This window comes from Brevibacillus sp. BD137 (assembly GCF_041644655.1).
In the GTDB taxonomy this organism is placed as follows: Bacteria; Bacillota; Bacilli; order Brevibacillales; family Brevibacillaceae; genus Brevibacillus; species Brevibacillus brevis_D.
This window is the reverse complement of record NZ_JAOTNO010000021.1, coordinates 1-57671: the sequence shown is the minus strand read 5'-3', so window position 1 is coordinate 57671 and position 57671 is coordinate 1. Positions and strand designations below refer to the sequence as shown.

The 57671-nt window shown below is 47.6% G+C and carries 51 protein-coding genes, 8 tRNA genes and 2 riboswitches (1 of these 61 running past the window's edge); of the genes, 5 read left to right on the top strand and 54 right to left on the bottom strand.

Features of this window, described 5'->3' with window-relative positions; genetic code table 11:
- Positions 1-130, top strand: the 3' portion of a protein-coding gene (locus ODZ53_RS27880) for a putative periplasmic lipoprotein (RefSeq protein ID WP_372681542.1). 431 nt of this gene lie to the left of the window's left edge; only the last 130 of its 561 coding nucleotides appear in the window; the start codon falls outside the window, past its left edge; its stop codon occupies positions 128-130.
- Between the two features lie 62 nt (positions 131-192).
- Here ODZ53_RS27880 and ODZ53_RS27875 read toward each other — a convergent pair whose 3' ends face one another.
- The 14 genes from ODZ53_RS27875 to ODZ53_RS27810 all read right to left on the bottom strand — a co-directional run bounded on the left by ODZ53_RS27875 (position 193) and on the right by ODZ53_RS27810 (position 13062).
- Complete coding sequence (locus ODZ53_RS27875; RefSeq protein WP_372681540.1) at positions 193-1512, bottom strand: VWA domain-containing protein; 1320 nt, start codon at positions 1510-1512, stop codon at positions 193-195.
- A gap of 20 nt (positions 1513-1532) precedes the next feature.
- Positions 1533-2207 carry a Tad domain-containing protein gene (locus tag ODZ53_RS27870; protein WP_372681538.1) on the bottom strand — a complete coding sequence of 225 codons (675 nt, stop codon included), beginning with the start codon at positions 2205-2207 and terminating at the stop codon, positions 1533-1535.
- Positions 2208-2654 (bottom strand): TadE/TadG family type IV pilus assembly protein, encoded by a 447-nt coding sequence (locus ODZ53_RS27865; RefSeq protein ID WP_372681536.1) that lies wholly within the window; start codon positions 2652-2654, stop codon positions 2208-2210.
- Entirely contained in the window at positions 2644-3366 is a 723-nt protein-coding gene (locus tag ODZ53_RS27860) for a YciC family protein (RefSeq protein WP_372681534.1), read from the bottom strand. The genes ODZ53_RS27865 and ODZ53_RS27860 overlap by 11 nt, the downstream gene beginning before the upstream one ends.
- Before the next feature lie 23 nt (positions 3367-3389).
- Positions 3390-4244: a hypothetical protein gene (locus ODZ53_RS27855; RefSeq protein ID WP_372681532.1), complete on the bottom strand. Its 855-nt coding sequence runs from the start codon at positions 4242-4244 to the stop codon at positions 3390-3392.
- 15 nt (positions 4245-4259) lie between these two features.
- Positions 4260-5366 carry a hypothetical protein gene (locus ODZ53_RS27850; protein ID WP_372681530.1) on the bottom strand — a complete coding sequence of 369 codons (1107 nt, stop codon included), beginning with the start codon at positions 5364-5366 and terminating at the stop codon, positions 4260-4262.
- A gap of 30 nt (positions 5367-5396) precedes the next feature.
- On the bottom strand, positions 5397-6830 hold the full coding sequence (locus ODZ53_RS27845; RefSeq protein WP_372681528.1) for a vWA domain-containing protein: 1434 nt from the start codon (positions 6828-6830) through the stop codon (positions 5397-5399).
- A gap of 110 nt (positions 6831-6940) precedes the next feature.
- Positions 6941-7153 (bottom strand): hypothetical protein, encoded by a 213-nt coding sequence (locus ODZ53_RS27840; protein WP_016740291.1) that lies wholly within the window; start codon positions 7151-7153, stop codon positions 6941-6943.
- 109 nt (positions 7154-7262) lie between these two features.
- The gene (locus ODZ53_RS27835; RefSeq protein ID WP_016740290.1) at positions 7263-8198 is read right to left on the bottom strand and encodes a type II secretion system F family protein; all 936 of its coding nucleotides are present in this window, start codon (positions 8196-8198) and stop codon (positions 7263-7265) included.
- A 4-nt stretch (positions 8199-8202) separates the two neighbouring features.
- The gene (locus ODZ53_RS27830) at positions 8203-9129 is read right to left on the bottom strand and encodes a type II secretion system F family protein (RefSeq protein WP_199928823.1); all 927 of its coding nucleotides are present in this window, start codon (positions 9127-9129) and stop codon (positions 8203-8205) included.
- Positions 9107-10495, bottom strand: coding sequence for a TadA family conjugal transfer-associated ATPase (locus ODZ53_RS27825; protein ID WP_372681526.1), 1389 nt, complete (start codon positions 10493-10495; stop codon positions 9107-9109). Before ODZ53_RS27825 ends, ODZ53_RS27830 begins: the two co-directional genes overlap by 23 nt.
- A gap of 13 nt (positions 10496-10508) precedes the next feature.
- Positions 10509-11666: a CpaE/TadZ family protein gene (locus ODZ53_RS27820; protein ID WP_289676016.1), complete on the bottom strand. Its 1158-nt coding sequence runs from the start codon at positions 11664-11666 to the stop codon at positions 10509-10511.
- A 3-nt stretch (positions 11667-11669) separates the two neighbouring features.
- On the bottom strand, positions 11670-12509 hold the full coding sequence (locus ODZ53_RS27815; RefSeq protein ID WP_289676015.1) for a CpaB family protein: 840 nt from the start codon (positions 12507-12509) through the stop codon (positions 11670-11672).
- Positions 12510-12606: 97 nt separating this feature from the next.
- A complete protein-coding gene (locus ODZ53_RS27810; protein ID WP_142498421.1) occupies positions 12607-13062 on the bottom strand; it encodes a prepilin peptidase in 456 nt (151 codons plus the stop codon).
- A gap of 222 nt (positions 13063-13284) precedes the next feature.
- Between ODZ53_RS27810 and ODZ53_RS27805 the strand changes: the two genes are divergently transcribed.
- The 3 genes from ODZ53_RS27805 to ODZ53_RS27795 all read left to right on the top strand — a co-directional run bounded on the left by ODZ53_RS27805 (position 13285) and on the right by ODZ53_RS27795 (position 16339).
- Positions 13285-13605: a thioredoxin family protein gene (locus ODZ53_RS27805; protein WP_372681523.1), complete on the top strand. Its 321-nt coding sequence runs from the start codon at positions 13285-13287 to the stop codon at positions 13603-13605.
- A gap of 155 nt (positions 13606-13760) precedes the next feature.
- Positions 13761-14912, top strand: a complete 1152-nt coding sequence (locus ODZ53_RS27800; protein WP_199928828.1) for a response regulator — start codon at positions 13761-13763, stop codon at positions 14910-14912.
- Positions 14913-14944: 32 nt separating this feature from the next.
- Positions 14945-16339, top strand: coding sequence for a DUF4832 domain-containing protein (locus ODZ53_RS27795; protein WP_372681521.1), 1395 nt, complete (start codon positions 14945-14947; stop codon positions 16337-16339).
- Positions 16340-16411: 72 nt separating this feature from the next.
- On the opposite strand, the gene ODZ53_RS27790 is transcribed toward ODZ53_RS27795, so the two are convergent.
- From ODZ53_RS27790 to ODZ53_RS27655, 28 genes are all read right to left on the bottom strand, one after another.
- The gene (locus tag ODZ53_RS27790; protein WP_064201829.1) at positions 16412-17098 is read right to left on the bottom strand and encodes a DUF4956 domain-containing protein; all 687 of its coding nucleotides are present in this window, start codon (positions 17096-17098) and stop codon (positions 16412-16414) included.
- Between the two features lie 22 nt (positions 17099-17120).
- The gene (locus ODZ53_RS27785; RefSeq protein WP_372681519.1) at positions 17121-17855 is read right to left on the bottom strand and encodes a polyphosphate polymerase domain-containing protein; all 735 of its coding nucleotides are present in this window, start codon (positions 17853-17855) and stop codon (positions 17121-17123) included.
- Complete coding sequence (locus ODZ53_RS27780; protein ID WP_372681517.1) at positions 17852-19576, bottom strand: CotH kinase family protein; 1725 nt, start codon at positions 19574-19576, stop codon at positions 17852-17854. Before ODZ53_RS27780 ends, ODZ53_RS27785 begins: the two co-directional genes overlap by 4 nt.
- Before the next feature lie 32 nt (positions 19577-19608).
- Positions 19609-21009 (bottom strand): exopolysaccharide Pel transporter PelG, encoded by a 1401-nt coding sequence (gene pelG / locus ODZ53_RS27775; RefSeq protein WP_372681515.1) that lies wholly within the window; start codon positions 21007-21009, stop codon positions 19609-19611.
- Between the two features lie 5 nt (positions 21010-21014).
- Complete coding sequence (pelF, locus tag ODZ53_RS27770) at positions 21015-22421, bottom strand: GT4 family glycosyltransferase PelF (RefSeq protein ID WP_372681513.1); 1407 nt, start codon at positions 22419-22421, stop codon at positions 21015-21017.
- A gap of 3 nt (positions 22422-22424) precedes the next feature.
- The gene (locus tag ODZ53_RS27765) at positions 22425-24248 is read right to left on the bottom strand and encodes a DUF2194 domain-containing protein (protein WP_372681511.1); all 1824 of its coding nucleotides are present in this window, start codon (positions 24246-24248) and stop codon (positions 22425-22427) included.
- An 80-nt stretch (positions 24249-24328) separates the two neighbouring features.
- Positions 24329-25291 carry a hypothetical protein gene (locus ODZ53_RS27760; RefSeq protein ID WP_372681509.1) on the bottom strand — a complete coding sequence of 321 codons (963 nt, stop codon included), beginning with the start codon at positions 25289-25291 and terminating at the stop codon, positions 24329-24331.
- Positions 25284-27488, bottom strand: a complete 2205-nt coding sequence (locus ODZ53_RS27755) for an NAD-dependent epimerase/dehydratase family protein (RefSeq protein WP_372681507.1) — start codon at positions 27486-27488, stop codon at positions 25284-25286. Before ODZ53_RS27755 ends, ODZ53_RS27760 begins: the two co-directional genes overlap by 8 nt.
- Positions 27485-27904, bottom strand: coding sequence for a response regulator (locus tag ODZ53_RS27750; protein WP_142498432.1), 420 nt, complete (start codon positions 27902-27904; stop codon positions 27485-27487). The genes ODZ53_RS27755 and ODZ53_RS27750 overlap by 4 nt, the downstream gene beginning before the upstream one ends.
- Positions 27905-28202: 298 nt before the next feature.
- Entirely contained in the window at positions 28203-28574 is a 372-nt protein-coding gene (locus ODZ53_RS27745; RefSeq protein ID WP_199928837.1) for a response regulator, read from the bottom strand.
- Between the two features lie 564 nt (positions 28575-29138).
- Complete coding sequence (locus tag ODZ53_RS27740; RefSeq protein WP_372681505.1) at positions 29139-30749, bottom strand: gamma-glutamyltransferase family protein; 1611 nt, start codon at positions 30747-30749, stop codon at positions 29139-29141.
- A gap of 316 nt (positions 30750-31065) precedes the next feature.
- Complete coding sequence (locus tag ODZ53_RS27735) at positions 31066-31596, bottom strand: chromate transporter (RefSeq protein WP_372681503.1); 531 nt, start codon at positions 31594-31596, stop codon at positions 31066-31068.
- Complete coding sequence (locus tag ODZ53_RS27730; RefSeq protein WP_372681501.1) at positions 31593-32174, bottom strand: chromate transporter; 582 nt, start codon at positions 32172-32174, stop codon at positions 31593-31595. The genes ODZ53_RS27735 and ODZ53_RS27730 overlap by 4 nt, the downstream gene beginning before the upstream one ends.
- A 24-nt stretch (positions 32175-32198) precedes the next feature.
- Positions 32199-32675: an Lrp/AsnC family transcriptional regulator gene (locus ODZ53_RS27725; protein ID WP_372681499.1), complete on the bottom strand. Its 477-nt coding sequence runs from the start codon at positions 32673-32675 to the stop codon at positions 32199-32201.
- A gap of 203 nt (positions 32676-32878) precedes the next feature.
- Positions 32879-33349, bottom strand: coding sequence for a nucleoside deaminase (locus tag ODZ53_RS27720; RefSeq protein WP_372681497.1), 471 nt, complete (start codon positions 33347-33349; stop codon positions 32879-32881).
- Between the two features lie 73 nt (positions 33350-33422).
- Positions 33423-35309 carry an FtsX-like permease family protein gene (locus tag ODZ53_RS27715; RefSeq protein ID WP_372681495.1) on the bottom strand — a complete coding sequence of 629 codons (1887 nt, stop codon included), beginning with the start codon at positions 35307-35309 and terminating at the stop codon, positions 33423-33425.
- Complete coding sequence (locus ODZ53_RS27710; protein WP_012684288.1) at positions 35284-36054, bottom strand: ABC transporter ATP-binding protein; 771 nt, start codon at positions 36052-36054, stop codon at positions 35284-35286. The genes ODZ53_RS27715 and ODZ53_RS27710 overlap by 26 nt, the downstream gene beginning before the upstream one ends.
- A 67-nt stretch (positions 36055-36121) precedes the next feature.
- Complete coding sequence (locus ODZ53_RS27705; RefSeq protein WP_372681493.1) at positions 36122-37138, bottom strand: sensor histidine kinase; 1017 nt, start codon at positions 37136-37138, stop codon at positions 36122-36124.
- Positions 37135-37833: a response regulator transcription factor gene (locus tag ODZ53_RS27700; RefSeq protein WP_016740262.1), complete on the bottom strand. Its 699-nt coding sequence runs from the start codon at positions 37831-37833 to the stop codon at positions 37135-37137. The genes ODZ53_RS27705 and ODZ53_RS27700 overlap by 4 nt, the downstream gene beginning before the upstream one ends.
- Positions 37834-38476: 643 nt before the next feature.
- Positions 38477-38992, bottom strand: a complete 516-nt coding sequence (locus ODZ53_RS27695) for an RNA polymerase sigma factor (RefSeq protein ID WP_372681491.1) — start codon at positions 38990-38992, stop codon at positions 38477-38479.
- 255 nt (positions 38993-39247) lie between these two features.
- Positions 39248-39823: a GNAT family N-acetyltransferase gene (locus ODZ53_RS27690; RefSeq protein ID WP_372681489.1), complete on the bottom strand. Its 576-nt coding sequence runs from the start codon at positions 39821-39823 to the stop codon at positions 39248-39250.
- Between the two features lie 435 nt (positions 39824-40258).
- Positions 40259-41554: an adenylosuccinate lyase gene (gene purB / locus ODZ53_RS27685; protein WP_372681487.1), complete on the bottom strand. Its 1296-nt coding sequence runs from the start codon at positions 41552-41554 to the stop codon at positions 40259-40261.
- Positions 41551-42714, bottom strand: a complete 1164-nt coding sequence (gene purK / locus ODZ53_RS27680) for a 5-(carboxyamino)imidazole ribonucleotide synthase (protein WP_372681485.1) — start codon at positions 42712-42714, stop codon at positions 41551-41553. The genes purB and purK overlap by 4 nt, the downstream gene beginning before the upstream one ends.
- Entirely contained in the window at positions 42711-43199 is a 489-nt protein-coding gene (gene purE, locus ODZ53_RS27675; RefSeq protein WP_012684280.1) for a 5-(carboxyamino)imidazole ribonucleotide mutase, read from the bottom strand. The genes purK and purE overlap by 4 nt, the downstream gene beginning before the upstream one ends.
- A 181-nt stretch (positions 43200-43380) precedes the next feature.
- Entirely contained in the window at positions 43381-44919 is a 1539-nt protein-coding gene (locus ODZ53_RS27670) for a M1 family metallopeptidase (protein ID WP_372681482.1), read from the bottom strand.
- A gap of 19 nt (positions 44920-44938) precedes the next feature.
- Positions 44939-46435 (bottom strand): M1 family metallopeptidase, encoded by a 1497-nt coding sequence (locus ODZ53_RS27665; protein ID WP_372681480.1) that lies wholly within the window; start codon positions 46433-46435, stop codon positions 44939-44941.
- 59 nt (positions 46436-46494) lie between these two features.
- The gene (locus ODZ53_RS27660) at positions 46495-47796 is read right to left on the bottom strand and encodes a histidine--tRNA ligase (RefSeq protein ID WP_372681478.1); all 1302 of its coding nucleotides are present in this window, start codon (positions 47794-47796) and stop codon (positions 46495-46497) included.
- 294 nt (positions 47797-48090) lie between these two features.
- On the bottom strand, positions 48091-49467 hold the full coding sequence (locus ODZ53_RS27655; RefSeq protein ID WP_372681476.1) for an NCS2 family permease: 1377 nt from the start codon (positions 49465-49467) through the stop codon (positions 48091-48093).
- Positions 49468-49644: 177 nt separating this feature from the next.
- A riboswitch (purine riboswitch) is annotated at positions 49645-49746 on the bottom strand.
- Positions 49747-49883: 137 nt separating this feature from the next.
- Between ODZ53_RS27655 and ODZ53_RS27650 the strand changes: the two genes are divergently transcribed.
- On the top strand, positions 49884-50369 hold the full coding sequence (locus ODZ53_RS27650) for an NTF2 fold immunity protein (protein ID WP_372681474.1): 486 nt from the start codon (positions 49884-49886) through the stop codon (positions 50367-50369).
- A 68-nt stretch (positions 50370-50437) separates the two neighbouring features.
- Here the strand turns inward: ODZ53_RS27650 and guaA are convergent, their stop codons facing one another.
- The 12 genes from guaA to ODZ53_RS27590 all read right to left on the bottom strand — a co-directional run bounded on the left by guaA (position 50438) and on the right by ODZ53_RS27590 (position 57669).
- Positions 50438-51976, bottom strand: a complete 1539-nt coding sequence (gene guaA, locus ODZ53_RS27645; RefSeq protein ID WP_041749766.1) for a glutamine-hydrolyzing GMP synthase — start codon at positions 51974-51976, stop codon at positions 50438-50440.
- A gap of 158 nt (positions 51977-52134) precedes the next feature.
- Positions 52135-52237: riboswitch (purine riboswitch) on the bottom strand.
- Positions 52238-52257: 20 nt separating this feature from the next.
- The gene (locus ODZ53_RS27640) at positions 52258-54492 is read right to left on the bottom strand and encodes a transglutaminase TgpA family protein (RefSeq protein WP_372681472.1); all 2235 of its coding nucleotides are present in this window, start codon (positions 54490-54492) and stop codon (positions 52258-52260) included.
- A 4-nt stretch (positions 54493-54496) separates the two neighbouring features.
- Positions 54497-55702, bottom strand: a complete 1206-nt coding sequence (locus tag ODZ53_RS27635; RefSeq protein ID WP_372681470.1) for a DUF58 domain-containing protein — start codon at positions 55700-55702, stop codon at positions 54497-54499.
- Positions 55703-55716: 14 nt separating this feature from the next.
- Positions 55717-56670: an AAA family ATPase gene (locus ODZ53_RS27630; RefSeq protein WP_173626816.1), complete on the bottom strand. Its 954-nt coding sequence runs from the start codon at positions 56668-56670 to the stop codon at positions 55717-55719.
- Positions 56671-56866: 196 nt separating this feature from the next.
- Positions 56867-56943: transfer RNA gene (locus ODZ53_RS27625), tRNA-Arg, on the bottom strand.
- Positions 56944-56950: 7 nt separating this feature from the next.
- Positions 56951-57026: transfer RNA gene (locus ODZ53_RS27620), tRNA-Gly, on the bottom strand.
- Positions 57027-57077: 51 nt separating this feature from the next.
- Positions 57078-57159, bottom strand: a tRNA-Leu gene (locus tag ODZ53_RS27615).
- 68 nt (positions 57160-57227) lie between these two features.
- Positions 57228-57303: transfer RNA gene (locus tag ODZ53_RS27610), tRNA-Lys, on the bottom strand.
- A gap of 5 nt (positions 57304-57308) precedes the next feature.
- Positions 57309-57383: transfer RNA gene (locus tag ODZ53_RS27605), tRNA-Gln, on the bottom strand.
- Positions 57384-57387: 4 nt separating this feature from the next.
- Positions 57388-57463 (bottom strand) — tRNA-Thr (locus ODZ53_RS27600).
- Positions 57464-57481: 18 nt separating this feature from the next.
- Positions 57482-57557 (bottom strand) — tRNA-Phe (locus ODZ53_RS27595).
- A 35-nt stretch (positions 57558-57592) separates the two neighbouring features.
- A tRNA-Asp gene (locus ODZ53_RS27590) sits at positions 57593-57669 on the bottom strand.
- Positions 57670-57671 lie beyond the last annotated feature (2 nt).

The window sequence follows — 57671 nt, the reverse complement described above, 5'->3', positions numbered from 1 at the left end:
ATTGGTGAAAGCTTCTGACGCTCATTCCAATGACGCCAAGCGTTACTTTTATTACACAGATGGCCTAAATGACGTGGCAATCGGAGTGGACCCAGGCCTGCAACAGGTCGTTACGTTCACGTATGATTGACGCACCCTAATCCTTTCCCTTTCCATTTACAGTGGGTTCTCCGTTGCGAGAACCCACTGCTGTTAGTTTCCGCTGTATTTATCCTCAATTTCCTCTCTCATCTCCTGATAGGTTTCGGTTGTGAGACTCACCAAGTAATTGGTAAGCTCCCCCTTGGACTGTGTAGCCAACGCTTCTCTTTCTTGCCTTTTCCCAGTAAGGTACTCCCTCGCTTCATTGCCAATCTTGCCGCTCGCAGATAAATACTCGATCGCCATTCCGATGTTCAGGCTCTCCCGCCAGTTTTTCTCGTACCAGTCCCGGTCGTAAGCATCCACCCATTTCTTGCGGTCGATCAAGACAGCGTCAGCTTCTGTCAAAGCATCCCGCTTCCACTGCTCCCATTTCTGGGCAATTTCCTTCGCACGTTCCAGCTCTTGCTTGAACTGCTCACGGTTCGTCACATTTGCATACAGACCTTCTGAAGCGTGGGCAATCTCTTTCAATTGCTTCTGCCCTTCTGCATTCACGTCAAAGCCAATGACGTTCAACAACGGCATAATTTTGGATTGGGACAATTCCTTGGCTACTGCCACTGGATTGCCATCACAAGTCTCGATACCATCACTGACCAGGTAGATGACATTCGTGTTTTTATCCGCTTCGAATCCCGCCAAATCCTCCTGGGCGAGATGCAAGGAGTGCGCAATGGATGTCCAGCCCGTCGGCTCAAACATGTCGAGTGCTTGCTCAAGTCTCTTCGCATCGTAGGCTTGCAATGGATAGACCATCTCACTGCTGCCACAGGAAAGCTGCTTATGTTCATCAGCATTACTCCCCTTATGACCATACACGCGCAGCGAGATTCTCGCCTCTTCAGGTAGTGCTTCCGCGAATTCCTGAATCGCTTCCTTGGCGAGCTGCATTTTCGTTTTGTCCCCAATTTTCCCAGCCATGCTGCCGCTCGCATCCAGGATGATTTCTACGTTGAAATTTTCCCGAAACTGAAAACGGGCGTCCTCGATATCTGGACTCCCATACGAAGCCATTCTCCAGCGGTCCACAACCATCTGGGGACTGAGGTAATCCTCCGCGAACAGGGTGAGCAATTGATTCCAGTACAAATCCAAGTAAGCATCATTCATCCCGTCGACCACGGTAGGCATTTTATCCAAAACCTGTATGATCTGCGCTCGATGCGGATAAGCTGCGTGGAAAAATTGTGTGCCAGCAAGCGGTCCAGGCTGTGAAGCAATCAATTCCTGTGTCGTCTGCGGCCCTTGATTTTGCCCGATCCCTGTACCCGCTCCGATTGCGCCCAGTGAACAACCCGAAAGCAGCAGCATGATCAAAATGCTGTTGATTAAGAGCAACACCTGCATTTTTTGCAGCTTTTTTGTCATGCCATATCCTCCCACCATCGTCATCCAAAAATCGGAATCTCGAGGTAAAACCAATCATTCACTTCATCAATAAAACCGATCCGTCTGCTTTCACCCGTCTGGTAGACTTGCTCGGAATAGGGAGGAATGAAGTCAAACCCCATCGATTCCGAGTTATACTCAACGGAAGTTCTCACTTCAATCCGATTGTCACTGTTGAACAATTTGACAGACGAACCGCTTAGCGTTGCCTTGTTATCCGATAGCACTTTGCGCACTACGCCCGGAATTTGGCTGGCCGCGTTTTTCAACCCTAGACTTACATATATTTGCAACTCAACACTGCCCGGCAATTCGTTGCTCAATACCGAGTCAATCCCGCCAAATTCAATTTCACTTTGAGACCAATCGGGGTGCGATGCTCTCATCTTGCTCTTGGCAGCTTCTAGTTTGAGGCTGAGATAATTTTGGTCATAATACCGATTGGGTGACGCATCATATATTTTAATAGCCGTATCCATCTCATCATAAATATCCTTCACCGCCGCAATGCTCGCCTGCTGCGCACTGTTCGATGCCTGCTCCTTGTCTACAAAAACGGTCGAAAAGTTGAAAAGCGCAACAAACACCAGCATGAACATAAACCAGTAAATCGTCAGGGTGAAGATCGTCATATTTCCACGCTCATTTTGCAAGTGACGCAGTATACGTACCATCTAGTTCATCACCCTGCTCTTCATTTCTCGATCAAAAGAGATATATCGGTCTTCCTTTTTGATATAAAGCCAGTCAGGAAGAAACCCCAGCTCCATCTGCACGCCGACCTTGGCGGTAAAATATCCGCTGCCATCCCATGTGATACCGCCTCCATTGTAGGAGATGTAGCCTCCAGCAGCATCCACCACGTTCTTCGCAGCTTTCATAGCTTCACCCGAGTTCCCCGTTATGGCGTACACCTTCGCCGCCTCATTTGCCGCCGACTGAGAGATAATTACGCCGTAGACGCCCACAAGAAACTGCCAGCAAATCAGCATGATCAGAAAGACGAACGGCAGTATGGCAATAAACTCTATGGTGACCGAGCCCTTTTCATTGGAAATGATCTTCTTCAGGCGCATTCTTCGCTCATCTCCTCTCGAACTTATTTGCAAGCTACCTTTCATCGAGCAGCAATCCCCCTGCCAAAGCCGCTTCAGCTCTTGTCGCCTCGTCCTTCCATTTATTGACGTACATCATGAACATGACCGCAAAAAACGGAAGAACAATCACATTGAGCAACAACTCAATAAACATAACCGCCCCGAATGTCGCCGTAATCGACGTGACGAGGAGCAAGCCCGCCATACTGATTAGCCATTCCACCACACTCACCAGTAGCAACAGGCCAAAGATTTGGAAGAAATGCTTTTTGCCCATTTCCATGGCAGCTCGCCAAGAGCGCCAAGCCGATTGTTTTTTCAGCACCACAAAAAACGGTGTCAAATAGAACAAGACCAACAGAATCAACCCAGGTATCATGAACAGCATCATTCCTGTTGAGACAAGAAAGCTAAACACGATCCCAAATACGAATACGGAAAAGCTGTGTTCAAAAAAAGTCCGAAATGCTTTACGAATCGGACGCTCATCGCCGTCCAGATCACTTTGAACATACTGGGCAAAAGGAATCTGGAGGATCAGCAAAAACAGAAGCAGTAAAAACAGATTGAAAAAGCTTGCGACGAATTTGGCGCCCGTGATCGCCGCAATCAAATTCAGGTAGTTCAGCGTAAAATTGTGGATGATAAAAAATGGAACCACGAGCACGGCGGACAAGAGCAGCAAAGATTCGATGTTCCGTGCATAAAAACGAATACTTTCTTTGAAGGGATGCATATGGGTTTCTCTCACCTTTCCTGTTATGGGTTTCGCAGTTTATCCATCAGCCCGTTTTCCAAGATGGTCATATTAAGCTTCTCGTGGGCCTCCCGCAACTGTTCAACCGAATGGAAAGACTCATGTTTCCCTGTCGTATGCGTCTCAAAGCCTTTCACGGATTCATCGGCAATATTTCGCAGCGTTTTGTCTTTGTAAACGGAGAGCAAGTCGCTCAGCTTTTTTCGTTTCTGCTCCTGTACCCGATCCAGTTCTACTCGATTGGACTGGAAAAGCTGGTAAAGCCGATCCACCGAGTCTTTGATCAGCACCTGCTTGCGAATGCGATCATACAAAATGTAGTCGGATTCAAACAAAATATCCCGCAATGCCGTTTCTTCTCCCGCGATGACGTAGTTGCGCGCGAAAAATTGATTGAGCAGATCCATCCCTCGAGTATAAATGGCACGCAGCTGGTCCCGGCTTTCCACCATGGTTTTGCAAACGTCGATCAGCTTCTCTGCATCTTGCCGAAGCACCGTGTCCATCTTATCCTGGTAGCTAGGCAAAAGCGCCCTCAGATACTCGTATTTTTGCTCATACATCTCGATCGGCTTCTCTTTATCCATGGCCAGATTGTTCTTAATCTTGCGTCCCGCATGTGCATGCACCAAAAACAGCTTTACGATAGGCTCTGCTTCATGGCGGCGAACTACTTCACCATCCGGTCGCAGCACCAGGTACCCGACAGCGTCTTTTTTCCCCCATTTCCAGTACGCTACATGGTAGTAATATTGTCCGTTTACGTAGGCTGGATAGTTATACAACTCTGTCCTCTCTAAAAAACGCTTATTCCGCTCGATTTGAGCCTGAACCTGTGGTGTATTCACGACTTTCATAAGCAAGGACCTCCGTTACGCAAATAAGGATTTCACCCAGCCAACAGCTTTTCCGACCCCATCCCGGATTCCACGGGTAATCGCTCCTCCAGCTAGCTTGTCAGCGTACTTCACGAGTTTGCTCAATCCCCACAAAACCGCACCGGTGACAACAAGCACTCCACCTACCGCCTGCCCACCTGGTATGACGGAAGCAATGACACCTGCATCCATCAGCACACTGCCGAAATTACCGACGCCATCCACAAATTTCTCATTTTGCGTGGCTTCATTCTGGCTCGGATCAAACGCCATGCCAAAGGTGCCGACCGTATCCATGATGTCAAACGGAAGGCTGATCGCTGCTACACCCACATTTAAACCTTTCACGATTCCCGGCATTCTGACGCCGGACGGATTTGCCGAATTCGTCAGCTGACCACCTTGGAAAATATCGCGAAAACTGTTATTCGGCAATTGTGCCAACACAAATTGATAGTTGCCCCACGCGCTCATCCCGTCGAGTGAATCGACACCCAAACCAGTTACCGTGTTTACATACGGCGTATTCTTGAAGGCAAGATCAAGGCCTTTTATCGCCAGATCTCCCAAGAACATGCCTTTGCCACGAAGTCCCGCTGCCATGTCTACTTCGCCATTCATAAGCAAATCAGCACTATATGCCAGCGTTCCGCCCATGACGTCCTTGAACGTCCATTTGACTGCACCGTATTCCAGCGTCTCCGTCATCGGTTTCGAACCGTCAGAGTTTGCGCTGGGTGGCTGCATTTCTATATTCGTTGTCGGGGCGTTTGCGTTTGGCGCTTGCAGGTCCGGTTGATTGACGTTTGGAGCCTGAAGATTTGGCTGCTGCCAGTTCGGCGCCTGCATGTTCGGTGCCTGCAGATTCGGCTGCTCCCAGTTTGGTGCCTGCACATTCGGCTGTTCCCAGTTTGGCGCCTGTATGTTCCGCTGTTCCCAGTTTGGCGCCTGCATGTTCGGTTGCTGCCAATTTGGCGCATTGTAATTCGGCGCTTGCAGGTTAACAGATGATGCCAGAGCCGCCAGCGGAAGCAGATTCATCAAAAGAATCAGAAAAGCAAAGGTAGCCGCTGCAATTGGGCCTCTAATCCATTTCCTCACTTCACAAACCTCCTTTTGGAGATTTCGACTTTAGTTCGTTTTCGTATTCTGAGCAAACTTCTTGTTTATCGCATTCACGGTTTCCTTATAGGACTTATCGTTCAAGGAATCCAGAAAGTCCTCCAATTCGTCCGCCTTTTTCTTGGCTATATCCTTCTGTTCGTCCTTCATGGTTCGGAGACGATTGGCAAGTTCATCCGGAATCATGTCATCCGCACCCATAGTCGTAATGGCAGAATTCATATTGTAGCTTTCATCACCAGCAATGATTCTCCAGTCTGCTGCAAACGAACTGATGTCTGTCTTACGTGATATGCGTGTGTCAAAAGCCTGATAGGACGCATCTGCTTTCCACTTTTTCCATTTGTCTGCAATCTCTTTCCCACGATTGAATTCTTCCTGTAATTCTTTTTGATCCTGAATCAGTACGTAGCGTCCTCCTGCTGCCTTGGCCACTTCTTTTAGCTGTTGCTGCCCTGGGCCGTCCACGCCAAAACCAATTACGTTAATAATCGGAGTAATGGCTGATTGGGAAAGTTGTTTTGCTGCTTCGGCGGGGTCTCCGCCGCATGTTTCGATTCCGTCGCTAACCAGGTAAATCATATTGGTGTTTTTGTCCCCAGAAAATTTGCTCAAATCCTTCATGGCTTCCTGCAAGGAGTAGGCAATCGGGGTATATCCCGCAGGCTGAAACTGATTCAAGGAACTCTCTAGTTTTTCTTTGTTGTAAGACTGCATTCCGTATACCAACTCACTGCTGCCGCAGGAGAGCGCTTTATCCGACTCTTTCCCGCTGCCCTTATGTCCGTATACGCGCAGAGCCACATTGGCCTGTGGCGGCAATGATTCAGCAAAGGCTTTGATGGCATCTTTGGCAGCCTCCATCCTCGTCTTGCCGTTCGCCATTGCACCCATGCTGCCACTTGCGTCAAGAATAATCTCGACATTGTAGTTTTCCTTGTACTGGTAGCGAGGATCTTCGATTTCCGGACTTCCGAAATAATCCATCTTCATATCATCAACAATTTGTTGCGGATCGGGATAGCTCTCCGCGAACAAACCTAAGAGGGCAAGGTAATACAGATTCGTGATTTCTTCGTCTGGATTTTCAATATAAGGGAATTTCTTCAGTTCCGTTTCTATCTCTTCCTTGTTGTCGTCATACGACTTCCCCGCAAAAAGCCCAGGAGGAGTGTTCAAAAAATCCTCTGTTGTTTCCCGTTTTAGTAGGGGGCCAGCCTTTACCATTGCCTCCAGCGCTTTTATTTTTTCTTCTCTGCTCAACTCGGTGTTCGTTTCACCAGTCTTGTCTGGAGGCTGTTGTGTTTCTGTGCCTGATGGAACAGAGGGTGGCTGCCCATCCGTGGTCTGTGGAGTTTCCGGTTGATTTCCTGCCTCTTGAGAACACGCCGTTAGCAGGCTAAAAAGGAGGATGGCCGCAATAATTCCCTTCACAAATCTCATCGACTGCTACCTCCTGTTTCCTACAGATTTACTATGTATGTGTGGCGGTGAAGGAAAGCCCTTCACCGCCAACTTTTCCAACGTTTGTAATCAAACAGCATTCACTCAGATTACTTTCCATCCAAGTCTCCGATGATATTGCCAAGCGTTTCACCAATTGATTTTCCCACACCATCAGGATTACCTTTGAAGTAAGTGATTACTGCTCCAAATACGGCGATCACCACACCTGCGAGCGCGATCCATTCAATCGCTTGAGCACCTTTCTGATTTTGCAGAGCCCCTTGGACTTTTACATACAGTTTTTGCATCATGGTTTTCATAAAAAATCTTCTCCCCTCATAGTTAAAATGAATGTGATAAGACATATTGTTTACATTACTCATCCCATCTTTGTGACGGGCATCACCTCCCATAAAGTCAAAACATACATTATGGCATGATGCCAGAGAACAAATCGAGGTTCTCTAAAATATTCAATACCATCAAACCGCCAATCAGAATAATCGCTGTAGGAGTCACGACAAACGTGGTGATCAAGGTTACTTTTGGCGACGCCTTTGCTGCCTTTTCCTTGATCAGCTCTTTACGGATTCTTCGCATGTTTTCGGCCTGTGCCTTGAACGTGACGGCAATCGGTACTCCTAGGCGCATCCCCTGAATGAGCGCTTTGATCAGCATTTGAAACTCCGGATTATCGTTGCGTCGAAGCAGTTGTTCATACGCTTTTTCCCTCTGTACACCCAGATCCAGCTCTTGATTGAAACGGGAAAACTCTTCCCGAATCGGTCCGTCAAAAAACTTGATGACTTCGCGCAATGCCTGATCGAGACTTACCCCCGCTTGCAGGGTGACGCTTACGGTGTCGAGAAATTCCGGCAGGTCATAACGAAGCTGATTTTGACGATCCCGGGCTTTGTTCTTCAGCAAAAGGATGGGCAGAAAGTATCCAATCAACGGCCATGCGATCAGGCCCAGATGCGACAAGGGAAAGCCAAGAATGAAAAACAGCACGCCGGCAATGATGCCGAGCAAAGCCATGAATATCTTGACTCCTTGAAATTGGGCAACTGTCAAATCTAGCGGGCGTCCAGCCTTCAGGAGCCAGTCCTCAACCTCATGTGACTCACTAAAAAAGTTGATGCGCTGACCCATGACCGCATAGTCGTCTCCATACCTAAGCAGGCGTTTGACCAGACGTTCGGATGAGGTTTCCTTCTTGCGCACTCCGTAGTTTTTGTGTCCGGTCACCTCATGGACATGTGTGAGCAGTTTTTGCTTCTCGATGGAGTAGCGATACCACTCCTTCAGACAGATGGCGAACAGCAAGAGAAACAAGAACACGCATGTAATTATGAGAGCATCCATGTTTTCACACCTTTATGTTGGTCACTTTCTTTACGAGGATATAGGACAAAAGAGTTCCGATTACGAACAACCCCAGAAGAAAAAGACCAAATCCGGAAAACAACGGATCAATAAAGCCTTCGTTCATCATGTTCATCATCAGTACCAGGGCAATAGGCATAATCGGCACCAAGATGGAGACGTATCGCTGCTCGGCGGTCATCGTCTTAATCTCCTGATTCACAATGCGGCGATCCTCCAATGTCTCTGCCATTTCCTGCAGCACTTGGCTCAAATTCCCCCCTGCGCGCCGTTGAATCAACAGCGTAGCAGTAAAGATACGGAAATCCCGTGTCGGTATCCGTTTTTCCATGTCAGAGAGCGCGCGGTCAAAGCTAACGCCAAGCTGCAGCTCGCGCGCCATACGGCTGAACTCTTCGCCAGCAGGGTAATTCATCTCTTTCGCAACAAGCGTGATCCCCTGCGAGAGCGTAAGGCCTGCCCGCAATGAGTTTGCCAAAAGGCGGCACACCTCGGACAACTGTTCATTCAAGCGCTCCTGGTACTTATTTCGTCTGACGAAGAACAACACGTTCTGTATGAGATACATCACCGCTGCACCAATAATGAGGTTGTAAGGAAAGGGAATATTCACCACGTTACTGAGTAAGAAAGCGAGTCCCATAGTCCCTACGATCAAAATTCCGTAAAATTCCGAGGGCGCAAGCGGGAAGTTCGCTTTGATCAGCTTTTTTTGGATTTCCTTGGCATAGGGCGTTTGGTCAAATTTATCTCCCCAAACGATGACGACGCTTTTTCGTTTTCCCTTTACCTCGAACCATTCTTCCGCTTTCTTTTTCCATTCGGTCTTCTTGGCCCGATAACCGAGATACTCGTACATGCCCCAGATGCCAAACAACACCGCGAGACTAAATAGAATAGGCATGGTCACGCTGCTTCCCTCCTTCCGCCCTGAACATGGATTCGTCCAGATTGATTCCAAAAACTTGGAGCCTCTCCAAGCACCGTGGAATTACCCCCGTTGCCGTAAAGTAGCCAAGCACTTCCCCTTTTGCGCCGATTCCCTTTCGCTGGAAACGAAAAATCTCGTTGACCTCTACTCGTTTGTCTTCCGTTTTCGCTACTTCCGAAATCGAAACGATTTTACGTGTTCCGTCTGTCAGGCGGGTGACTTGGACGATGATATCCAGCGCACTGACGATATATTCGCGGACAATCGAGGAGGGCAAATCCATCCCAGCCATAACGACCATCCCTTCCAAACGGTTAAAGGCATCCTGTGGTGAGTTGGCGTGAACAGTTGTAAGTGATCCTTCATGCCCGGTATTCATGGCCTGCAGCATGTCGAATGCCTCTGGACCCCGTACCTCCCCGACGATGATTCGGTCTGGCCTCATCCGAAGGGAGTTTCGCACGAGCTGACGAATGGTAACTTCCCCTGTTCCCTCCATATTGGGCGGGCGTGCCTCCATCCCAATACAGTTGGGGTGAGTCAGCTTCAACTCGGCCGAATCCTCAATAGTTATGACACGTTCGTAGTGCGGAATCGCTTTTGCTGTCGCATTCAGTAGCGTTGTCTTACCACTACCGGTCCCGCCGGAGATCAGCACGTTCATTTTGGCTTCCACCACGGCTTGAATGAACTGAGACATCGCTTCACTGAAAGAACCAAATTGCATCAGATCATCCATCAAGAAAGGCTCTTTGCGAAATTTACGGATCGAAACGAGTGTGCCATTGAGACTGATCGGAGGGATGACGGCATTCACACGGCTTCCATCCTTCAGACGGGCGTCGACCATCGGCGAGCTTTCATCGATTCGACGGCCAAGTGGTGCCACAATCCGGTCCACGATATGCCGCAAGTGTTCCTCGTCACGAAATTTTAAATCGGTTAATTCCAGCCTTCCCCGTTTCTCGACGTATACCAGGTTATGTCCGTTAATCGAAATCTCCGTGATTTCTGGATCGGCAAGCAGCGGTTCAAGTGGGCCAAGCCCCACCGATTCATTGATCAAACGAGTAAGCAGAATGTCCTTTTCATTTCGTGGAATGACTACTTTCTCTTCCGACATGTATTGGGAGACGAGACGCTCGATTGCGAGACGCATCTCATCTGAACCTAGACTAGTCAACCTCTCCAGGTTGGTTTCACGTAAGAGTCGGGTCTTGTAATGCTCAGCCAGCTCGTCAATATACGGATTGAAGGAAGGAGCTGCTAGTGTGGCAGCGAGTGTCGTCTGCTTTGCCTCATCCCCTGGCGCTGTCTGCTCTTGCTTGCGTCGGAATAAAGCCATCTAACTCCCACCTTTATGACAGTTTCTTGAGTACCCATTTTCTGATGTCTTTCGCAGCCGGAGAGAGCTTCTTCTCATTCGGTTCTTTTTGCAATGGTCGGCCTTGATTAACGGCAGCTTGAACTCCTTGATGATCTCTGCTGATTTCAGCAGTAATCGGAGCGTTGAATAATCCTTTCAAATCCGATACGTTCAGTTCGTTATCCCGTCCCACCTGGTTGACGATCACTTCGAGCCTGCCTGCCGTATCAATCCGAAGCCGTTTGAACAGGTCTTCCACGAGTCGGTAAATTTGTACGGACGGCGTATCCAGATTCATCACGTAGTAAATCATGTCCGACTCTGACAAAGCGGCAAAGGTTAGCTCGTTCATATGCGTTGGCAGGTCGAGAATGACAAAGTCATAACTGCGGCGGCTGGCACGGATCAGCCTGGTGACGAAGGCTTCGGACATATTCTCGGCTGTCTCGGCATCCCGCGGGCTGACCAGCACCTCCAGCTTGGAATAGTTCTCCCTCTGCGCCACGTTGCGAATATGAAATTCGTTGATTTCATCCATAACCGGCATCAGATCGCCCAATGTACGGTTGTTTTCAAACGACAAGAAGGTTTCTACACCGCCGTATTGGAGATTGAGGTCGATGAGCAGCACACTTGCCGTAGATTCCAGCTTCAATGCTTGCGCAAAGCCTGTTGCCAGCTGCGTTCGCCCGCTTCCCCCTTTTCCGCTGTAAAAGGAGTACACCTTCCCCCGTCCTCTCACAAAAGCCTTGCCGGATACATCCGCGCCCTTTTTTCTCTGTTTGATTAGGGATAGATCGGATATTTTGTCGAGACGATCAGACAAAAGGTTGAGCTCATCAGGCATGACAATGTATTCAACCGCACCCGCACGGACGACATCTCGCAGCAAGACAAAATCCTGTCTTTCCGTCAGATAAATGACAATGCCCTCCGGCAGCTCCCCTTGTATATACTGCACCAGCTCTACTCCTGCTCCGTCTTCCGGCTGCACGAGCAAAACGACATCGGGTCCAATACGGTCAATTTCTTTTTTCACTTCGCTGGAAGTCGTGTATCGTACTTGCTCGTAAACGGACAGAATTTCCCTCAGCATGTCTTTTACAGAGTCGTAATCCGCAACGACGAGAATTTTCATATCTTTGTTCATGACTTATCCTCCGGTTTTCGGTGGTTGATTAGTTGGCTGCGGTGGTACCGAAGTTGGTTTGCTTTGTGGCTGAACTGGAGCCGTTGGTGGTGTCTGGACGGCGGGCTGTCCGGCAGGCTGTGCCGCAGGTGGCGTTACTGCTGGTGTCCCAGGTTTGGCGTCAGCTGGTTTGCCAGGCGGTTTCGTCTGTTCCGGGGTAGGCTCCACAAACGGATCAGGAATGCCTAAATCTCCTTTGCCCACATTCGCTTTCAAAATGCGAACCATCTGGGCGTAATGCTGCTGGTGAATGAATTTCGGTGCTTCCTCAAACGGCAGTTCCAAAGCCACGCCCTTGAAGCTGTTCTCCGATTTTGCTACCATGGCGACCGGTACATCTTTCATGAACACTTCCGTTACGGGCTTTCCACTCACCTCATGCGAGATAATGATGTCTACCCGGTCTAGCGCTTCCAACTCTTGGTCGAAGACGATATTATTCGATGAAAATACCGTCACGAGCCTGTTGTTCTCGTCCCGAACAACATTTGCTGGCTTCATGATGTTTTTCGTAATGATATCCCCCTTCGACAAAGGGACAATCGTGACTTGATTTTTCAAACTGGCTTTATCGATCACATACGAATCATCCGCGTACTTTTTGGGGATTTCCCTTACCGTCAATTGGTCGGGTTGAATCAGTGCCCGAGATGGAATGTCTGCATTCGCCTCGTAAATTTCCACCATCTCGCCAAGCTGCGCGTTCAAATCCTTGATTTTTTGCAAAAACAGAAAGCCCGCCAGAGCAGCAAGTAGGAACGATAATACAAGGAAGATGATTGCTCTACGTTTTGATTCCAACATCTTAAGATTCCCTCTCTTTTTTGAAAAATCCATTCAAGTGTCATGTTTTGTCGTTTTATTACCAAGATTCCGAATCAACAACCTTATGAGAAAAAGACTAGTAATACGTAACCATGACCAGCATTAGACTGGTTCCTCCAGCGATAAATGGCGCCAGTGGTATCTCTCGATTAAGCTTCATTCTGCCCGTCATCTTGGATATGACCCATATGGGAAGTACACTGACTCCCGCGAGCAAATACGTAAGCATGAGTACGACCAATCCCGCTTGCCATCCAACCGCCGCTCCCACCAAAGCCAGCAGCTTGATATCGCCTCCGCCCATCTGCCCTTTACTGATCACCGCCATGAGCAGTGAGATTCCGCCCAGCACGATAGCGCCCATCGCATAGGTTAGCCATTTCTCCGGATGAAGGTACGCATGCACGAGGAGAAAATAAACGATTCCCGGAAGCGTCAGCCAGTCGTAAATGAGACGACTGCGCAGGTCGGTATACATAGCGACTACCATTACGAAAAGAATGGGAATGATGACATACATGGATAACAACATATGTCCTCCCTTCCTGCTATTTAGGAAAAATTCACCATTACAGACGGAGGATTTTAGAAGATTGTTGCAAAAATACCCAATTTTTTTGGGACTTTTACTGGAAATCGCTTTCATTCTGTTTTTTCCTGAGATTGGGCGGGACGTTTTTCCTTTTCAATCTGTCGAATCGTAGGGTAAGCTGATGATAATGTGTGAGGACAACGAAACAAGAGGTGGAGAACTGTGCAGGAATATGTAGAACTGACTGAACTGCTTACAGACATCGAGGGCCATCCCCTCAGCCTGCTGTTCATTAAAACGGCAAACTGCGGTGTTTGCGATGTCACCTACGAAAGAACGGTAGAACTGCTGAAACAATACCCACAAGTGAAAAGTATGGTTGCATCCATGGAAAAAATGCCTAATCTTTCCGGTGAGTTTCTCGTATTTACAGCTCCGGCGATCCTTCTGTTCATGGACGGAAAAGAAGTGTTCCGACAAGCCCGGTTTGTCTCGTTTGATAAGTTGGAGAATGTTCTGAAGTTGACAGTGGATGCGATCTAGGCGAAGAATACCCTAAATCGCTAAAAAATTCACATTTCCCTCCACCGTAAAGATTTGGATAACCCCTCTTTTGATGATAGAGTAGAAAGTATGAACAAATCAGATTCGTAAGACAATCTGTTGCATTTTATCGTTTTTTGAAGGAGAGACAGTGGATGAGAGCCTTATTGGTAGACGACGAGCAACTACCCTTGATGCATCTGCAACGATTGCTAGAAAAAGATGTTGGCGGCGTTAAGGTAGTCGGAGCCTACACCAATCCTCTCGAAGCGATCGACCAAGCAATATCTCTTCAACCAGATGTCGTATTTTTAGATATTAATATGCCGCGCATCAGTGGACTGGAGATCGGAGAACGTCTGCAAGGAATCGATAACTCCCCGGAGATCGTATTTGTCACAGGGTACGATAAGTACGCCGTTGATGCTTTTGAGCTATGCGCACTGGATTACATCATGAAGCCCGTACAGCTTCAACGCTTGCAAAAGACAATGGACCGTCTTCGTGAGAGAATCAAGTCCGCGAAAGAAGCCGCGCCCGTTAAAGAAGAGTCAGTCGTCTCCATCCAATGCTTCAATAGTATTTTGTTTCATCAGCCCAATCAGGAGCCGCAAGAGATCAAGTGGCGCACGAATAAAGCCCGCGAGCTGTTTGCGTATTTGTTGCATCACCGCAACAAGATGATCGACAAAGATTCGCTTATCGAGCTTTTGTGGCCGGACTATGATGGAAGCAAAGGCGTAACCCAGCTATATACGACGATTTACCTCATCCGGCAAACCTTGAAACGCTATGGTCTCCAAACGATATCGATCAACAAAGGCAATTTAGAAGGCGGCTATAAGCTGACGATTGATTCGGCTACGATCGATGTAGAGGAATGGGAGAATCGTCTCAAACAAATCCCTCCCCTCTCTCTTGCCAATATGCAGGAGTATGAGCAATTGCTCGCAGCGTATACAGGTGATTATTTCGGAGACTACGACTATTTGTGGGCAGAGTACGAGCGGGAAAGACTCCGCAGAATGTGGCTTTCGCTCGCCAAAACAATGAGCAGCTTTTATTTGGGACACGGCAGAGTACGAGAGGCGATCAACGTCAACCAACGCATTCAGAATTTGCACCCGCTTGAAGAAGACAGCTACATGATCTTGATGCAGCTGTATGCTTCCTTAGACGATCATGCGGCTGTCGAAGAACAGTATCAACTCTTGACCTCTCGGTGGGAGAATGAACTCGGCTCAGCAGCAAACGAACATATCACCAAATGGTATCACATATGGAAACAAGAGACAGAACAAAAGTAATGCTACTCTCTCACTAAATCTAGGGGGCACTCATGAAGCTCAGAAGTGTTCTATACAGCGTACTTCTCGCTGCTTTTTGCATTCTACCTTCCTCTGCCGCCGCCTCCAGTTATGGAACGGCGACCTATTCACCAAAACAAACCCAAGATGTGCTCCGAAACCCGTATATGGGACTAGCTCCCGACTCACGGACGAGTAATCTTGAGCAAGAACACACGCTCGTCTATGCCAATCTTACCTGGAGGATGCTCGAGCCTACTAAAGGGGATTTTGCATTTGATGAGGTCGAAGATGTGATCCGGTTTGATGAATGGACAGAAAAAGATGTCAAGTTCATCCTCCGTATCGTAATGGATATTCCTCACACCAAATCGGACATGGAGATACCGGATTGGTTATACAACGAGATCGGCGGGGACAATGACAACTTTGAAGACGGCGAGTGGTATCGAAACGACTATGGCAAAGGCTATAGTCCCAACTACAGCAACCCATTGATCATCAAATACCACAAACAGTTGATTGACGCATTGGGAGAGCGTTACAAGGACGATCCCCGCATTGCTTTCATTCAACTGGGAAGCGTCGGTCACTGGGGAGAATGGCACACTGATACGTCTATTCCTTTCCCTGCGACAGAAGTCACGGATCAGTACGTCCAACCGTATCTGGATAACTTCCCTGATTCCATGCTACTGATGCGAAGACCACATCCAGTCGCTAAAGAGTACAAGCTGGGCCTGTTTAACGACATGTTCGGCAACAAAGAGGATACCGACAGCTACCTGTCCTGGATACAGAAGGGCTATGTATCCTGGCTGACCAAAGAGACAATGCCTGCCATGCCTGACTTTTGGAAGTATGCACCAAGCGGTGGAGAGTTCTCCCCATCCGACTCGTTAAACAGCTACTTTGATCGCTCCTCCATTAACCAGGTAATCTCACAAGCCAAAGCTTCGCATATTAGCTGGCTTGGCCCCAATACACCTGCACAAATCGAAAAAGATAGCGAACAACAACAATACCTGAACCGCTTTTTAAACACGATTGGCTACCGCTTCTCCATCATGAAAGAGACACATGCCAAAGCAGTCCAGTCCGGAGAAAGCCTCGCTATAACGATGGATTGGCAAAACCGCGGTGTCGCTCCTTTTTATTTCCCGTGGATTCTCGAGCTGTCACTCACGGATGAAAATGGCGAGATCGTAACCAAGACCAAAACGGACGAAGACATCCGCAAATGGCTTCCTGGCACGAAAACAGTCAAGGAAAGCTTGAAAATCCCAGATGATTTACCAGAAGGAACATACACCCTCTGTGTGGCTATTCTCGATCCGCATACGGAAGAACCGGGCATTCAATTTGCCATGGAAGGAAAAAGAGCGGACGGAAGATACACACTAGGCAAGGTTCAAGTACGAGACTGATCATCAAAGAAAAAATCCCTTCCTGACAACCTGTAAAGGAGCTGTCAGAAAGGGTTTTTTTTGTAGAATCATTTATGGTGCATAATCGCCATCGTAGCTAACCAATGATACGTTTTTCACACCTTCTACCTCTGAAATATCTTGAACAAATGCCGTATTATCTCCTTTGATTTTTACTTCTACAATCAATTCCACCATCTCTTTGTTGACTGTCTTTGATTTCAGCGTGTACTTTAACTTGTTCAACTGATATTTGACTCCGTCATTGGCTTGATCCTGATAGGTAATAATGAGCAGATAAGCAACATCTCTCATTTGCCGCTTGGATAATACGACAATGACACCTGCCACTACCAGAGATCCTAGAACGGAAACCGGGTACACACCTGCTCCCGTCGCAATACCGACCGAGATCGACCAAAACATGAAGACAATATCCAACGGGTCTTTGATGGCGGTACGGAACCGCACAATACTCAACGCGCCGACCATCCCGAGAGAGAGCACGATATTCGTGCTAATCGTCATGATAATCAGGCAAGTAAGCATGGCCATGGCCACCAGCGTGATGTTAAAGGTGTGCGTATAGACGACGCCGCGAAACGTTTTCTTGTAAATATAGTAGATGAACAACCCAAGCACTCCCGATAACACAAGACCTATGACAGTATCGATGATCGAGATGCTGGCGAACTGATCCATTTTTAAGACGCTTTTTTTGATGATATCTTGAAAAGTAATCGTATTGGTCGTGTCCATAATTTCTCGACTTCTCCTCACACTAAAGATTATAGTACTTTTTGGTTTCCTCTCTGCAAATGACATATTTGGAGATAGCCGACCGCTGATTACTCAGGTTTTGTAGCAAAAGTCTCATATTGAATGGCAGGAATTGATCGTACTTCACTTCCATGATCATCATGGGCTGATGAATCGCTCTGACCATCATGATGTGTTCGTCAAAAATATCAAGCGAATTGACGTTTGCCTTCAAGTACTTATCAAACGTAATTCGGACGTTCCCTTCTCTCACCAAATACGCCTCTCGAACATAATCCGTGATGACGCGAGGCCGAAACAGATGATTCTTGCACGATAAATAAAAATCTCGCAGCACAGCACTTTCCGTCTCACGTAAAAACTCAACATCGCCTGCCAAAATCTGTTCATACTCATCCCGCGTAATCGACGCTGATTCTTTGCAAATGTATCCGCCAAACTTGCTCTTTCGCTCCATCTTGATGACCGAATCACTTTTATTGTAAATGCGGATGCGATACTTTTTTCTTTGAAAAACCCCGTAGTTTTTTTCATAGAGAGCCGTATCATGATAGTCATCAAAATACAGGCTGCGAATATGATACCCTTCCTCACTTACAGAATGAGGGTCAGGAGTTGCGATCAGACGCAATTTCTGCCGGAACGGCTCGTAATGACTCAGCCGAAGATAATACTTCAACTCATGCCGCAATCGCTTGTTGCCGAGCTGGATGCCCGTGCTCTGGATTCCTTTCATTTCAACACGAACTCCTTCACCCCATGATAAATCGCATCCTCCGGCTCTACTCTGTCAAATGCCGTCTGTACGTTCCCTTTGCTGTCCCGTACAATCACCCTCCAGAAAAAGCGACCTTTTCCCGGATCGTTTATCGTGTATTGGACTCCTGTCAGCCCCTTTGCCTGCGCGTGTATCTTCGTAAATGCAGGATCGTAGCTGACAGCAAAATCATAGGTCAGATCGTCTCCTTGCAGGTCATAGGAATGGTCCCAAGCAAAAATGAGTTTATCTCCTTCTTTTCTTGGCTCTCCCATAAAAAAGGGCATCGGATTCTCTTGGCGTTCATAGTACCTCTTTTTGTTACGCTCTGGTTCACCGGAGAGAAGTGCTTGCTCCTTGTGAAAATAGGAAACATCCAACGGCAAATTATATAAATCAGGTAGTTGCAGCACGTATTTACTCACAATCGGATAATAGCTCTGCAAGTATTTTTCCGTCTGCTCTTTCGTAATGATCTTGCTGACTTCCTCAACCTTTTCGTTTAGCGCCTTGATGTTTTCCGAGTCTTTGAAGATGCGGCGATGCAGGTTCGACACCCAGTATTCGGAGAGGCCAAACTGCCATGGACCGAGTCCTTTTTCTGGACTGCGCTTGAGCTCTTCTTCGAAAAATCCCCATGTTGAGTCATAGTCCCACGGGAGGAAATACCATTTGTTCGAGTTACTTGGGCTGTATAAATAAAAATTGTGAACAGCCGTGTCGTGATTCCCCATCAACAGGTTGGATGCCATCCATGTATAGTAGTTATCCCGATCAAAATGCTTGTCCAAAAAGTCCTGCGTATTCATTGCAGGATTATGGAGATCCTCCAGCATGGCAATGAGCTTTTCATGGTTCTCGCTGCCTTTGATCTCCAAAATTTTCTCAAATGCTTTCTTGTCGTAGGTAGGATCGATCGCCAGCTTGATCTGATCCTCGTAGCGATGGAACTCGAAATCAATTGCCTTGTACAAGTTTCCGTTCCGATCCAATCCGTGCGCCTGCAAAAATGTTTTGTTTGGCTGTTCAATTTGAGTGAACAAACCGTAATCAACAAAGTCCCGATCCGGATTTTTCTTGGTCAAATCCTTGATTTTTACTTGAACGAACTGCGTCCGCAAGCTGGTCATATTCGGCATCTGCTCGAAATAATCAAAGCTAAGCTTTTGTCGAACACGCGTCATATCAGACTTGTGCTTGCTTAAGTTGATGTTGCGCTGATCCCGCCAGTATCCGGCACTTTCGAACAAACGGATTTTGTACGATTTTTGTTCCGCTCTCCTGCTCGATTCCCCCCGCAGCTCAATCGTTCCATTCGCTCTCGTCTCGCCAAAACCAAAGTGACCCTGAGTTGGCCCCTCCGCCGTCCCTTCCTGCATAATGACTTTGGCCTGGAGATCTTCTCCCTTTTCATTCCGTCCACTAGGAGCTAGATTGAGTTCCGTAAAGGTAGTCGTCTTCAGTTTTGAATTTTCTTCGTTGACTACCGTCACATATAAATGGACGATGCTCCCATCCACATCCTGATCGTATACGCTTCTATTCTCAATCAACCCCTCGTTCAGCTGCTGAGTTGGCGCCACCTGACTCGTTGCTGACGGGTTGTCTGACACTGGCTGTTCAGGCACATCCTGTGTACAACCAGTCAATACAACTCCGAATGCTACGAGCAGGCTCAGTATGAATCGTTTTTTCTTCAACCTAAGTCCTCCCCAAATCCATCAGTCCCCATCTATTCCATTCGCTTTCCTTTGACATAGAGCGGTTGTAGGCAATAGGTGTAATAATCAATATTTTTCAGGTAATAGATCAACCTGCCGAGACCGGCTACCAGTGCAAGAAACGAAGCAATAAAAAATGAAAAGCCGTAGTTATGAAGGGGCAGCATCGCTATGGTGATGACAACCGTACTGATGAGAAATAAGGTCGTCACCGCAAGCGCTCCCTTCCGATCGTCAAAATAGAGCAGCATCAGCACGACCACAAACATCACAGCGTACAAGTATCCCGCTATCACCAGAATGTTGTACCGCTCCATCTGCTCGGACGTAAACCCGATGTGCGGAAGCAACGTAATTCCCAGAGCCAATGCAACGAAGGAAAAGAACAGCTGCACTTCCATCATGAAGCTGAGCTCTTGCATCAATGTTTGGACCATGTCTGTTTTTGCCCGCTTGATATCCTGCACCGAGCCTGTGCCCAATATTGTTCCGTAATACGCTCGATACTTCTCGTAAAAAGCGGTCTCTACAGATACAACAAACATGACCATCGTAGGCAATATGCTCAAGGAGGCATAGAAAGCAGGAACATCATAAAAAGGCGCAATCACGTATGTATCCGCCACGACTTCTTGAAGCGGACTCTCCAGCCAGTAAATAAAATGGTGCACATAAAAGCCAAGAGAGCAAAACAGACCCACCCCCAGCAGACTTGGATATTTCTTCATGTACTTCACGAAATCGAAGTAGTTCCTCTCCCGCTTCGGGAAATAGCTCTCCAGATGAACCATAGACAGAACGATCATGATAAAAAAACCCAGATCCAAAGAAATCAGCATGGCAATTCCTTTTTCCAACTCAGTCAGATAAGACAGTAAAAACGCAGTCAGAAGAGTCACAGCAACAGCCGCCAAATACCCGCGAATAATGCGCATATAATCCTTTAATGCGGACAAATAGGCGGATTGAAGCCATACGACGATCAGTTCCACAAAAAGAAGGTAGGCAACGAGCTTAAAGCCAGACGGCAAAGGGGATAGCCAGTAAAAAGCACCGCCGAGAATCCCCCCCAAGCCCAGGCAAACAGCGATAACTCCATACAAAGAAGCAATGATGTCGTTATACTCGCGTAAGTAAATTTTGTCTGCTATATAGCGGGAAATGACCATGGAAAAACCACAGGTAACCAATAGTGAAAACACGAACGCATAAACAACAGCTGCTAAAAAAGACATCCTCTCCAAATAACTGACATTCAATTGAAGAAGAACTTGCTGTAGCACCGTGATCATGACCATACAAATCAGCATCGGTCCGACTGTGACCAGCGAAGAAAATGCATACGCCTTCACACTGGACAAATACCCTTTATTCCGAAACATTTTCTTCAGTTCAAAGCCAATGCCCGCCATGTTTCTTACACCTCGTATTTCCGGTACATTTCGCGATATCCCGCCAAGAAGTTCTCATGTGTGTAAATATCCGATACTCTTTGGAAACCGCATCTTCCCATCCGCCGTCTCAATGGCTCGTTTTGGCACAATGTAATGATCGCTTGGGCAATTTGAGTAAAATGCATGACAGGTACCGTTATCCCGGCGTTGCCATAGCTGTCACCATTGCCGTACAACAATTCCCGACAGCTTCCCACGTCCGTTGTGACGAAGGGCTTTCTGCATGCCATTCCTTCCAAAATAACGAGCGGCTGGCCTTCGCTGATGCTGGTCAGAACAAGCATGTCCATTTTTCCGAGATACTCTTTCACATTAACCGCACCCGTAAACGTAACAGCCTCAAGCTGAAGGCTATCGACCAATTGCAAGCATTCTGTATAGTACTCCTCATCTTCATCCGTCGGGCCCATGATAACAAAGCGTGCGTGTGGCACTTGTTCTTTAACGAGTCCAAAGCTATGAAGCATTGTTTTTATATCTTTGATTGGTACCACGCGGACAACAGCACCAATGGTGATTGTGTCGTCCTTTTTTTCCTCTACGACGTCAGCATAATCACTCACTTTTACACCGTTCGGGATCACGGATACTTTGGAGGGATCACAGCCTAGCTCGATCTGAATTTCCTTGTTCCGCTCAAACAACGTGATTACCTCATCCGCGTAGGAGTAGGCACATGCAGAAAGATTATGAAAATAATCGATCCAAATATCCTTAAAGTGACCCTTGATCCAGCTTGCCTTGATAATTTCTTCTTCCCGCTCGCGGGTATAAATTCCATGCTCCGTCAGCAAAAACGGCTTTGCATGCAGATACTTCCCGAGACTCCCTGCAACACCGCCATATCCCGTACAAACACTGTGATACAAATCCGCTTGCGGCATGCCGTTTTGAATGATCTGACATAGCGGCAACACCATCGAGCGAATCATCCAGATCATTTCGGTAAAAGGAATTTGCGGATATTTTTGCTCGCAAAGCCGTTGAATGACCTCGAAAAAGTCCTTGCTCGTAAGCAACTCGGCTACGGATGGCACCTTACTCCCCGACAACACGGAAAACAGAGCATGCCAGTCACCTTTGCTACCATCCAGCAACGAAAGCAACGCTTGCTGCTCATCCTCAGTCAGACCCAAACGCTTTCCCGGTGCAGCCTCTTCTTTCAGATAGGCATCTAGAAATACCTCTTTGATTTCCACTACATTCGCAGGGAGTTGGTAGACGTACTTCCCCCTGTTTTTCTCCTCGGCACCAATTGCATAAATGATAAACTCATGCTCCGGCATGCTATCGATTAAGGAATGAATCCAGCTAGACACTCCCCCTGTAATATACGGGTAAGATCCTTCGGCAATCAGACAAATTTTCATCGCTTACTCTTCCAGTCCTATTTCAAATTTTGCACCCGTTGCATGCACGAGATAGACGCCTTCCTCTATTTTTTCTACCGTGCAATTGACCAAGCTCGTCATTTTTTTATTTGTCCGCAAGATGTAATACATGTCTTCGGAGAAATTGTTCATGTAGCCTGTCACTTTTTTATCCGTATGCGAGATATATACATCCGTCTGTAAATATCTCTCAAGGCTTGTTGCAGCTTCGGAAGCAGTCTGGCTACGCAGCCATGGATACTGCTCGTAAAGCTCTTCTAGCATGAGTTGAAAGTCTTTCACCAATTCCGACCACGACTTGTTATTGCTTCGCTCCTTGTCCAACACATCGTCAGGATGAACAAAATGAGAAAAAACACCGATGGATGTGATCGCATTCGTTATGTACCAATCATGAATGTCTGTGCGACTGTAACCGGAGGTAATACGCGGCAGCTCTACAATGCCATCTTCGGCCACGGAAAACTCCTGAATGTATTCGTGTGTACTGTCTGATTCCGCATACAAGGAGGCAATGATTCTCAGATCAGGAAAAGACTTTTTCAGTGCTCGACGCCCTTCCTCTCCCAACACGTTGGAAGGCGGGACATACGCCTGTATGTCATATGCCGAGAAGACCTTCTTGATATAATTGTCCAGATACGTAAGTGACTCGGCCATACTTGCTTCATCAGGCCAAGCCTTATACTCGTAATGGCTCGCCGTCGCTTGATCGGTAACCAGTGATTGATGATTGTATCCGTGGATGCCCAATTCGCCACCCATTTTCAACAAATCCCTGCCGTACGTAATCAGATTGTTCGAATCCGTTCCTTCCTCGTCAGTGAAGGGTGGAGCAACCCGGTTATTGTAGGTATTGATAATAGCTCCCGTGTAGGTCACATCGTAATCGGCAGCAAGCTTGATCATGTCCGGCCACCACACGTCCCGAAAGAAGCTGGGAATATCTTTGCGGTACTCGCGGTAAATACTCGGCTCGATCCCCTGACGAAAAGGGGCCGGAAAATCGTCAATATACATGACTTTCATATTGAAAATGGGGTACATAAAATCTGGATTCAGTAAACTGATGCCACCAGCAATCAGTCCTCTGTTCATGGCAGATTGCATATTCGTCCCGTTATAGACCATGAGCTTTCCCTGTCCATACCGGGTCTCCCATAGCAGCGGCATATTGTCGGCGGAAACAGCGTGAACCTTTGCTTGCCTATCCAGTTCTACGGGAATCGAGGAATTCACAATGGCATCTGCGCCGATTTTTGCATCCTCTCCTTTGATCAAGAGATTGGATGTCATCTGAATGCCATTTGTCACGATAGGGAGATTGATCGAATTGATCCCTAGTTTTCGGTATATGCGGTACAAGCTGTCATTGTATTCAGGCGTACGTGAAAAGAACACATTTCCACCATTGTGCGCGTATTGCATCATCGCATCCAGATTGGCTAGCATGTCCAGATTTTCTATGGTGACAATGACCGTCATGTATTGGGCGTCGGGCTTCGAGAACTGCTTAACGTCAGCAAGCTCGTACTCCTTTTTCATATACCGCAGCACTTGCTCCACATTCCTCGCGATTGCCATGCTGCTCTCATCCTTGGAATCATGCAGAATGAGGAATCTCTCCCTTACCAGCTTGGCGATTTCCCCCTGACTGATCGCGTTTTGCTTCGGCTCGTCAGCCTCTTTTCCCGAGCCTCCTGACTTATTACTGCTCACCTGAAGGATGAACTGAGACCGGGTAGCTTCAATAGTGATCCCCAGAATCGCCACAAAGATCAGAATGATGTAGATGTTTTTTTTCACGGGAATATCGTTGGACCTCGACCTGCTCCAGTCTCTGCCATTTTCCCTGTCTCTTTTCCTTCTCCTGAACCTAGTCATTCTCATTTTGTATCGCTCATCTCTTTCAGTTTCGTACCTATTTCCTGTGTAACAGCGACTTCCGCCCAATTGCTGTCTTGCTCATCGTTCCAGTAGCGAATCATCATCAGCGTAGCGTGGGAGATTTTAACCGACGAGCTTTTTAACCGATTCATCTCTGCCACAAAACCTGCGTAGTCTCTGATCGTAAAGAAGCGCTTGAGCGACATGACATATGGCTGCTCACTTTCCGGATGATACTCATGAAACAATTGACAGTACTGTTCCGCTTTTTCATAGGACTGGTTCCCCAGCTCACAATTGATCTTGTCCACAAAATAGCTTTCTTCTTCCTGATAAATGTCCAATAATGACTCCAGAACAAACGAATACGTGTAGCTGTATTTCACATAGGTGCGTTGATCAAGGAGTGAACTGTCCAGATACTTCTTCAATACGTCTGCGTAGGCACGTAGAACTGCAAGCTCCTGCTTGTTCTCCTCGTATTTCACTGATAAATTCTGCAGTTGGAGCTGAAGGTTTCGCCGCATTTCCGTTAAAGCGGCTGCTGCGTAGTGAACCGTTTCTGAGTCCTCGTTTTGCAAGGCTGTCTCCAATGTGCCGATCTGCCAAATGGTCTGCTCTTTCAAGACATCGATCAGCATCTTTCGGCGCGTGCTCGTGTCGTTCAAAAACAAAATGTCCTCAACAGGGACGATGTTCATTTCCTTTTCCATGTCCGCTCTTCGGAAAATATTCGATCCCTCCGCTAGCTTCAGCAAATCGCTCTCTAGCATCAGTTCATTCACATTCTTTTTCGATGTTCGTTTGTACACATCGGTAATCCCCAATAACAGGAGGCCAAAAATGGGAAGAAAGCCAGTAACAAGCATTCGCATAATCAGCACCTGCTTGTTTTTGCCGCGGCTTTGCATCCAACTGTAACCAACAGACACCAAGACATGGAGGAGGACTAGATTAAACATAAGCGCCATCCTTCAAGGAGAAGCGATCCTGGTCTTTTTCCTGCACAATTCTCGATGCAATACCGAGTCTACCAAGCCTATCAATCACGATTTGGGCTTCTTGCTCGTTGGAATTGGAGAGAATGATATAGACATCTCCTGCTTCGTCCATTCCCATATAATCTGCTTCGCGAAGAGAACTGGCGATATAGGTAGCAAGTGTATGATGATCCATTTGCGCAAAATCCACTGCCAAGAGGGTAAAGTCAGTGTTTAACTGTTGCTTGGCGTCCCTTTTGTTCTTCACCATTGCTGAAAAATAAGCAGGAATCAGGATAGGGGTATCGTCTAGGTAACGGTCCTTTTGTGTGGAGTTTAAGTATCGAAGAGAACGGGACAAAGCGGATGAGATCAATTGAACGGCAACCTGAAAAAGGTTTTGGGTGTACATCGTAAAGTTTTCAAACCCGAGTTGTTGCAATGTGACCACCGCAACCATTTTTCCCTTGTCAAAAATAGGAGCTGCTATAAGGGGCATGTCGTGACGTAGCTCTTTATTCACGATGATCTTTTTCGTTGTCATTAATTCAGTAAGGTAAGCATGTTCACTCATTTTCAGCGAGCGTGGCAGATCAAAGCCCGCTTTATTCGATTTGGCCATCAATCGCAAGAAAGAGCCATTTTGATTCATCGTATAAATGGCGATCTCATCGGACTTCATGATTCTTTCCAGTACCTTGACTGATTTCTGCAATATGCGTTCAGGCTCGAGGCTGTCCAACTCTTTGGTGATGTTGTAGATTTTTCCAAAGCTGTCTTCTGAATTCACGATCTGCTGCTGCAATTCTTGCTTCACCATCAGAACATCGTTATAAATGTCTTTTAAAAAATCATACTTGTCTTCCAGCGCTTGTTTTTGCAGCTCCTTGGACAATACGTCCCTGTTGCGTTTGTCGATCGAATAGCCCACAGCAATCCCGATAATAAAATAGACAGCGATATGAAACAGAACATTCGCGTCATATAAGAGCGATACGACATCGCGCCCGTTATGCAGACTTTCTCCGATGAAAAGTCCACAAGCCAGGATAACCGACAAGAGGGATTGCTTCGTTCCGTAAATGGCGCCAATCAACACGATGTAAATCAGCTTGAGATCAAAGACACCGCTATTAACCGTTCCAACTGTCGCGAAAACCACCAGAAGAAACGCAAGAATGTTCTCTAAGTACGGCCTTGCATCCCATGAACGGAGCCAATGGATCGCTTTCTTCGCTTCGCTCTCCTGCTCTTGTTCCTTCTCTGCGACGGTCTCTTGATACCACTGCGCCGTTTTTTCCAGCCCCTCCGTCAATGAATACATCGGGATCCAATCTAGTCTTCGTTTTGCCCACGTATTGTCCAAAACCGACTTATCTACGTCTCCTGGGCGTTTTCCCCTTCGTGATATTCCTTGAAGAGGCTGGTTAGCCCCGAGAATATCAATCAGCTCATTTATGCTGCTTTCCTGGTTCGTAGACAAATTCATCACACCCGTATCATCCGTGGTAACGGAACGGAAAATGGCATCAGCTACATCCTCTACATAAATGAAGTCTCTCGTTTGGCTGCCATCCCCGTGCAGAACTATTTCTTTCCCATGGTTGATCTGGGTTAAAAAAGTAGAGATAACACCGCCTTCCCCTCCTGCACTTTGTCTGGGGCCATACACATTAGCCAAGCGAAAGGCTACCGTTTGCAAGCCGTACATTTCTGTCCATTTGCGGCAATACATTTCGCCGATGTGCTTGTTTATTCCATAAACAGATACCGGATCACACGCTGAATCTTCGAGTAAAGGTGTACATTCATTCATGCCGTAAACGGCGGCTGATGACGCAAAAATAAATTTGGACACGCCATATTTGCTCGATAGCTTTAACATATTCACGAGTCCCAGAATGTTCGTATTCGTATCCAGCAGGGGGTCTTCCATGGATGCAGCAACACTTACTTGGGCCGCTAAATGGATGACGACATCGAACTTGTTGCTCTTAAATACTTCATCACATTTTTTATCCGCTACATCCAGCTCGTATGCCTTATGCGGAAATGTGACGTTCCTTTGATTGCCTGAGCTGAGATTGTCGAGGATGAAAACCTTATACCCTTCCTTATAAAATCTCTCCGCGACAAAAGAACCAATGAACCCATAACCACCTGTGATCAAGACTTTCATGCTAACACCTCAGCTATTTGTTTCTCCTGTCGATCCCCACAACGATCATCTACTCCTGTTCCCAGCAATTTTTGGACAGCCCATTCGATTCGCTCTAGCTGCAGTGGCTTCGCAATGAAATCCCGCGCCCCTGCCTGAATCGCCTTGATGACGGTATCGTTCCTAGACACTGCTGAGCAAATAATGATCTTGGCATCCTTGTCCAACTCCATGATTTTGCGTGAAGCAGTCAAACCGTTCATGCCGGGCATGGTAATGTCCATCGTAACGAGTGATGGTTTGTACAAGCAGTAATTTCTAACAGCCTCCTCTCCCGAAGCAGCTTCCGCAACCACATGCAGTCCTAACGTCTCAAATATGTTGCGCAGCACACGTCTCGTAAACGCCGTATCATCAACAATCAGAATGCTATTCATCCAAAATGCTGTCTCCCATCCTATCCATCTATATCTTTTGGACTGTTTTATTATAGTAATATATTCCTAATGGCAATACCAACCAAAACTAACGCCTCTTAACCTTTCATTTTCATAGGCATAAAGCCCCTCTATTCCGTAGCTTCACCCATTCTACTAGGATCATCTCAACAATTTCTGAACAAGAGACAAAAAGAAGAACAGGGACAGTTACCTATACGGCAGCTTATCCCTGTTCTTCTTCCTAATTATATTCCATCCGTTCAAAAGGTAGAGGTGACTCCGCCTTCATTTTGTTTCACCTAGAATCTGTTTCTAACAAATGCTGAACAGCCCATTCAATCCTCTCGAACTGTAAGGGCTTTGCGATAAAATCACGCGCACCAGCTTGAATCGCTTTGATGACCGTATCGCGTCGTGCAACTGCGGAGCAAATAATGATCTTCGCATTCTTATCCAGCTCTATGATTTTTCGCGAAGCAACCAAACCGTTCATGCCTGGCATCGTAATATCCATCATGACCAGTGACGGTCGATACAAACAATAATTCCTGACAGCTTCCTCCCCTGAATCAGCTTCCGCCACTACCTCAATACCTAATTTCTCAAACATGTTACGCAACACGAGTCTCGTAAACGCTGTATCATCAACAATTAAAATGGTATTCATTCAAATTGTTTTCTCCCATCTTTTAGATCACGACTTTCGGACTATCATAAGGGGGTTTACTATATGCAAAAACGGCATAATTTGATCATTTTCTACATTCTACTAAGAACATCTAGACAACTTCTGAACAAGAGAACATCTTGTCATCCATTCCATTACGGGGAAATAAAAAAACCGAAGCATCCGCTTCGGCTCAACTCACTCTATTATTCGGTTCTCTTTTGCTAAAAAGATCTTTCGCAAGTGTGAAATACCACGCAACTATTTCCATAAAAGCAAGGATAACAAACAAAGCCCATATATCCCCTTGGGTAAGGTGGTACAACAGGTTATCAATTTCTGTTCCAGAGCCGCGCACTAGAGACTGCAAAAAAAATACAATTGGACCGACAATAGAACAAAATATAGTTATCATCGAAAAAAGGGTACGCCGTTTCCGAATTAGATACACAATACTACTGATTATTGTTATGAGGATACATATATAATAGACACTCCACACCCATGGAGGTAAAGTTTCCATGGTAGCCCTCCTTTCCTTCAGTCCAGTCCCAGGATTTTTCCTTACCAAGCAGCAATGCTGCTGTCTGCACGCATATCAGTACCACCGCTCAGCACACCATTTTCATCACGCCAAATGATTTGACCTCGTCCAAAGTAATTGCCGAGCTGCGCCCACTTGATCGTATGACCCCTGCGCTCCAAAGCTAGTGCCAAATGCTCCGGGAAATGACGTTCCAGCTCCACCGTTTTGCCTTCCATCCACTGCCAGCGCGGCGCATCGAGCGAAGCTTGCGGATTGAGGTGGAAGTCGATGGTGTTCATGACCACCTGCACATGTCCTTGTGGCTGCATGAAGCCACCCATTACGCCGAATGGCCCCACTGCTTTTCCATCCTTCGTCAAGAAGCCCGGGATTATGGTGTGGAATGTTCTTTTGCCTGGCTCTAAGCAATTGTCATGAGCAGAGTCCAGCGAGAAGTTATGACCCCGGTTTTGCATGGCGATCCCTGTCCCCGGCACAACTACTCCGGAACCAAAGCCCATGTAGTTGCTTTGGATAAAGGAAACCATGCTGCCCTCACCGTCAGCAGTCGCTAAATAGACCGTACCGCTCGTTTTCGGCTGACCCGGCTCTGGCGTCAAGGCTTCATGACCAATCAGTGCACGTCGAGTAGCAGCGTACTCCTCTGACAACAAGGCTTCCTTCGAAACCTTCATTTTGCTCTCTTCTGTGATGTATTTCAATCCATCCACAAATGCCAGCTTCATCGCTTCGATTTGCTTGTGATACGTTTCTGTTGTGTCCTTTGCGTCAAAAACAAAACCTTTCAGAATGTTCAGAGCCATCAGGCCGATCATCCCTTGCCCATTTGGCGGGATCTCCCACACATCATAGCCGCGGTAGTTGACTCCGATCGGCTTCACCCATTCCGGCTCATAGGCTGCCAGGTCTTCTTTGCGCAAATAACCGTCGCACTCACGCGAGAACGCGTCGATCTTGTCTGCCAGCTCTCCACGGTAGAAGCTCTCCGCATTTGTTTCCGCGATTTGGCGCAGCGTCTTTGCATGACCCGGTGACTTCCAGATGTCGCCCGCTTTTGGTACTTTGCCATCTGGCGTAAAGGTGGAGAACCAATGCACGAACGCTTCCCCTTTGCATTGCTGAGAAAGCTTTCTATGAGCTACATCCCAATTATGCGCCAATGTGGGCGATACCGGATAGCCATTCTCCGCATAGTCAATCGCTGGTTGCAAAACCTCTGTAAGCGGAAGACGTCCAAAACGCTTGGACAAGGCTGCCCACGCAGCAGGTGCGCCTGGGACCGTGACAGGGGTCCAGCCATAGGTCGGCATTTCTTTCAGACCTTTTGCTTTTAATGCCTCGATGGAGATTCCTTGTGGAGCTGGCCCGCTTGCATTCAGTCCGTGCAGCTCGTCTTTGATCCACACGAGGGCAAATGCGTCACCCCCGATGCCGTTTGAGGTCGGTTCTACTACAGTCAGGCACGCAGCCGTTGCAATCGCCGCATCCACCGCATTTCCGCCCTTTTTCAAAATATCGAGACCTGCTTGTGCCGCTAGTGGCTGCGAGGTCGCTACCATACCGTTCTTGGCAAAAGTCGTCACACGCTTCGATGCGTATGGGTATTCCATTGCGTCATAATCAACCATGGTTTTTGCCTCCTTCGTTTTGCCGATAAGAAAAACCGTTAGATAAGCAGGGAAGATCCATCTGGTTTGAGTCAACATAGTGGAGGGGAAGAAAAAGCACAGTTCTCTTCGACTCTGACACGCCAGCATGGGGGATTGACTGTCCGTCTCCACTCCCAAAAGGGGACCGTCGAGCCAAAGCCACCCTACGGGCGGAAGCTTCTCAGGGAAGACGTGTTCGACAAGCGGGTCCCCTTTTGGAAGTTCCGACTGGGTAGGCGTTGTCAAGGTCTGCGAGCCCTGTGCTTTTTCTTCTTACAAGCTTACGTATACCTTCCTAGCCGATGAAAACAAACCCGTATGCCATTGCTCCCAGAATGACAATAGCGGGATGAACCTTCCATGTTTCGAGTAGAAGGTAGGATGCTACTGTCAAAATCCCTGTTTGCATCCAGCCGATTCCCTCGACTGCGCCCATCAGGAATTGGTACGTCATCGTTCCGAGCAAGACAGTAACGACTGGCCGTACCGATTGGGTCATCGCTTTTACCTGTGGCGCACTGCGGAATAGGTTTATAAACCCCATCAATAAGACCATCGCGATCGCTGTCGGCGCGACCGTTGCAAATAAAGCGACGATTGCACCCGGTACACCTGCTACCTGATAGCCAATGTATCCGGCGAGCTTGGTCGCGATTGGGCTGGGCAGGGCATTTCCTACTGCCAGCACTTCTCCAAATTCCTGCACACTCATCCACTGGTAATGGTCAACCACTTCATTTTGGATCAAAGGGATGCTGGGTGGTCCTCCCCCGTACCCCAAAATGTTGGAGATGAAAAAGGCCCAAAATAATTGCAGGTAGATCATGCTACACCCTCCTTGCCGTCCTTGTCCTTGCGCTTGCGGACAGACCAAGTAGAATAAGCAAATGAAACGGCCAGCGCAATTCCTACGACGATGCCCGGATGCCAATCAAGGAAGAGTAACGCTACGAGTGAGAGGGCGAGGGAAAGGCTCACACCTGCTTTGCTGGACGCTCCCTTCCACCCCTTTGAAAGGAATTCCCAGGTAAGGACGCCTGTCATAACTGCGATTACCGGACCGATTGCCTGGATCATGCCGTATACACCCGGAGCATCCTTCCATTGATATATAACTTGCAGCAAACCGATCATCACAAGCACGATTGGCATCACTACTGCGATGTTTGCCACCAATGCACCCTTCCAGCCTTTTACCCGATAGCCGATATATGCAGCCAGCTTGGTCCCAATGGGCCCTGGAAGAGCGTTGCCGAGCGCCAGATTGTCGGAAAAATCCTCATCTGTCACCCATTTATACTTTTTCACGCATTCGGTGTAAAAGAGGGGAACCATCGTAGGTCCTCCCCCAAATCCGAAGATTCCGATGCGGAAAAAGGCGAAAAATAATTGCCAGTAAATCATAGCTGTACCTCCGTCCTTGCCTAACTAGCGGATAAAGTTGTACTTGGACTTCAATATTTTCAATTCGTTAATCACATTCGTTTTGGAGATGCCAGGAATCTTGTGCAGCTTCTCAAGTAAAAATTGCGATAATTCTTCATTACTTGTTACGAGTACCTGTGTGAAAAGCTGATATTCACCAGAAGTGAGTACGATGAGCCTAATCTCTACGGTTTCCATCAACGCAGCAACCACATCGTCCAGCTTTTCCGCATCCACAGCCACTTGAATCATCGCTTGTACATGAAACCCTACCTTGACCGGATTGACAATACCGACCAGACTCAGGGCTCCTTCGTCCTGCAATTGCTGGACGCGCATACGGATCGTCTTTTCTGTAACCCCGAGGTCCTTTGCAATCTGAGTAAACGGCAAGCGCGCATTTCCTTGCAAGGCTCGAATGATCCCATAGTCGATGTCATCTAAATCAGGATAAAGTGATCTTCGGAAAGTTTCCTCCATACAAACACACCTTCATTCGTCTTTTTTAAACAATTTTCAACCTCATCACAGCTAAATTTTATAAAATTCGGTCGAATTCCATAAAGATTGTTGCTACTATAATACGATCTTAGACACAGCGCAATACTTCGTCTGAAAATTTCATTTTGAAAGCATTTCAAGAAAACGAAAAAAGAGCCTTCCCCGCTAGGAGAGGCTCTCTATTAATATTCGATACGGTCCAGAGATTGAGACCATGCTTCAAATGGACTCCGTTTGTTCGCAAGATCTATTCTCTGAAACGGAATGCTTCGCTCTTCATGAGGGAGAACAATCTGCTCATAAATAAACTGATCATCAAAACCGACATGCGCCGCATCTTCTTTCGTGCAAGCGTAATAGACATTTCGCGGTCTGGCCCAATAGATGGCTCCCAGACACATCGGACACGGCTCACAGCTCGTATACAGGTCACAATCGTTTAACTGAAAGGTTTCGAGACGACGACACGCATCCCGAATGGCTTGAATCTCGGCATGTGCCGTCGGGTCATTGCTCGTCGTCACTTCATTGCGTCCTCGTCCAACTACTTGCCCATCCTTCACGACAAGGGCTCCAAACGGGCCGCCTATTTTATCACGTACATTTTCAACCGCAATCTGTACAGCTTGCCCCATCCACGTCTCTCGTTCCATTCGCTTGCCCCCTCGCATGCCCTTCTCCTTTTATCCTATGTCCCTGCTCATCTGGACATGCTGGAAAAGTTCACTAGCGATTCATTGATTGCTTTAAATGGAACAAGTAACGGTTTCGAATGATCCAGAAATACACACCTTGAACAACGACGAAGCTGCATAACACAATCGCAGTCGGCTTGAACACAGACGCGACAAGGATGAGCTTCAACAAGCTTTGCAGGGACACGAACGCCACCATGCTGTGAATAATGGCCACCACAATCGGCACGAAGAACAACAGGGCAATCTGGGTCGTAACGATCCGCGTCAACTCCGCATCCGTGAGTCCAATCTTGGAAAGCGCCCCATAATGCCGCTTGTCGTATTCCAGATCCGTATACAGACGGAAATAGAGAAAGCTTGCTGCAGCTACAAAGAACAACACGCCTACAAATAACCCGATAAAGAGTGCCATGTTCGCCATTTGTTTCATGGAGTGATAGTAGGGTGCACGAGCTGAAAACGAATAATTTTCGTCGTAATGACTAATTTCATCCTGAAGCTTGAGACTAAGATCCTGGGTTTCCTTCCATCTTGGCACCTCGTATACGAAGCGCTGTTCTTCCTTCGCTTTTGGAAGCTGGTCGTACACCTGATTCGGCACGACAGCCAAACGCTCAAATTCGAGCCCCTTAATCAACGGAGTCATATTCGTGTCTGTTTTGACTGCCAACTGTGCATTTCCCACCTGAAGACTCTTGCTCGCTACCGAATCGCCAATCCAGTTGAGCATGACGAACACCTCGTCATTCGTCATTTGCAGCTCAGGCGAGTGAGACGCTACCGCCAGCCTGTTATAGTCGGACAGCTTGACTACTCCGATCATTTCCTCATTGACCGGTTCGGGCAAAACCCGCATAGCTACTTGATATTTTTCAAAAGAAAAGCCACCCTGCTGCAAGCTCGTTTCAATTAACGACAGATGCTTGGCCCTCTCCACATCACTTTGTTTGGACTGGTATTCAAATGCGAACGGATTGATTTTCATCACCGTAATCTGAATCGACCCAGCCAACGCTGCCAGCGTGCCAATCGCACAAAAAGCAACGGTAGAGACGATGCTGACCAAAAAGAACATCCGGGCATTATCCTTCATTCGATAGGCCAGATCAGAGAGCGTCAGGAGATTCGTACGTTTCCAATAAAAAGTTCGACGCTTCTTTAGAAAATCGATGAAGATGACGCTCAGCTGAGTAAACAACAGGTACGTTCCTACAGTCGTCAGCGCAATGACCGGAAGCATCAGCACGAGCACATTCACGCCGTCAGCAGTGAGGGCTAAGGCATAGCTCATTCCTAACAAAGCTACCGCGACCAGAGACAGCACTAGCGATGCCCTCGGCTCGCGCTTAGGACGACCGCTTCCTTGCAACAGATCCAACAGACTCCGGCTTCGCAGCACAAGGACCGTAAATAGCGAAATGGCTGCATACAAGATGAGAAACGCCACCACTGTCAAACCGATCGCTTTCCATGGGAAGTAAAACCCGAGTGCTTTTACAGAAAGCAAAAATCCGGCGAATTGAAAAAACAGCTTGGCGAGAACCAGCCCGACCCCAATCCCAATGGCAATCGAGACAATGCCAATCAGCATGTTTTCCATAAAAATCAGCATGTTCCGCTGTAACGGTGTCATGCCTTGAATAAAAAGGATGCCGAACTCCTTCTCCCTCTTTTTCAGGAAAGCACCGACACAATAAAAGAGAAAAAAGAAGGAGAACAGAAAAATGACGTACTCAGCCGCCATCATCCCAGTGGCTACGGATTCATGAATCTCCTGCCCGATAATTTCCGGATGAAAAATGAACATCGCATAGACGAAAAAAATGAGGACAGAAAAAACGCTACTCATGAAAAATGCAGCGTACATACGCTTATTTCGTAGAACGTTATTACACGCGAATTGTCGAAAGGTCATAGGTGTTCCCTCCCAAAAACGACAATGAGTCAATAATTTTCTGGAAGAATACCTGTCGACTCTCACCCCGATACATCTCGTTATGGAGTTGGCCGTCTTTAATAAAAATCACCCGATGGCAATAGCTGGCCGCCAAAGCATCATGCGTCACCATCATCATGGTGGTATTATCTCTCTTATTGATCGCTTCCAGTGTCTCCATCACATTGCGCGAAGACTTGGAATCAAGATTTCCTGTCGGCTCGTCAGCGAGCAAAAGCGACGGGGAATGAATGATCGCCCTGGCAATTGCCGTCCGTTGACGTTGCCCCCCAGATACCTCGAAGGTCCGCTTTTCCAATATGTCCTGAATCCCTAGCTTCTCCGCAACACTTTGCAGCTTTTCTTCCATGACCGCTACTTTCTCATTGTCCAGCGTCAGCGGCAACACGATATTTTCCCCAATCGTCAACGTGTCCAAGAGGTTAAAATCTTGAAATACAAAGCCGAGCTCACGGCGACGAAACAGAGCCAGTTTATCTTTTTTTAAATGATGCGGATTCGTACCGTTCAAAAGAACCGCACCAGAGGTTGGTGTATCAATGGTGGAAATCATGTTTAATAGCGTAGTCTTGCCACTGCCCGAGGGGCCCATAATACCGACGAATTCGCCCTTGCGAATCGAAAAATCGATATCGGTCAGCGCGCGGTAGGTTACCTTGCCCCCGTATATTTTACTTAAGCTATTTACAGCAAGCATTTCCATGCGCCATTCCCCTTTCTTGCACTTCCAAATTCAACTATACGAAAGTGCGCATAGTCCAGCTATCGAATTAACTTTCAGCTATCTTACTTTCTTGTAAGGTTGGGACGATGGCAGACAAGACAATACGTACGGTTGTCCCCTCGCCCACTTCTGATTCCATCTCCACCCCATGATGGAGCCGACCGCAAATTTCTTTCACCAAGTACAGTCCCATCCCGGTGGACTCAGGGTATTTACGCCCGTTTTCTCCCGTAAAATACGGCTTGAATACGCGGTGAATATCTTCGGCGGGGATCCCGATTCCATAATCCTGCACTTCCAGTATGGCATGTGCTCCGCGTTCATACGCACGAATGGTGACCTTGTTGCTTTTCCCTGCTGAATAACGAACGGCATTCGTCAACAATTGGTTGAGGACAAAAGCAAGCCACTTATCGTCCGATTCTACTCGCCAATTTTCATCCACTTTTACCTCGGGATACACTTGGTTACGAATAAACAGCCGCTTGTTTTCAGCCAACACATTTTGCACCAAGGAACGCAGTGTTACGGGCTCAATCAGGAAGTCCTGTTCAAATCGGTCGAGACGAGCTATGTACAGTACTGTTTCTAGTCCACGCTTGATCCGGTCCACTTCTTCACGAACGCTCTCAGCTGTTGGATCGTCTTCATTTTGCAGCAACAGATGAATAACCGAAATCGGCGTCTTCATCTGATGAACCCATTGCTGAATAAACGTCGTATGGTCCCGTTGCTTGTTTTCATAGGCATGAAGCTGTTCTTTGTAGAGCCGGTACTGCTCCTGACTGATGTCATCCATCGCGCGGCACAACGGTGAATTCCCGTATGTCTGGGTCAGCTCCTCTAATGACTCTACCGGCTTGCTCAGTCGCTGATAGATTGTGCGGTGAGACAAATAGCGGATGGCGAGAAAAGCCCCCGCGAAAAAAATAGATAAAAACATGACGTAGATCATCAATGATTCATTCCAGTACCCATCCAGCGCAAAAATCATAATTAATAAGATCAATTGGACGAGAAAAAACGCTGCGAATGGCCATTGATCACGAAGGAACAGCTTCATTGCCCTTCCTCCCAAGTCGCACGCAAGCGATAACCAGAACCGCGAACAGTCTCGACAGCTCCCTCTAAGCCTAGGTCCTTCAGCTTGCCGCGCACGCGTGTGATGTAGACATTCAGCGTGTTTTCATCGACAAACTGTTCATCCCACAGCTTTTCTAGCAAACGCTCACGGCTGACGACACGTGGATGTTGATTCATCAAGGCTTCGAGCAGTAACGCTTCCTTTTTGCTCAGCTCGATTTTGGTCTCGTACATGGACAGCTCCATTCGCTCCAAAAACAGCTTGAGCCCCGCTACTTCAACTGTACGCTCCCCTTCTTGCGGAGCATATTGTCCGTAAGCCCGACGTAGCTGACTGCGGATTTTGGCCAAAACCACATCGTAGTCAAATGGCTTTGTGATATAGTCATCAGCCCCATTTTCCAAGGCCATCACCTGATCCATTTTACTTTCTCGTGCAGAGATGAACAGAATCGGGCAGTTGGACTCCTGGCGCATTTGTCGGCACCAATAAAATCCGTCAAATTTCGGTAGATTCACATCCAACAGAACCAAATCAGGACGCGATTGGGTAAATACCTCCATGACTCTATCGAAATGTTCAACATTGACTGTCTGGAATCCGTATTTTTCCAGTTGCTCTTGTAGCAGCTGGTTGATTTTCGGGTCGTCTTCTACAATCATAATTGTGGACATCACTCATACTCCTCTCGTCTTGAGTCTCCTCCATTTTATTCTTTACTATACCATTAGAAAACTAGACTACGCCAAGCCTTTGACGTTTCTCTTACTTAGAGGCTACGAGTCTCGTTACTGTTGCGGAGGGGAGGAAACAGGAGAAAACGCTCAGATTCTAGGGCCACCCCCTGGGGGATTGACTGTTCGACTCCATGCAAAAATCGAAACCGCGTCCAAAGTGGTCCTTTCAGGATGTGTTTCAGAGGTGGACGCTTAAGTGCGTGTTTCGCTTTTTGCATTGCGTCTCGGTCGGTGTCCCTAAGATCTTCGCTTATTTCTCCTGTTTCCTCTACGAGCTTTCCGTGTTGATCGGTTTTTAAATACCTTAAAAGAATGTAAGGATGCCATCAGTAACGACAGAGAAGAATATTTCCAGGCGTAGCGACTTGTGGAGTCCTACCGAGCGGACAAGGGATTCGCGGGCAACAGAAACGCAACCGTGCCCTCGCGACGTAGCGGCTACCACTTTTGCGTTTCCCCGCGAATCCCTTCGGAGCGGCCAGTCTTACCCCCCAGCAGGACGAAGCCTGGAGCCTAGCATGGAAATATTCTTCTCTCCACTACAGCCACATAGCAAAAAAGGAAGGACTGTTGTCCCCCCTTATGCTTGTTCTGTCATCAATTGCTGCAGCTTCTTAATCCCACGGAAGTGCAGGATTTTCACCGAAGCCTCTGTCTTGCCCAAGATTTCCGCGATCTCATTCATTCGCAAATCTCCGAGATAGCGCAGAGCGATCACATTGCGCTGATCCTTTGTCAGCGTGTGTACATTATCCCACAAGCCCTCGGTTGTCTCCTGATTCAGAAGATGCTCCTCTGGAAGCTTATCTGTTGCGATCATATTGCTAAATGTGTCCTGATCTACCGGACTCTCCCGCTTCTTGCGCATGTAGTCAATCAAAGCATTGTGCGCAATTCGGAAAATCCATGCACCAAATGGATGGCGGCCATCGTACTGCTCAAGCTTGGAGTACACCTTGATAAACACAGTCGTTGTCAGGTCTTCCACATCCCAGACGTTTTTTACCCGGTAGCGGAAATAGCGATATATTTTAGCAGAGTAATCTTCGTAAATTTGTTGGTGACTTAATTTTGGATACATGATTGCTGTTGTCATAATCGATCTCCCGTTTCGTGGTCCGTATGAATTAATTTCATTGTACGGTCGAAACGAAGCAGGAACCATCGAGTTATATTTCAGGAAGCTTACACTTTTGTAAGGTACTTATGGACTCGTTGTAAGCTCGCACAAGTAGGTACGAAAGGGGTATCATTTCGGTTACAACTTTCAAAAGAAATCTTTAAAAATTTCTTAAGGAATTTTTTAAGTTGTCTTTAAAAGCGTTTTGGTGGAGGGAAGACGTTAACTCAGTTATAAATGATATTCATAACCTTTTGCTAATGAAAAGATATGGGTATCAGTCAGTTCTCCAGAGTCATTTAGGTTAACATTGCGTAAAGTACCCTCCAACGTAAAACCTACCTTCTTAGCTACAGCTATACTTGCTTTATTCCGAGTATCACAGCGAATTTCAAGGCGGTTTGCTTCCAATTCATAAATGGCAAAGGCAACGATACCTTTTACTGCCTCTGTCATTAGACCCTCACCAGTACGCGATGTGCGTAGCCAATATCCAATTTCAAATTTTCGTACATTCCAATCAAAGCGATGGAGCCCACTACTGCCCACAAACTGCCCTGTATTCTTTTCGAATATATGTAGCACTAAGTCTGTGCGCTCTAGAAAATTGATCCTGGCTTTACGTACGTAGGCTTCTGAATCGTCAATAGATGGGAGGTTTTTTACAAACGGAAGCCATGGGCGCATCTCATTTACACTTTCACGTATGGCTTCATTTACAAATTGACCATCACCCCACTGCGGTGCTCTAATCAATAATCGCTGAGTTTCAAATTGTTCCGGAAAAGAGAGAAGTAGTGGATTCATATTAGTCCTCCTTCTACAGGAATGAGTTTCCAATAATAGTAGCCGCTTGACCGCTCATTGACAATTGAAGGTAACGCTGGCAGTTAGCTTAACGATACTAAATCTTTATTATTTGAGAGTTCGTAGTAGCAATTACACATTCTTGAGTTCACTTTCAAGCTTTTCAAAAAAAGCTGCGCAGGAGAAGCGCATTTCCAGTCCAAGCGCCTCTGGAGCCCGCCCCAGCGCAGGAATAAATGGCGGGGAATTTCAGCTTCACTTATGAAATTCTTCCTCGAAACTTCTACGTTTGAAGCGCTCCCGCCATTTATTCCGGAGCGGACAGTCAATCCCCCAGTAGGGCGTAGGCCGAAGCGTAGACTGGAAATGCGCTTCTCCCCCCACTAAAGCTACTTTATAAAAAAAGCGCCCCCGAAAATTCGAGGGCACTTGCATTTAAATCAATCCAAGACGTTGGAAAATCGTATCCACATGCTTCAGATGGTAACGGTAGTCAAAGCACTCATCCAGCTCTTCCTTGGATAGTGTAGAGCTAACAGTCGCATCCTCATCGACGATCGCACGGAAGGAGCGTTGCTCTTCCCACGCCTGCATCGCACGAGGCTGTACCGTATCATAGGCTTGCTCGCGGCTCATGCCTTTTTCGATCAGCTTGAGCATCACTTGCTGCGAGTAGATCAATCCAAAGGTACGGTCCATATTGCGCTTCATGTTCTCAGGGAACACCGTCAAGTTTTTCACGATGTTCATGAAACGGCGCAGCATGTAGTTCAATGCTTGCGTTGCATCTGGCAAAATCACGCGCTCCGCAGAGGAGTGGGAAATATCCCGCTCATGCCAGAGGGAAACATTTTCATAGGAAGTGAGCATGTGACCGCGGATGACACGAGCAAGTCCGCAAATATTTTCGCTTCCGATTGGGTTGCGCTTGTGTGGCATTGCAGAAGAACCTTTTTGGCCTTTGGCAAATGCTTCTTCCACCTCGCGCATTTCGCTCTTTTGCAGACCGCGAATTTCTGTTGCGAATTTCTCCAAAGAAGTTGCGATCAGTGCCAATGTCGCCATGTACTCGGCGTGGCGATCACGCTGCAAGGTTTGAGTAGAAATAGGCGCTGCAGACAGTCCCAGCTTCTCGCACACGTACGCTTCCACGAACGGATCGATGTTTGCGTATGTGCCAACTGCGCCAGAGATTTTGCCGTACGCCACTTCTTTTTTCGCAGCCTGAAAACGAGCCAGGTTGCGCTTCATTTCTTCATACCACAGGGCCAGCTTCAAGCCAAAAGTCGTAGGCTCCGCATGTACGCCATGCGTTCTGCCCATGCAAACTGTATCCTTGTGCTCACGAGCTTTGTCTGCCAAAACCTCGATGAAGTCTTGGATATCCTTTTCCAAAATTTCGTTCGCCTGACGCAGCAGGTAAGACAGAGCAGTATCCACCACATCGGTAGAAGTCAGTCCGTAGTGCACCCACTTCTTTTCTTCGCCCAAGGTTTCCGATACCGCACGGGTAAACGCCACCACATCATGGCGTGTCTCTTCTTCGATCTCATAGATTCTGTTGATGTCAAAAGTAGCTTTATCCCACAGCTTTTTCACGTCTTCCTCAGGAATGATGCCCAGCTTGGACCATGCTTCACACGCGAGAATTTCTACTTCCAGCCACGCTTTGAATTTGTTTTCTTCCGTCCAAATGGCGCGCATTTCCGGTCGGGAATAACGTTCGATCATGATAATACCTCCGATGTATTCGTCCAGATTTTCAGCTCATCAATTAGGGTGAGCGCTTCTTCTACAGTAGGGGCGAGCACATTGATATGCCCCATTTTCCGCTTGGCCTTGCTCTCTGCTTTTCCGTACAAATGGAGCTTAGCTGTGCGCGGCAGCTTGTCGATCTGATCGATGACAGGCTGTAGATGCTCTCCCAAAATATTAACCATCACGACGCTCGAGAGCAACTCTGTAGATCCCAAAGGCAGATTGCAAACCGCCCGAACATGCTGCTCAAACTGCGAGGTCACACAAGCATCCATGGTAAAATGCCCGGAGTTGTGCGGTCTCGGCGCCAATTCATTGACATACAGCTGACCATCTTCAGTCAAAAACAGCTCAACTGCAATGAGTCCGACCACATCCAGCTTTTCTACAATCGTGCGAGCAATTTCTTCCGCGCGGGCGGCTACTTCAGCCGAAATACGAGCGGGTACGATGCTCAGGTGCAGGATGTTTTCCTGATGAATATTTTCTGATACAGGAAAAACAGCCAGTTCTCCCGCAGGATTGCGTGCAGCAACGACAGACAGCTCCATTTGGAAGGGAACAAATTGTTCCACGATCAGCTCTGTACCTGCTTTGGACAACGTTTCGTACGCCTCTGCCAGCTCAGCCTCGCTTCTCAATACCCATTGTCCTTTGCCATCATAGCCACCGGTTGCGGTCTTCATAACAGCAGGCAGCCCCAGTTCACGCACGGCTTCCTGCAAATCCTCCAAGCTGTTCACGACACAAAACGGAGCAACCGGGATGCCGATCTCGCGAATAGCGGTCTTTTCCCGAATCCGGTTTTGGGTGATACGCAAAAGGCGGCTTCCCTGCGGTACATAAGCGCGGCTCTCCAACACTTCAGCCACCTGTGCATCGACATTTTCAAATTCATAGGAGATGACATCACTGACTGAGGCAAGCTGCATCGCTGCTTCTACATCATCGTAGCTGGCAACAATTTGCCGATCAGCCGTTTGGCCGCATGGTGCGTCTGCTGTTGGGTCCATTGTGACAAAGCGGTAGCCCATAGCTCGTCCCGCAAGAGCAATCATCCGTCCAAGCTGTCCTCCGCCGAGTATTCCTAGGGTTGATCCTGGTTTGATTTGCTTACGGTCCTTGGTTGTCATTCGAGTTCACTAGCCTCCAGCACCTTATTGCGTACATCATCACGTCTTTGCACGAACCGCTCTTGTACGTCTGGATATTTGATCCCCAAAATTTGCGCAGCCAATAACCCTGCATTGATAGCTCCAGCTTTTCCGATCGCAACCGTCGCCACAGGCACGCCCCCTGGCATTTGTACAATCGACAAAAGCGAGTCGAGACCATTCAAGTTGGATGATTTCACCGGTACACCAATGACAGGCAACTCTGTCTTAGCAGCCACCATTCCTGGCAAATGAGCTGCCCCGCCCGCACCTGCAATAATGACCTCCAAGCCGCGACTTTTAGCGGTCTCGGCATACGTAAACATCAAGTCTGGCGTTCTGTGTGCAGACACGACCTTCTTTTCGTACGGTACCTGCAATTCGTCCAGTATTGCGCAAGCTTCCTTCATTGTTTCCCAGTCTGACGTACTGCCCATAATGACTCCTACCAAAGGCTGTAGCATGAACCATTCGCCCCCTACGTTTTGTAACATCAGAAGAAAACCCAACCGACTAACGGCTTTTCGCGCCGCTCTCATCGCCTGGGCTATTCGAACTCGTTTTCACTCAACGTATTCAGTGTAGCAGGGAGAAAGTTTGCCTGTCAACCTCGTTTCCGAACATTTTAAAATGATAAATCAAAAATTATTCGTGTTTGCCTTTTTCTACCCAATTGTTGGCCGCTTCGGCTTTCTCTAGCTCGACCTGAAGCCAATAATCTAAATAGGGACTCGCATCCGCCCCGGCAGCTGTAGTCAATAGCGCTTTGATTTGCTCCCCATTCGCCTGCTTGTATTGATGATCTCGTACATATTGACGCAACACCTGATGCAGTCGTTCGACTCCCCATTCTTCTTTCAAGTTCCACCACATGGCACCCGCTCGCCCGTAAACGAGGTCATTGTAGCTCCTCCAGTCTGGAAAAGCCTCCACGGACGACTTTGCAGTGACTCCTTGGTTCGCATATCCTTCCGCTGCACGTGCTTGGCCTAGCCGCATCTGAATATACGCTTGTGAACGCGTAGGAGACTTTTGCTGTAAAAATATCATCGTTGCATAATCTGTCAGTCCCTCATCCAGCCACGCCTCTCGCACCTCGTCGTTTCCGACCAACCCGTAAAACCACTGATGTGCCGTCTCATGCGCTACGATCGCTTCCCCCATGGAATCTCTACGGTCAAAATACTCCTGGGCAATAAAAACGAGGCCCGGGTATTCCATACCTCCAAAGAAGCCGCCTGTTTTGACAATATCGTATTCTTTATACGGATACACTCCGAACTGTTTTCCGTAATAGTCGAGAGACTCCCTCGCAGTCTCATGGATTCGTTCTACATTTTGCCGGTCATCACTTTTCTGCACCCATGTACGTACGATGGTTTCTCCGACCTTGCCAGATATAGGCTGGTACGTATCGTCCATGACAACAAGAGCAAAATCCCGAACGTTCCATGCGTCCACCTCATAGATTTTTAACCGTTGCGGTCTCGTCTCGGTGATGACAGCCACGCTCTCCAATCCACTCGTAGCAAGCTGGTACCCCTCTGATAACTGCACACGTAAATGATAATTCGCCACATCCGAGTAAAAAGGATCGCCTATCGCGGAATAAGGATCGAGCCGCCAGCCTCCTGCATCCTTGACCGCCAGGATCGGCAGCCAATTGCCTAGCCACATCGCATGATCATGGTAAGACATTCGCCCATTGTTAAAAGGAACCTCGAGCTGAAAATTCATCTCCACCACCGTCTCAGCGTTCGAAGTTCTTGCAGGAAGGGGCACTTGTAAAAGCGTATTGGTCTTTCCTGCATACTGTACGCCGACACTTTTTCCGTTTACCCGTACTTCGCTTATCCTGATACCGCCAGGCTCACGCTGGTTGCCCAGCACAGCCTCCCAGTTCTCTCCACTGGTTGTTGCATTCGCAGAAAAAGCATTGGGATATAAATGAAAAAAAGCTTGGTCATCTTGGGGGAAAAAACGAGCCGTCAGCATGCCTTTCACCACGTGCTTGTTCATATCGATTTGTACGTCGGCCTTGTAAGTGACTGCAGCCTGCTTGTGACCAATAAGCACAATCTCCTGAGCATCTACGCCAGCCTGCCCTGTCCAAGGCCGGATGTTCAAGAATACAGTCAAAACGACTCCTACTGCAACGATGACCACCCAATGCTTCCGCCACATCGTGATCCCCTGCCTTCGATTACTTCTTCTGATGCTTGAGACGTTGGCGCTCCAGCCAAGCAGCTGCCTGTTCCTGCTGGGACATGTCTACTTTCAACCAATAGTCCAAGAAAGCGCCCGCATCTTCTCCGGCCATCTCAGATAGAAAGGCTCCCCATTCCTTTCCGGTCACCACCTGATAGCGGTACTTCTCGACATACTGCTTTAAAACGTCATGCACCCTTTCTTCCCCCCACGCCCCCTGCAATAGCCACAGCATCGAGGACGTACGGGAATAAACGAGATCGCTATAACTTTGATTATTAGGAAATGCAGACAGCGCTTGCCAAGGACGTTGTTCCTCTGCCACGTAATACTGAACAGAGGTGCCCTGCCCCAGCCGTCTGCGTACCCGTTCTGCTCCCAACAGCGGGTCTTGCTGAGATAAGTATGAGAGTGTCACGTACTCTGTGAATCCCTCATCCAGCCATGCTTCCTTTACCTGATTATTTCCGAGTAATCCGTAAAACCACTGATGTGCCGTCTCATGGACAACCGTGACGATACCTGTTTCTTCCCCTGAAAAGAAATGACGCCCGTCGAGAAAGACCAATGCTGGGTACTCCATTCCATTTATTGCGCCACCGGTTCTTACCACATCGTATTCGGTATAGGGGTAGGCGCCCAATTGATGATGAAAATAGGCCAGAGACTTCGCTGCTGCTTCATGAATCTGCTCAGCAGTTTCCGGATCATCTGTTTTCCGCCACCATGTTCGGACGACTGTTTCGCCCACCTTTGTTTCCGTTCGCTGATAGGAGGCATCCATAACGACGAGGGCAAAATCCCTCACATTTTCTGCACCGAGCTGTATCGTCTTTTCTCCCTCACGAGTAGAAATCTGTTTCGCAGCCATATCAGGCGCTGTGCTCGCCAGCTGATACTCTTTTGGCAGCGTCACGTTCACCTCATAATCTGCGTTCTCACTATAAAATGGATCACCGACAGGCTCGTACGGATCGAGATGCCAGCCTTCCTTGTCGTACACCGCAAGAACCGGGAGCCAGTTCCCCAGCCAGAGTGAGTGGTCATCGTACGACATCCTGCCATCGTTTCGCGGAAGAGTCATCTCAAACTCCATCACGATCGTTCGTGGGCCCGTCTGTCCTTCTAGAGGCACTTCGAATATGTTCAGGTCTTTCGTCTGTTTACTGGCAACCGCAATGCCATCGACCAGTAGTTTTTTATTAGTGTATGTGCCAAGCGTTGGGCCATTGCCTAAAAGTTCCTCCCATAGCATGCCTTGATGCTCTTCTGTAAATACGTTCGGGTAAAGATGGAGATAGGCACGAGTAGGGTCTTTTGGCCAAAAGGTAATCGTTACGGTTCCTGCTACTTCCTTCTTGATTGGATCAATTCGCACATCCGCCTGATAGAGGGGTTTACGCGTAAGCGCAGTACCCTCCTCAGCATTTACAGGCAACATCCACGTCAAAAACAATAAGCTACAACCGACCAGTGAGACCCATTTCTTCACGCCATCTCCCCCTTTTCTCTACTGTACAAAAAATGGAAGAAAAAGACTATCTTTCCTCTTTACCCTGATAGCTTGTCGGACAGCCACTTTTCAACCAACTCCAAAGGAACCGGCTGTTCTGTTCCCTCTCGCATATCTCTTACGACGACCTGCCCACTGTTCACTTCGTTTTCCCCATAGATCAAGGCAAAAGCAAAGCCTTCTTTGTTTGCATAATCGAGTGCTTTTTTCAGTCGTCTACCAGTCAGCTCCAGCTCGACTCTGATACCGCTCTCGCGCAATCGATTGGCCAGGCCAAGACTGGATGCTTCTGTCCCGAGGGGAATGACGAGTACATCGGCAGCTCTCTGCTCCTCCTTGTTGCGATTTGCCAGCGCTGCAAGAATGACATCCAATCCAAACGAAATCCCGACAGCGGGATACTCTCTTCCATCATCCAAAAGCCGACCGATAATCTGATCGTAACGTCCCCCACTACCGATACTGGACGTCATACTTCCATCCTGCAAAAAGATCTCATACACAATCCCTGTGTAGATCCCTAAGCCTCTTGCCAAAAATGGCGAGAAACGAAGCTCACCCTCCACACCGGCTCCTGTTACATAGGCAAGCATATCGCGTAGCTCCCGAATCCCTTCCTGAACTAGCGGGGATGTAAAGCGCTCTGTCAACAGATCCAGGGTAATCGCACCTTCTTGTAGGAAAGACGTAATGGCCAACACGAGTGACTCCTCGACGTTTCGCTCTCGCAAGTCATCACGCACTCCGTCCACGCCGATTTTCTCGAGCTTATCCAGCGACAGCATGACATCCCCGGCTCTCTCTACGGGAACTCCCAGCTCCTGAAGCACCCCAGATAACAGCTTGCGGTTGTTGACCTCAATGTACACGTCGAGCCCCAACCGCTTGAATGCCTCAAACGCCATACTGAGCAATTCTGCTTCAGCCAGCACCGATGTCGTTCCCACGATATCGACATCGCATTGAATAAATTCGCGCAAACGTCCGGTTTTTACTGGGCCGTCCCGAAATACTTTTCCGATCTCATACCGCTTGAAGGGCATCCGCATCTCAGGATTCATGCCCACTACCTTTGTCAACGGTACAGTCAAATCATAGCGCAGGCCGAGCTCTCTATCTCCTTGGTCGTTCAAACGATACACTTCTTTCAATATCTCATCCCCGCCGCCGTACTTGGATGCCAGCAATTCGTAGTGCTGCAACATAGGCGTCTCCAATGGCTTGCAGCCGTATGTCTCAAATACAGCCTCGAGCGTCCGTCGTATCCAGTTTCGTTGCATTTGCTCCTGCGGCATGAAATCTTTTGTGCCTTTTACCGTTTTTAATACTTCGTTTTCCATGAATAACACCCTTTCTTTTATCAGATAGAGAAAACCAAAAAAGCCATGCAAGGCAACTACTTGCCCGCATGGCTTCCTAAATACACCACCGCAGGCACGAAGCACAAGAAGCGCTTGCACCTGCGGAAAAATTTCCGAAGATACAAACGCTCTACGTGTGGTGATGCTGTTGAAGGAACATGTTTAGACCTGTCATGGGAATCGGTCCATCCTTCCGTGAAAAAAGATTTTTCCTATCATAGCGCAAAAAAAGCTCCCCGTCCAGTAGACGAAGAGCCTCATTCCCAAATAACCCTATTCGCGCAACCAGATGAAGTAAGCCAGGAAGACGAAGAACAGCACATACATCGCGGGATGCACTTCGCGAGCCTTGCCCTTCATTACCTTCATTACCGGATAAACGATGAAGCCTGTCGCAATACCTGTTGCAATACTATAAGTCAATGGCATCAACAAAATCGTCAGGAACGCAGGGAACGCTTCATCCAGGTCATCCCATGCCACTTTTGCGATGTGAGAAGCCATCAGAACACCGACGATAATGAGTGCTGGTGCTGTAACCGCAGGTGTGACAATCGCAAGAAGCGGTGAGAAGAACAACGCCAGCAGGAACATAATCCCTGTGATAACTGCGGTAAATCCAGAGCGCCCGCCTGCCGCTACCCCTGCTGTCGACTCAACGTAAGCTGTAGTGGTAGATGTACCGAGTACCGCACCTGCCATACCTGCAATTGCATCGGATGCGAGTGCTTTTCCTGGACGTGGCAAGTTGCCGTCTTCGCGGAGCAATCCAGCTTGGCTCGCTACACCCAAGAGCGTACCTGTGGCATCGAAAAAGTCTACAAACAAGAATGTCAACACAACAATCAGCATGTTCACGGTGAACAAAGCGGATGGATTACCGAGATATTCGAACGCAGCACCGAATGTAGGAGCAAGGCTAGGTGGTGCAGAAACGACTTGCTCAGGCAAATTCACCAGTCCGAAAAACATCCCGGTAATCGCCGTAATCAACATCCCGATAAAGATACCTGCATTGACTTTGCGAGAAAGCAGAATGACCGTCACGATCAGACCAAACACAGCAAGCAATGCATTTTTCGCTGCCAAAATTGCTTCCGGCTTCATTCCCTCGTGATAGAAGGTCAGATGTCCCAGTGCTACGAAGGTGGCATCATTGGCTACGATGATACCTGCGTTTTTCAAACCGATAAACGCGATAAAAAGTCCAATCCCTGCCGAAACTGCGTACTTCAAGCTTTTTGGAATCGCTTTGATGATCGCTTCACGAACCCCTGTCAGGGACAGAATCAAAAAGATCGTACAAGAAAGGAATACGCCAGCCAAAGCCTGTTGCCAAGGAATTTGCATCGTCAGAACGACGGTATAAGTAAAAAATGCGTTTAATCCCATTCCCGGAGCTTGGCCGATCGGCAAACGCCCAAAAATACCCATTAACAGTGTACCGAGAGCAGCAGCCAAAGCCGTTGCGGTAAAGACAGCCCCAAATGCAGGATAGTTTGCTTTCAAATCTGGCGGCAGATCCGCACCACTGAGAATGAATGGATTGACAGCCAAAATATATGCCATTGCCAAAAAAGTAGTGATACCCGCGATGATTTCGCGTCGGTAATTGGTGCCTAGCTTGTCAAATTCGAAATACTTCCGCACCTATAAGTCCCCCCATACTAATCTTGTTGCAAAAAATAGTCTAACTGTTTTTTGCCGACCGTAAACGAAAAACGTCGAGCGTTTTTCACAAAAAAAAGGCCTGAACGCTCTTATCATGCGCCTGGCCGTCAAACAAAACACTTCGGGAATAATTCCAAATATAATAACAAAATCAGATCCCGATGACATTTTGTTCGTAGCCATGTCGTTAACGGCGACCATGTAGAAACTCTTGAGCCATATTCTCAAGAATATACGAACCTTCCTATATTACCTGCTCACATTGAGAAGTGTATCAGGTGACATAGGGAATGTCAACGAAAATACGAACATTCATTTTTAAAAAGAGTTTAATATCCGGATATTTCCCTAGAAGCCCTGTGTTATACTTCATAACTAGATGGAGGAGATCCAAAATGAGCTATATGGATGCTTGGGAGAAAATAATAGCGGAGCAGGAACGAGAACGTGACCGGCTTCGAGTCAATCGAATCACCGTACAGGTCGACGATAAGAAAAAGAGCAAGCACAACGTTCATCAAAAGGAAAAAGTCATCGAATATGGCTTTGTGGAACGTGATTTGTATGATGAGAATTTAATTGGGAGGTTTGAACTCTATTTCGCTGATCGTGACACTCTTCTCCAGCAAGATCGGTTTGGAGATGAATTTGCTTTTGGTGAGCTTATAGATGAACATTCAGTTGCAACGGCAATCTTCTCCTATTTAGCGGAGCACTATTCTCAGTTTTTGGAGGAAACTCCCTTCGCTATTAGCTACAACCCTATTGCAGAAGCTTGGATTATTGAAGGAACGCTTCCTCCGGGATGGCTAGGCGGGGTCATTTATATTGCTCTTGCAAAAGAAAATGGAAAACTTCTCATGATGTATGGAACGAAATAATTCTTGATCATAAAAAAACTCTCTTTTATTCGCAAATCACGCAAATAAAAGAGAGTCATTTTTTGTTCCTATTCCCACTCAATCGTTGCTGGTGGTTTGGACGTTACATCATACACAATGCGGTTTACATTGTCTACTTCATTCACGATACGCACAGAGATTTTCTCCAATACATCCCACGGAATGCGTGCCCAGTCAGCAGTCATACCATCAATGGACGTTACCGCACGAATCCCTACGGTGTAAGAATACGTACGAACATCTCCCATTACACCTACGGTCGTCATGTTTGGCAAAGCCGTGAAGTACTGCCAAATTTCCCGATCAAGACCTGCCTTGGCAATCTCCTCACGCAAGATCGCATCGGATTCACGAACGATCTTCAGTTTTTCTTCCGTCACTTCACCCAAAACACGAATGCCGAGGCCTGGTCCTGGGAATGGCTGACGCCAAACAATCTCATCTGGCAAGCCCAACTCGGTACCCAGTTTGCGTACTTCGTCTTTGAACAATGCTTTCAATGGTTCAATCAACGTGAACTTCATGTCTTCTGGCAAACCGCCTACGTTGTGGTGCGATTTGATCGTTTGTGCAGTCGCTGTTCCGCTCTCTACGATATCGGTGTACAGCGTACCTTGTGCCAAGAAGTCCATATCTGTCAGCTTCGCAGCTTCCTCATCGAATACATAAATGAACTCGTTACCGATGATTTTGCGCTTTTGCTCGGGGTCAGATACACCTTTGAGCTTGCTCATAAAACGCTCGCGAGCATCGATCTTGATCACTTTCATGGAGAATTTCTCACCGAATGTCTCCATTACCCCTTCTGCTTCCCCTTGGCGCAGAAGACCGTGGTCAACGAACATGCATGTCAATTGATCGCCAATCGCTTTGTGAATCAGCGCTGCTACTACGGAAGAATCCACACCACCGCTCAACGCACACAGTACTTGCTTGTTGCCGACTGTTTCACGAATGCGAACCAGCTCGTCCTCGATGAACGTCGTCATGCTCCAAGTCGCTTCACATCCACAAACGTTGAACAGGAAGTTTCCGATGAACTCTGTACCTTTTTGAGTATGAACTACTTCTGGATGGAACTGTACGCCGTACAGCTGGCGCTCAATGTTGCTGATCGCAGCTACCGGGCAGCTGTCGCTTACCGCATCAATGACAAATCCGGTTGGGAGCTCTACTACTTTGTCAGAGTGGCTCATCCACACGATTTCGCTTGTATCCCATTTGTCGTACAAGCCGTGTTTTTGCTGCATACGCAGTTCGGCTTTTCCGTACTCGCGTTTACCCGCGCGTTCTACTTTTCCGCCCGTCAAATGGCTCATCAACTGCATTCCGTAGCAAATACCCAATACAGGCAAGCCCAGATCAAAAATTGCAGGGTCTACAGTTGGTGCTCCCTCTTCATACACACTAGCAGGTCCGCCAGAGAAAATAATCCCTTTTGGATTCATCTCTTTAATCTTTTCAACAGGTGTATTGAACGGAATCAGTTCACTATAAACACCCAGATCGCGTACACGACGCGCGATCAACTGATTGTACTGGCCTCCGAAATCGAGTACGACGACCATTTCCATTGACTTGTCCATCATATCCCCCTTCTCCTGTAACATACAGGACGTGCAAGTGTCGGCATGCCATGCGAAGTTGTCGCATATTTGCAAAAAAGCCGGGACTGCTATCTCCGGTAAACAATACGGAGGCAACGTCCCAGCTTGTGTACACATGTGCGGTTTGCATGTACAAAAATCCGATGTGCTCTCCTCGTAGTCGCCAAATTTACGGTCTAGCGGTAGAAACTTTCAGGCCCTATTCCTGATCATTATACGAGTCTCATTGATCGTCATTCTAGCAGATGGAACGGCATTGTTCAAGGCTTCAATTGACGGATTAACCGTTCGAGTATTTGCTCTGCTATTGTTCTCGCATTTTGTTCCATTTGTTTATAGCCATACACGGTACGTTCGTACAGCTCCGTCAAATAGCGCAAGTCTTGTCGCTTGTCTGCCGGCAGGGTCATCCTGCCCACGTACTCCCGCAACGTTTCTCCTGGCTGTCTGCGCGTGTAGACTCGCTCCATCATCCGCATCAGCAAATGGTACCGATCTGGGAACTCACTGCTTCGCTCTTGATTCAGTTGCCTACGCATCCACCATAGCTGGATGTCTTGTTTGCGGCGCCACACGATAATTCCTGCCGCGACAACGACTACAGCCAATCCCGCGTTTACTTGCCAAGGAATTTTCATCCCACTACCTGCTGGGCTGTCTCCCTCTTCCAGTTCATTGAAACGTCCATTCCCACGATCGCTGTCCGTTTGATTCGCCAGGTTTGGCAACGGAACAGGGATCTCCGGCTTTGAGGTGACCAGATCATAATTAAAACGAACAGGTGACATAAATGTACTCGTCGCTTCAAACGGAACCCAACCGACCCCCGGGAAGTATACCTCTACCCACGAGTGAGCATCTTTGTTGCGCACTTCTACAGTCTCGTAGTTAAACGCATCCGTTCCCACTCGTTCACCAGGTGCGAAGCCCTTGACCCAACGTGTCGGGATATCCAGAGTACGAAGCATAATCGCCATCGAAGTGGAAAAATGGTCACAGTACCCTCGAAGGCTGTCAAACAAGAAGTGATCGACAAAATCCTGACCTTCTGGAGCGACAGGAACGTCTTTCGTTTCATACTTATATTTTCCACTTGAGCGCAAGTAATTCTCGATCGCTCTCACTTTGTCATAAGGAGTCTTCGCATCCTTGGTAATCGTTGCAGCGAGCTCTCTTACTCGCGGAGGAACCGAAGCTGGCACTTGCAAGTAGCGCTCTTTGATATCATCCGGATAATTCGTCCCCGCATTCGTCACGGCCTTTTCACTGACAATCGGTACTTCTGTCTCGACCTTGTATTGATTCAGTTTGAGCAAAAGCGGATTGGGGCCGTACTCTGGCCGACCGTTTTTCTCACTCAGCTGAACCAAGTTGATTTTTCCCGCCCGTACTTCGAGCTGCTGATTCATTTTGTCATAAACAACGGTTGCCTCTGGTGGTGCATAATTGCTCACCTTTTTCAGCTGACCTTGATAAAAGACAGTCGGGAATTGCTGCGGGCCTTTAAATTCTAATGTAGCTTGAACCTTCTTTGTTTCAAGCCCTTGGAACAGCGTATTCTCCCATGTATAGGTTTGCGGATCCAGGATTGACTCATACTCTCTATCGCCCTTTTCCCAGCCAACTCCTGTATACACGTCCTTCGAGTCACCGCGCCAATAGCTGTGCTCGTTCGTCTTTGCAATAAACACTAATGTGTTATCTTGCAGGAAGGGACCGCCCAACCGTTCATCGTTGTTGTCGTATCCTACTTTTTTCATCACACCAACAGGGGTATCTTTCCCTTTCCCTGTTAAAAAGGCGATCGGATCAGGCCATGACGGTCCTGACTTCGGTGCAGCATAACCGATGCTGATGCAAGCCATAATGACCAACACCGAAGCCAGGAGGGAGTTGAGCATAATTCGGCTTCTCTTCCCTGCCAGTGTTGCCATGTTCATCATCTTCATCAGATGGCTAATGGCCAGCATCAGGAAACCAATAATCAGCGTCCGTACAACCCCTGCACTAGCATCATACGGGAGAAAGGTATCCAATACAGCCAAATACAATTCCGTCAAAAAGACAAACCATAAGCCTTGCCGTTGTTCCAGCACGAGGTACGTTAACATCGTCGCTAACAGCACCAGGACGAGATCAAACATTGTATTCCGCGACAAGATCGACATGCTGGCCCAGTCCTGTTGAAACGCTAACGGAAGATCGTGAATCATCTGCCCGTACAATTGACCAATCCATTCCGAGTCAAAAAACGGTTTTTCAAATAAAGTAGCATGCAAAAGCACCATTAGCCCCAGTGCCTTGATCGGCAGGGTTAACCACCGATAAGGAATCAACAGGTCAATGATAATGACTCCACCCACAATTGCATAAAACGGCCACAGAATGCCCGTATCAGTTAATGTCTGTAGAGGAATCAGCCACTCTCGTAACATCAGGAACAGAAAAAGGGCCAAGACCCATTCCCAAATCGTTGGACGCCTCCAAACGCTCATGAGTCTATGCACCTCCAATCCGTTTCCACTCTTGATCATCCATGTGAATAGACGTACATGTTACTTTGTTTGCGCCAAGCAGCTGCAACGCTAGTTTTTGTTCATGCGAAATCGTTGACTCGTTCTGCATGAGAAACAACTGCACCCGTCTGCCTTTTTGAGCGAGTGTGACCAAACGACTGATCAACGTTTTTTCTACATGCGGTGTAATAATAATCAAAGTGACACCTTGAGGCTGCTCCAATGCTTCTCTTCCCACAATTCTTGCAAATAACTCTTGTCCTTCTGGCGCGACACGAGCTAATTGATCAAAAACTCTGAGGAAATGGGCATGGGACAAACCTGGTGGTATCGATATGCGATCTGTTTGTTTGTACACGAGTCCATAATGGTATTGATTCCGATTGGCGTAAGCGATCAGACTAGCCGCTAGCTTCACCGCTGTTTCGAACAAGTGCACAGGCTTCCCTTGGTAGCTCGCCTTCTCCACATCAAGGAAAAAGACAGCCTGATTCATTGCCTGATGCTCAAATTCCTTCGTCTTTAGACCCGTCCCCCGTGCAGAAGCTCGCCAATGAATTTGGCTCAACCGATCGCCCCGATGATAGTCTCTTACGCCCCGTACTGCTGCAACGTCATCAGAGCGCCGATGGGAAACATGCACCGTCCCACTGAAGCTCCCGTCACCCAGGGCCCAATGGGTCAATTCTTTGTATTTTGGATAAACGAGAAACTCCTGAGAAATAGAATAAACTTTGCGGCGCTCAAAAAACCCAAAGAAATCCCCGCCGCTCACTACACATTCATCGAGACGATAGTATCCCCTCGGTACATTAGGTATGACATAACGAAACTCGACTTCCCTTTTGAACCACGGGAATATCAGTTGTCGATGCGGTTCATACACGCCAGCCAGCCTCGCCGGCAAAGGCTCCATAATCATATTCCAGCCCAGCGGAAACCAAATCCTCCGGCGCAAACGTATCGTTACAATGACATCTTCCCCATCCTGCAAACGATTGCGATCTAGTTCACGCTCGACTTCTAGCTTCGTGAACATGAGTACATAAGCGACAATTTCATACAGGAGAAACACCAAACTACTATAAAAAAGAAACCAGCTTGAGAAGCCACCTTGAAATTTTGCGAATACATAAGTGACCAGAACTAATGCAATCGCCTTGAGCTTACCCCACCTTTGCTGTCTCATCTGCAATCACCGCCTTAGCTTACCGGGACACGGGTCTCAGACAAGATCATAGCCAACACCCGATCTACGGTTGCTCCTTCCAGTCTTGCTTCTGGTTTCACAATCATACGGTGTGCAAACACTACTGGAACGAGTTCCTTCACGTCATCTGGAATGACATAATCACGTCCACGGACGAAGGCCAATGCCTGAACAGCCCGGAAAAGAGCAAGAGAACCACGCGGGCTCACACCTAGATAAATATGATGATGCTCACGTGTACGATGACATAGACGCACGATGTATTCTTTTATTCCTTCCGATACCTTGATCGCTGATACCTGGCGTTGGAGTTCCGCAAGCTCGGCGGTGGTCATAACCGGCTGAAGCTCTTCCAATGGATTCGCTGCCGAGAATCTAGACAGCATCCGCATTTCTTCCTCTACCGTTGGATATCCCAAGCTTACTTGCATAATAAATCGGTCCAATTGAGCTTCAGGTAATGGGAAGGTCCCTTCATACTCTAATGGGTTTTGTGTAGCCATCACAAAAAACGGCTCTGCCAATCGATACGTCGCACCATCAATTGTTACCGAGCGCTCTTCCATGGCTTCCAAGAGTGCGGATTGTGTTTTCGGCGAAGTCCGATTGATTTCGTCTGCAAGAATGACATTTGCAAAAATCGGCCCTTGACGGAACTCAAACTCCAAACTTTTTTGGTTAAAGATAGCAACCCCTGTCACATCCGTTGGCAACAAATCAGGGGTAAATTGAATACGTTTAAAATCACCGCTGATGGATTTGGACAATGCCCGTACCATCATGGTCTTCCCAACGCCTGGTACATCTTCGAGCAAAACGTGACCATTCGCTAGAACAGCGGCTACCATCAGCTCAATCGCAGAGCGTTTACCAATCAGTACTTTTTCTATATTATCGATTAAACTAGCTATTGCAGGATTTACTTGTTCCAATTTGATAGGGTTCATCTTGATACAACTCCTGTTCCATGATATTCTGCCGCAGGTTTGTAACAGCTGTTCCTCCATGCTTTCAGTGTAATTCTAAAGTAATGGATGCAAATAGGAGATACAAGGAAAAAATACTTAAAATTTGAAAAAATACACAAGTTATTATAAAAAAAAGAGTAGGATCTATTCCTACTCTTCGGTTTCATATGAAATATGGCGTGCCCTGAGAGATTCGAACTCCCGACCTTTTGATTCGTAGTCAAACGCTCTATCCAGCTGAGCTAAGGGCACAAATAAATGGAGCGGACGAAGGGTCTCGAACCCTCGACCTTCGCCTTGGCAAGGCGACGCTCTACCAATTGAGCTACGTCCGCATGTTAAATCTTATGAAGTTTGTACTAAGGGCAAAGCTTTCTGTCATAGTATGGTGCGGGTGAAGGGACTTGAACCCCCACGGTTGCCCGCCAGAACCTAAATCTGGTGCGTCTGCCATTCCGCCACACCCGCATTTTACTTAGAACAGAAAAGGCATTGCTATTACTATCACACAGCTTTGCTTGTTCAGCTAAAAAAACTGGTGAGCCATGAAGGACTCGAACCTTCGACCCTCTGATTAAAAGTCAGATGCTCTACCAACTGAGCTAATGGCTCGCAAATGGCTGGGGTACTAGGATTTGAACCTAGGAATGACGGAGTCAAAGTCCGTTGCCTTACCGCTTGGCTATACCCCAATGGTGGTGCCGGCAATAGGACTTGAACCCACAACCCCCTGATTACAAGTCAGGTGCTCTACCAATTGAGCTATACCGGCGCTGTTAAATTTAATTAGTGGTGGCTCGGGACGGAATCGAACCGCCGACACGAGGATTTTCAGTCCTCTGCTCTACCGACTGAGCTACCGAGCCATTTATGATTGATCTTCGCCATTCTTTAAGAAAAATGGCGGAGCTGACGGGACTCGAACCCGCGACCTCCGGTGTGACAGACCGGCGTGAACTCCAACTTCACCACAGCTCCAT

Coding starts and splice junctions, on each gene's coding strand:
- ODZ53_RS27640 (WP_372681472.1), bottom strand. CDS start 54,492: ATGAGCGTTTGGAGGCGTCCAACGATTTGGGAATGGGTCTTGGCCCTT.
- ODZ53_RS27735 (WP_372681503.1), bottom strand. CDS start 31,596: ATGATCTACCTGCAATTATTTTGGGCCTTTTTCATCTCCAACATTTTG.
- pelF (WP_372681513.1), bottom strand. CDS start 22,421: ATGAAAATTTGTCTGATTGCCGAAGGATCTTACCCGTATATTACAGGG.
- ODZ53_RS27715 (WP_372681495.1), bottom strand. CDS start 35,309: ATGACCTTTCGACAATTCGCGTGTAATAACGTTCTACGAAATAAGCGT.
- ODZ53_RS27635 (WP_372681470.1), bottom strand. CDS start 55,702: ATGAGACAGCAAAGGTGGGGTAAGCTCAAGGCGATTGCATTAGTTCTG.
- ODZ53_RS27865 (WP_372681536.1), bottom strand. CDS start 2,654: ATGAAAGGTAGCTTGCAAATAAGTTCGAGAGGAGATGAGCGAAGAATG.
- ODZ53_RS27660 (WP_372681478.1), bottom strand. CDS start 47,796: ATGGAAAACGAAGTATTAAAAACGGTAAAAGGCACAAAAGATTTCATG.
- pelG (WP_372681515.1), bottom strand. CDS start 21,009: ATGGCGGGCATTGGCTTTGAACTGAAGAAAATGTTTCGGAATAAAGGG.
- ODZ53_RS27690 (WP_372681489.1), bottom strand. CDS start 39,823: ATGAATCCACTACTTCTCTCTTTTCCGGAACAATTTGAAACTCAGCGA.
- ODZ53_RS27730 (WP_372681501.1), bottom strand. CDS start 32,174: ATGATTTACTGGCAATTATTTTTCGCCTTTTTCCGCATCGGAATCTTC.
- ODZ53_RS27750 (WP_142498432.1), bottom strand. CDS start 27,904: ATGAATAGCATTCTGATTGTTGATGATACGGCGTTTACGAGACGTGTG.
- ODZ53_RS27650 (WP_372681474.1), top strand. CDS start 49,884: ATGAGCTATATGGATGCTTGGGAGAAAATAATAGCGGAGCAGGAACGA.
- ODZ53_RS27785 (WP_372681519.1), bottom strand. CDS start 17,855: ATGAAAGGAATCCAGAGCACGGGCATCCAGCTCGGCAACAAGCGATTG.
- ODZ53_RS27745 (WP_199928837.1), bottom strand. CDS start 28,574: ATGAATACCATTTTAATTGTTGATGATACAGCGTTTACGAGACTCGTG.
- ODZ53_RS27790 (WP_064201829.1), bottom strand. CDS start 17,098: ATGGACACGACCAATACGATTACTTTTCAAGATATCATCAAAAAAAGC.
- ODZ53_RS27810 (WP_142498421.1), bottom strand. CDS start 13,062: ATGTTGTTATCCATGTATGTCATCATTCCCATTCTTTTCGTAATGGTA.
- ODZ53_RS27875 (WP_372681540.1), bottom strand. CDS start 1,512: ATGACAAAAAAGCTGCAAAAAATGCAGGTGTTGCTCTTAATCAACAGC.
- ODZ53_RS27670 (WP_372681482.1), bottom strand. CDS start 44,919: ATGTGGCGGAAGCATTGGGTGGTCATCGTTGCAGTAGGAGTCGTTTTG.
- guaA (WP_041749766.1), bottom strand. CDS start 51,976: ATGGACAAGTCAATGGAAATGGTCGTCGTACTCGATTTCGGAGGCCAG.
- ODZ53_RS27695 (WP_372681491.1), bottom strand. CDS start 38,992: ATGACAACAGCAATCATGTATCCAAAATTAAGTCACCAACAAATTTAC.
- ODZ53_RS27855 (WP_372681532.1), bottom strand. CDS start 4,244: ATGAAAGTCGTGAATACACCACAGGTTCAGGCTCAAATCGAGCGGAAT.
- ODZ53_RS27815 (WP_289676015.1), bottom strand. CDS start 12,509: ATGTTGGAATCAAAACGTAGAGCAATCATCTTCCTTGTATTATCGTTC.
- ODZ53_RS27870 (WP_372681538.1), bottom strand. CDS start 2,207: ATGGTACGTATACTGCGTCACTTGCAAAATGAGCGTGGAAATATGACG.
- ODZ53_RS27725 (WP_372681499.1), bottom strand. CDS start 32,675: ATGGAGGAAACTTTCCGAAGATCACTTTATCCTGATTTAGATGACATC.
- purB (WP_372681487.1), bottom strand. CDS start 41,554: ATGATCGAACGTTATTCCCGACCGGAAATGCGCGCCATTTGGACGGAA.
- ODZ53_RS27825 (WP_372681526.1), bottom strand. CDS start 10,495: ATGGCTTTATTCCGACGCAAGCAAGAGCAGACAGCGCCAGGGGATGAG.
- ODZ53_RS27795 (WP_372681521.1), top strand. CDS start 14,945: ATGAAGCTCAGAAGTGTTCTATACAGCGTACTTCTCGCTGCTTTTTGC.
- ODZ53_RS27845 (WP_372681528.1), bottom strand. CDS start 6,830: ATGAGATTTGTGAAGGGAATTATTGCGGCCATCCTCCTTTTTAGCCTG.
- ODZ53_RS27755 (WP_372681507.1), bottom strand. CDS start 27,488: ATGAAAGTCTTGATCACAGGTGGTTATGGGTTCATTGGTTCTTTTGTC.
- purE (WP_012684280.1), bottom strand. CDS start 43,199: ATGCTACAGCCTTTGGTAGGAGTCATTATGGGCAGTACGTCAGACTGG.
- ODZ53_RS27630 (WP_173626816.1), bottom strand. CDS start 56,670: ATGAACCCTATCAAATTGGAACAAGTAAATCCTGCAATAGCTAGTTTA.
- purK (WP_372681485.1), bottom strand. CDS start 42,714: ATGACAACCAAGGACCGTAAGCAAATCAAACCAGGATCAACCCTAGGA.
- ODZ53_RS27820 (WP_289676016.1), bottom strand. CDS start 11,666: ATGAACAAAGATATGAAAATTCTCGTCGTTGCGGATTACGACTCTGTA.
- ODZ53_RS27705 (WP_372681493.1), bottom strand. CDS start 37,138: ATGAAGCTGTTCCTTCGTGATCAATGGCCATTCGCAGCGTTTTTTCTC.
- ODZ53_RS27840 (WP_016740291.1), bottom strand. CDS start 7,153: ATGAAAACCATGATGCAAAAACTGTATGTAAAAGTCCAAGGGGCTCTG.
- ODZ53_RS27835 (WP_016740290.1), bottom strand. CDS start 8,198: ATGGATGCTCTCATAATTACATGCGTGTTCTTGTTTCTCTTGCTGTTC.
- ODZ53_RS27720 (WP_372681497.1), bottom strand. CDS start 33,349: ATGGAACGAGAGACGTGGATGGGGCAAGCTGTACAGATTGCGGTTGAA.
- ODZ53_RS27860 (WP_372681534.1), bottom strand. CDS start 3,366: ATGCATCCCTTCAAAGAAAGTATTCGTTTTTATGCACGGAACATCGAA.
- ODZ53_RS27740 (WP_372681505.1), bottom strand. CDS start 30,749: ATGGTTGATTATGACGCAATGGAATACCCATACGCATCGAAGCGTGTG.
- ODZ53_RS27800 (WP_199928828.1), top strand. CDS start 13,761: ATGAGAGCCTTATTGGTAGACGACGAGCAACTACCCTTGATGCATCTG.
- ODZ53_RS27700 (WP_016740262.1), bottom strand. CDS start 37,833: ATGTCCACAATTATGATTGTAGAAGACGACCCGAAAATCAACCAGCTG.
- ODZ53_RS27710 (WP_012684288.1), bottom strand. CDS start 36,054: ATGGAAATGCTTGCTGTAAATAGCTTAAGTAAAATATACGGGGGCAAG.
- ODZ53_RS27760 (WP_372681509.1), bottom strand. CDS start 25,291: ATGTTTAATCTAGTCCTCCTCCATGTCTTGGTGTCTGTTGGTTACAGT.